54 protein-coding genes and 1 pseudogene (2 of these 55 only partly in view) are annotated in these 57,671 nt (G+C 32.4%); 26 read left to right on the top strand and 29 right to left on the bottom strand.

Features of this window, described 5'->3' with window-relative positions; all coding sequences use genetic code 11:
- From ES045_RS05160 to ES045_RS05100, 12 genes are all read left to right on the top strand, one after another.
- Positions 1-553: the 3' end of a TonB-dependent receptor family protein gene (locus ES045_RS05160; protein WP_147113391.1), read on the top strand. It extends 1,847 nt beyond the left edge of the window; 553 of the gene's 2,400 nt are visible here — the last part of the coding sequence; the start codon falls outside the window, past its left edge; the stop codon is at positions 551-553.
- A 66-nt stretch (positions 554-619) separates the two neighbouring features.
- A complete protein-coding gene (gene guaB, locus ES045_RS05155; RefSeq protein ID WP_147113388.1) occupies positions 620-2,095 on the top strand; it encodes an IMP dehydrogenase in 1,476 nt (491 codons plus the stop codon).
- A 1,524-nt stretch (positions 2,096-3,619) separates the two neighbouring features.
- Positions 3,620-3,922, top strand: coding sequence for an urease subunit gamma (gene ureA / locus ES045_RS05145; RefSeq protein WP_147113385.1), 303 nt, complete (start codon positions 3,620-3,622; stop codon positions 3,920-3,922).
- Positions 3,923-3,939: 17 nt separating this feature from the next.
- Positions 3,940-4,314 carry an urease subunit beta gene (locus tag ES045_RS05140; RefSeq protein ID WP_147113382.1) on the top strand — a complete coding sequence of 125 codons (375 nt, stop codon included), beginning with the start codon at positions 3,940-3,942 and terminating at the stop codon, positions 4,312-4,314.
- A complete protein-coding gene (gene ureC / locus ES045_RS05135; protein WP_147113379.1) occupies positions 4,311-6,032 on the top strand; it encodes an urease subunit alpha in 1,722 nt (573 codons plus the stop codon). The genes ES045_RS05140 and ureC overlap by 4 nt, the downstream gene beginning before the upstream one ends.
- Before the next feature lie 66 nt (positions 6,033-6,098).
- A complete protein-coding gene (gene ureE / locus ES045_RS05130; protein WP_147113376.1) occupies positions 6,099-6,608 on the top strand; it encodes an urease accessory protein UreE in 510 nt (169 codons plus the stop codon).
- A 5-nt stretch (positions 6,609-6,613) separates the two neighbouring features.
- On the top strand, positions 6,614-7,312 hold the full coding sequence (locus ES045_RS05125) for an urease accessory protein UreF (RefSeq protein ID WP_147113373.1): 699 nt from the start codon (positions 6,614-6,616) through the stop codon (positions 7,310-7,312).
- 35 nt (positions 7,313-7,347) lie between these two features.
- A complete protein-coding gene (gene ureG / locus ES045_RS05120; protein ID WP_147113370.1) occupies positions 7,348-7,989 on the top strand; it encodes an urease accessory protein UreG in 642 nt (213 codons plus the stop codon).
- Positions 7,990-7,992: 3 nt separating this feature from the next.
- Positions 7,993-8,808, top strand: coding sequence for an urease accessory protein UreD (locus tag ES045_RS05115; protein WP_147113368.1), 816 nt, complete (start codon positions 7,993-7,995; stop codon positions 8,806-8,808).
- A 2-nt stretch (positions 8,809-8,810) separates the two neighbouring features.
- Positions 8,811-9,515 (top strand): hypothetical protein, encoded by a 705-nt coding sequence (locus tag ES045_RS05110; protein WP_147113365.1) that lies wholly within the window; start codon positions 8,811-8,813, stop codon positions 9,513-9,515.
- 18 nt (positions 9,516-9,533) lie between these two features.
- Complete coding sequence (locus ES045_RS05105; protein WP_147113362.1) at positions 9,534-10,493, top strand: urea transporter; 960 nt, start codon at positions 9,534-9,536, stop codon at positions 10,491-10,493.
- A gap of 802 nt (positions 10,494-11,295) precedes the next feature.
- Positions 11,296-11,553: an L-histidine N(alpha)-methyltransferase gene (locus ES045_RS05100; RefSeq protein ID WP_147113359.1), complete on the top strand. Its 258-nt coding sequence runs from the start codon at positions 11,296-11,298 to the stop codon at positions 11,551-11,553.
- 778 nt (positions 11,554-12,331) lie between these two features.
- Here ES045_RS05100 and uvrB read toward each other — a convergent pair.
- The 6 genes from uvrB to ES045_RS05070 form a co-directional block, all read right to left on the bottom strand.
- Positions 12,332-14,329, bottom strand: a complete 1,998-nt coding sequence (gene uvrB / locus ES045_RS05095; protein WP_147113356.1) for an excinuclease ABC subunit UvrB — start codon at positions 14,327-14,329, stop codon at positions 12,332-12,334.
- 135 nt (positions 14,330-14,464) lie between these two features.
- Positions 14,465-15,070, bottom strand: a complete 606-nt coding sequence (locus tag ES045_RS05090) for a TMEM175 family protein (RefSeq protein WP_147113353.1) — start codon at positions 15,068-15,070, stop codon at positions 14,465-14,467.
- A 1-nt stretch (position 15,071) separates the two neighbouring features.
- Entirely contained in the window at positions 15,072-15,572 is a 501-nt protein-coding gene (locus tag ES045_RS05085; protein ID WP_147113352.1) for a GreA/GreB family elongation factor, read from the bottom strand.
- A gap of 3 nt (positions 15,573-15,575) precedes the next feature.
- Complete coding sequence (locus ES045_RS05080; protein ID WP_147113349.1) at positions 15,576-16,571, bottom strand: NADP-dependent oxidoreductase; 996 nt, start codon at positions 16,569-16,571, stop codon at positions 15,576-15,578.
- 6 nt (positions 16,572-16,577) lie between these two features.
- The gene (locus ES045_RS05075; protein ID WP_147113346.1) at positions 16,578-17,093 is read right to left on the bottom strand and encodes a YqhA family protein; all 516 of its coding nucleotides are present in this window, start codon (positions 17,091-17,093) and stop codon (positions 16,578-16,580) included.
- Between the two features lie 85 nt (positions 17,094-17,178).
- Positions 17,179-18,681 carry an aldehyde dehydrogenase family protein gene (locus tag ES045_RS05070; protein WP_147113344.1) on the bottom strand — a complete coding sequence of 501 codons (1,503 nt, stop codon included), beginning with the start codon at positions 18,679-18,681 and terminating at the stop codon, positions 17,179-17,181.
- Between the two features lie 448 nt (positions 18,682-19,129).
- On the opposite strand from ES045_RS05070, the gene ES045_RS05065 reads away from it, so the two are divergent.
- The gene (locus ES045_RS05065) at positions 19,130-19,804 is read left to right on the top strand and encodes an ankyrin repeat domain-containing protein (protein ID WP_223267185.1); all 675 of its coding nucleotides are present in this window, start codon (positions 19,130-19,132) and stop codon (positions 19,802-19,804) included.
- Here the strand turns inward: ES045_RS05065 and ES045_RS05060 are convergent.
- From ES045_RS05060 to ES045_RS05040, 5 genes are all read right to left on the bottom strand, one after another.
- Positions 19,793-20,281, bottom strand: coding sequence for a hypothetical protein (locus ES045_RS05060; RefSeq protein ID WP_147113341.1), 489 nt, complete (start codon positions 20,279-20,281; stop codon positions 19,793-19,795). The genes ES045_RS05065 and ES045_RS05060 overlap by 12 nt on opposite strands.
- Positions 20,278-20,790: a hypothetical protein gene (locus ES045_RS05055; RefSeq protein WP_147113338.1), complete on the bottom strand. Its 513-nt coding sequence runs from the start codon at positions 20,788-20,790 to the stop codon at positions 20,278-20,280. The genes ES045_RS05060 and ES045_RS05055 overlap by 4 nt, the downstream gene beginning before the upstream one ends.
- Positions 20,791-21,124: 334 nt before the next feature.
- Positions 21,125-22,111 (bottom strand): NADP-dependent oxidoreductase, encoded by a 987-nt coding sequence (locus ES045_RS05050; RefSeq protein WP_147113335.1) that lies wholly within the window; start codon positions 22,109-22,111, stop codon positions 21,125-21,127.
- A gap of 92 nt (positions 22,112-22,203) precedes the next feature.
- Complete coding sequence (locus tag ES045_RS05045; RefSeq protein ID WP_147113333.1) at positions 22,204-23,706, bottom strand: aldehyde dehydrogenase family protein; 1,503 nt, start codon at positions 23,704-23,706, stop codon at positions 22,204-22,206.
- Positions 23,707-23,922: 216 nt separating this feature from the next.
- Positions 23,923-24,756 carry a helix-turn-helix domain-containing protein gene (locus ES045_RS05040; RefSeq protein ID WP_147113329.1) on the bottom strand — a complete coding sequence of 278 codons (834 nt, stop codon included), beginning with the start codon at positions 24,754-24,756 and terminating at the stop codon, positions 23,923-23,925.
- A gap of 253 nt (positions 24,757-25,009) precedes the next feature.
- On the opposite strand from ES045_RS05040, the gene ES045_RS05035 reads away from it, so the two are divergent.
- A complete protein-coding gene (locus ES045_RS05035) occupies positions 25,010-26,185 on the top strand; it encodes a dicarboxylate/amino acid:cation symporter (protein ID WP_147113326.1) in 1,176 nt (391 codons plus the stop codon).
- Positions 26,186-26,291: 106 nt separating this feature from the next.
- Here the strand turns inward: ES045_RS05035 and ES045_RS05030 are convergent, their stop codons facing one another.
- On the bottom strand, positions 26,292-26,804 hold the full coding sequence (locus tag ES045_RS05030; RefSeq protein WP_147113323.1) for a VOC family protein: 513 nt from the start codon (positions 26,802-26,804) through the stop codon (positions 26,292-26,294).
- Between the two features lie 157 nt (positions 26,805-26,961).
- On the opposite strand from ES045_RS05030, the gene ES045_RS05025 reads away from it, so the two are divergent.
- On the top strand, positions 26,962-27,252 hold the full coding sequence (locus ES045_RS05025) for a winged helix-turn-helix transcriptional regulator (RefSeq protein WP_147113460.1): 291 nt from the start codon (positions 26,962-26,964) through the stop codon (positions 27,250-27,252).
- A 108-nt stretch (positions 27,253-27,360) separates the two neighbouring features.
- Here the strand turns inward: ES045_RS05025 and ES045_RS05020 are convergent, their stop codons facing one another.
- Positions 27,361-27,888 carry an RNA polymerase sigma factor gene (locus ES045_RS05020; protein WP_147113320.1) on the bottom strand — a complete coding sequence of 176 codons (528 nt, stop codon included), beginning with the start codon at positions 27,886-27,888 and terminating at the stop codon, positions 27,361-27,363.
- Positions 27,889-28,111: 223 nt separating this feature from the next.
- On the opposite strand from ES045_RS05020, the gene ES045_RS05015 reads away from it, so the two are divergent.
- The gene (locus ES045_RS05015) at positions 28,112-30,610 is read left to right on the top strand and encodes a M14 family metallopeptidase (protein WP_147113317.1); all 2,499 of its coding nucleotides are present in this window, start codon (positions 28,112-28,114) and stop codon (positions 30,608-30,610) included.
- A 177-nt stretch (positions 30,611-30,787) separates the two neighbouring features.
- On the top strand, positions 30,788-30,946 hold the full coding sequence (locus ES045_RS05010) for a YqaE/Pmp3 family membrane protein (protein ID WP_004570756.1): 159 nt from the start codon (positions 30,788-30,790) through the stop codon (positions 30,944-30,946).
- A 67-nt stretch (positions 30,947-31,013) separates the two neighbouring features.
- On the opposite strand, the gene ES045_RS05005 is transcribed toward ES045_RS05010, so the two are convergent.
- From ES045_RS05005 to ES045_RS04985, 5 genes are all read right to left on the bottom strand, one after another.
- Complete coding sequence (locus ES045_RS05005; RefSeq protein ID WP_147113314.1) at positions 31,014-31,352, bottom strand: tRNA-binding protein; 339 nt, start codon at positions 31,350-31,352, stop codon at positions 31,014-31,016.
- Positions 31,353-31,357: 5 nt separating this feature from the next.
- Positions 31,358-31,822 (bottom strand): DUF962 domain-containing protein, encoded by a 465-nt coding sequence (locus ES045_RS05000; RefSeq protein ID WP_147113311.1) that lies wholly within the window; start codon positions 31,820-31,822, stop codon positions 31,358-31,360.
- Between the two features lie 92 nt (positions 31,823-31,914).
- Entirely contained in the window at positions 31,915-32,595 is a 681-nt protein-coding gene (locus ES045_RS04995; RefSeq protein ID WP_147113310.1) for a tetratricopeptide repeat protein, read from the bottom strand.
- Positions 32,596-32,790: 195 nt separating this feature from the next.
- Entirely contained in the window at positions 32,791-34,635 is a 1,845-nt protein-coding gene (locus tag ES045_RS04990; RefSeq protein WP_147113307.1) for a cystathionine beta-synthase, read from the bottom strand.
- Positions 34,636-35,322: 687 nt separating this feature from the next.
- Positions 35,323-35,730, bottom strand: coding sequence for an NUDIX hydrolase (locus ES045_RS04985; RefSeq protein WP_147113305.1), 408 nt, complete (start codon positions 35,728-35,730; stop codon positions 35,323-35,325).
- A 952-nt stretch (positions 35,731-36,682) separates the two neighbouring features.
- Between ES045_RS04985 and leuC the strand changes: the two genes are divergently transcribed.
- The 6 genes and pseudogenes from leuC to leuB all read left to right on the top strand — a co-directional run bounded on the left by leuC (position 36,683) and on the right by leuB (position 42,213).
- Positions 36,683-38,083, top strand: a complete 1,401-nt coding sequence (gene leuC, locus ES045_RS04980; protein ID WP_147113302.1) for a 3-isopropylmalate dehydratase large subunit — start codon at positions 36,683-36,685, stop codon at positions 38,081-38,083.
- Positions 38,084-38,198: 115 nt separating this feature from the next.
- A pseudogene (locus ES045_RS04975) lies at positions 38,199-38,504 on the top strand (four helix bundle protein).
- 71 nt (positions 38,505-38,575) lie between these two features.
- Entirely contained in the window at positions 38,576-39,175 is a 600-nt protein-coding gene (gene leuD, locus ES045_RS04970) for a 3-isopropylmalate dehydratase small subunit (protein ID WP_147113299.1), read from the top strand.
- A gap of 21 nt (positions 39,176-39,196) precedes the next feature.
- A complete protein-coding gene (locus ES045_RS04965) occupies positions 39,197-39,520 on the top strand; it encodes a hypothetical protein (RefSeq protein ID WP_147113297.1) in 324 nt (107 codons plus the stop codon).
- A gap of 21 nt (positions 39,521-39,541) precedes the next feature.
- Positions 39,542-41,062, top strand: a complete 1,521-nt coding sequence (locus ES045_RS04960) for an alpha-isopropylmalate synthase regulatory domain-containing protein (RefSeq protein WP_147113294.1) — start codon at positions 39,542-39,544, stop codon at positions 41,060-41,062.
- Between the two features lie 95 nt (positions 41,063-41,157).
- Positions 41,158-42,213, top strand: coding sequence for a 3-isopropylmalate dehydrogenase (gene leuB / locus ES045_RS04955; protein ID WP_147113292.1), 1,056 nt, complete (start codon positions 41,158-41,160; stop codon positions 42,211-42,213).
- Positions 42,214-42,494: 281 nt separating this feature from the next.
- Here the strand turns inward: leuB and ES045_RS04950 are convergent, their stop codons facing one another.
- The 4 genes from ES045_RS04950 to ES045_RS04935 all read right to left on the bottom strand — a co-directional run bounded on the left by ES045_RS04950 (position 42,495) and on the right by ES045_RS04935 (position 47,564).
- Positions 42,495-43,427 (bottom strand): peptidylprolyl isomerase, encoded by a 933-nt coding sequence (locus tag ES045_RS04950; protein ID WP_147113290.1) that lies wholly within the window; start codon positions 43,425-43,427, stop codon positions 42,495-42,497.
- A gap of 107 nt (positions 43,428-43,534) precedes the next feature.
- Positions 43,535-45,097 (bottom strand): hypothetical protein, encoded by a 1,563-nt coding sequence (locus tag ES045_RS04945; protein WP_147113287.1) that lies wholly within the window; start codon positions 45,095-45,097, stop codon positions 43,535-43,537.
- A 3-nt stretch (positions 45,098-45,100) separates the two neighbouring features.
- Complete coding sequence (locus tag ES045_RS04940; protein ID WP_147113283.1) at positions 45,101-46,693, bottom strand: peptide chain release factor 3; 1,593 nt, start codon at positions 46,691-46,693, stop codon at positions 45,101-45,103.
- 163 nt (positions 46,694-46,856) lie between these two features.
- Positions 46,857-47,564 carry a peptidylprolyl isomerase gene (locus tag ES045_RS04935; protein ID WP_147113281.1) on the bottom strand — a complete coding sequence of 236 codons (708 nt, stop codon included), beginning with the start codon at positions 47,562-47,564 and terminating at the stop codon, positions 46,857-46,859.
- 120 nt (positions 47,565-47,684) lie between these two features.
- Here ES045_RS04935 and idi point away from each other — a divergent pair, with 120 nt between their 5' ends.
- Together idi and ES045_RS04925 are read left to right on the top strand one after the other, a co-directional pair.
- Complete coding sequence (idi, locus tag ES045_RS04930; protein WP_147113278.1) at positions 47,685-48,203, top strand: isopentenyl-diphosphate Delta-isomerase; 519 nt, start codon at positions 47,685-47,687, stop codon at positions 48,201-48,203.
- A complete protein-coding gene (locus ES045_RS04925; protein ID WP_147113275.1) occupies positions 48,196-48,609 on the top strand; it encodes a 6-pyruvoyl trahydropterin synthase family protein in 414 nt (137 codons plus the stop codon). The genes idi and ES045_RS04925 overlap by 8 nt, the downstream gene beginning before the upstream one ends.
- Before the next feature lie 183 nt (positions 48,610-48,792).
- On the opposite strand, the gene ES045_RS04920 is transcribed toward ES045_RS04925, so the two are convergent.
- From ES045_RS04920 to ES045_RS04900, 5 genes are all read right to left on the bottom strand, one after another.
- On the bottom strand, positions 48,793-50,997 hold the full coding sequence (locus tag ES045_RS04920) for a M1 family metallopeptidase (RefSeq protein ID WP_147113272.1): 2,205 nt from the start codon (positions 50,995-50,997) through the stop codon (positions 48,793-48,795).
- Positions 50,998-51,226: 229 nt separating this feature from the next.
- Entirely contained in the window at positions 51,227-53,359 is a 2,133-nt protein-coding gene (locus ES045_RS04915; RefSeq protein WP_147113269.1) for a M1 family metallopeptidase, read from the bottom strand.
- A 32-nt stretch (positions 53,360-53,391) separates the two neighbouring features.
- The gene (locus tag ES045_RS04910; RefSeq protein ID WP_147113266.1) at positions 53,392-53,889 is read right to left on the bottom strand and encodes a DUF6702 family protein; all 498 of its coding nucleotides are present in this window, start codon (positions 53,887-53,889) and stop codon (positions 53,392-53,394) included.
- A 29-nt stretch (positions 53,890-53,918) separates the two neighbouring features.
- A complete protein-coding gene (locus tag ES045_RS04905) occupies positions 53,919-54,722 on the bottom strand; it encodes a hypothetical protein (RefSeq protein ID WP_147113264.1) in 804 nt (267 codons plus the stop codon).
- Positions 54,723-54,799: 77 nt separating this feature from the next.
- Complete coding sequence (locus ES045_RS04900; protein ID WP_147113261.1) at positions 54,800-55,585, bottom strand: hypothetical protein; 786 nt, start codon at positions 55,583-55,585, stop codon at positions 54,800-54,802.
- Positions 55,586-55,684: 99 nt separating this feature from the next.
- On the opposite strand from ES045_RS04900, the gene pepE reads away from it, so the two are divergent.
- Positions 55,685-56,386, top strand: a complete 702-nt coding sequence (gene pepE / locus ES045_RS04895) for a dipeptidase PepE (protein ID WP_147113258.1) — start codon at positions 55,685-55,687, stop codon at positions 56,384-56,386.
- Positions 56,387-56,498: 112 nt separating this feature from the next.
- Here the strand turns inward: pepE and ribB are convergent, their stop codons facing one another.
- Positions 56,499-57,644 carry a 3,4-dihydroxy-2-butanone-4-phosphate synthase gene (ribB, locus tag ES045_RS04890; protein ID WP_147113255.1) on the bottom strand — a complete coding sequence of 382 codons (1,146 nt, stop codon included), beginning with the start codon at positions 57,642-57,644 and terminating at the stop codon, positions 56,499-56,501.
- 4 nt (positions 57,645-57,648) lie between these two features.
- Positions 57,649-57,671 carry the 3' end of an LptF/LptG family permease gene (locus tag ES045_RS04885; protein ID WP_147113252.1) on the bottom strand. The gene runs 1,426 nt beyond the window's last position, so 23 of the gene's 1,449 nt are visible here — the last part of the coding sequence; its start codon lies beyond the right edge, outside the window; its stop codon occupies positions 57,649-57,651.

Genomic DNA, 57,671 nt, shown 5'->3' with positions numbered 1-57,671 from the left:
TAACGATAGAATTAATATTTATACAAGAGCAGATGGTAAAGCTGAAAGAGATAATATTGGGGATGCAAGAATTGTAGGAGTTGAAAGTTTAATCGATTTTAATTTGAAGAAAGTTTTTGAGATGAATTCAGAGTATGTTTTTAATTACTTTATAAATTCATCATTTATTACTTCAGAATATACAAAATCAGAAAAAAATGGAGTTGTTGGCAATGAAGTTGAATTTATACCTAATATTAATATAAAAACAGGTATCCGTTTTGGATACAATAATTTTCTATCGAGCCTACAATATTCATATTTATCTAGTCAGTTTTCTGATGCTACAAATGCCCCAGAAGGAAGCATTAGTGGGGTCACAGGAGAAATACCTGCTTATAGTATTTTAGACTTTTCTACATCTTATACTTATAAGTTTGCAAAGTTAGAAGCGGGTGTAAATAATGTGTTAGATAGTTCTTATTTTACAAGAAGAGCAACAGGATATCCAGGACCAGGAATTATACCTTCTGCGCCAAGAAACTATTATGTTGGTTTAGAATTAAAATTCTAACGTTTAATTAATGTTTAAAATCAAAAAAAAACGTAAATTTGCACGCAATTAGACCTTAATTGCAACATGACAGCACACAACAACAAAATTTTAGGAGAAGGATTAACGTATGATGACGTACTATTAGTTCCTGCCTATTCAGAAATACTTCCTAGAGAAGTAAATATTCAAACAAAATTTACTAGAAATATTACAATTAACGTACCTATTGCTTCTGCAGCCATGGATACTGTTACAGAATCTGCAATGGCTATTGCTATTGCAAGAGAAGGTGGTATTGGTGTTTTACATAAAAATATGACTATTGAGCAACAAGCTCATGAAGTTAGAAGAGTAAAACGTGCAGAATCTGGTATGATTCTAGACCCTTTTACTTTGCCTTTAACAGCAACTGTTTTAGATGCAAAGGCAAGCATGCAAGAGCATAGTATTGGTGGAATTCCTATTGTTGATGACAACGGAATTTTAAAAGGAATTGTTACCAACAGAGACTTGCGTTTTGAGCATGACGGAAAAAAACCAATTGTAGATGTAATGACAAGTGAAAACTTGGTAACTGCAGCAGTGGGAACTTCTTTAAATGACGCTGAAAAAATTCTTCAAAATTATAAAATTGAAAAACTTTTAATTGTTGATGATGGCTACAAATTAAAAGGATTAATTACGTTTAGAGATATTACAAAAGTAACACAGAAACCAATTGCAAACAAAGATACTTTTGGTAGGTTAAGGGTTGCAGCTGCTTTAGGTGTTACTAGTGATGCTGTAGAAAGAGCACAAGCTTTGGTAAATGCAGGTGTAGATGCTGTAATTATAGATACTGCACATGGGCATACAAAAGGTGTGGTTACTGTTTTAAAGCAGGTAAAAGCAAAGTTCCCAGATTTAGATGTTGTTGTAGGAAATATAGCAACAGGTGCTGCTGCTAAATATTTAGTAGAAGCTGGTGCAGATGCTGTAAAAGTTGGTATTGGTCCTGGTTCTATTTGTACAACAAGAATTGTAGCAGGTGTTGGGTTTCCTCAATTTTCTGCAGTTTTAGAAGTTGCTGCCGCAATTAAAGGAAGTGGAGTTCCTGTAATTGCAGATGGCGGAATTCGTTATACAGGTGATATACCAAAAGCAATTGCTGCGGGTGCAGATTCTGTAATGTTAGGTTCTTTATTAGCAGGTTCAAAAGAATCTCCTGGTGAAACTATTATTTACGAAGGAAGGAAATTTAAGTCTTATAGAGGAATGGGATCTGTTGAAGCAATGAAACAAGGTTCTAAAGATCGCTATTTTCAAGATGTTGAAGCAGATATTAAGAAATTAGTTCCAGAAGGAATTGTGGGGAGAGTACCTTATAAAGGAGATTTAGATGAAAGTATTCACCAGTTTATTGGTGGTTTACGTGCAGGAATGGGGTATTGTGGTGCAAAAGACATAGAAACATTAAAAGAAACAGGGCAATTTGTAAGAATTACCGCAAGCGGAATTAATGAAAGCCATCCGCATGATGTTGCTATTACTAAAGAATCTCCGAATTATAGTAGAAGATAAAATTAGATTTTATATATTTTAAAAGCTCAAGAATAAAATTCTTGAGCTTTTTTTTTATTTTATTTTTTTTTCTAATCCGTGGAGATTAGCAAAGAGTTTCTGTTCTTAAATTATTACGAACTGACCATGCTTAATTTTGAAAATAAGGCTTGAGTTTTTGTGGTAAAAAATGATTCTCTTCGTTTTCCTTTTTTATGGGGCTCAACAATAGTTAAAACCATACACTTTAGTCTATTTCGCTTTAACTTCTATAAATTTTAGCGATGGTTTGCGTTAAAATAACAGACCAATGTCATTTTGTTTCAATATTATATTGCTTGGAGTACAAGATGTGGATATAAATTTTTAGAGGGAGATATTCAAAAAACAATGTAGAAAATTGTTAACTGAAATTTATTATCATATTAAAATGAGTTTTTAAGTTGATTATGTTAATCTAAATAGTCTTGTTCTAAAAATATAAGAGGTATTGTAAAGCGATTGAAATTGAACAACAAGAGTTTACTGCGCTCTTCAAGAAGTATAGGTGTCTACATTTTTGGGCAATCAGTTTTGGATGTTTGAGTAGAGGTAATATTATAGATGAGATGTTAGATTAGTATTGGGAATATCATTGTAAATAGAATAATGATAGTAATCACTTACTCTAGAGTAAACTTGTTAGATTTTATCCAACTCGCTTTAGTTCATTTAAGCAATTATTTTTAAAAGTAATTTTTCTTGTTATATACTAGTAAAAAAAAAGAATAAAGAAACGTAACGCTTTATTTAAATTGTACCTTTGCATAGAATTCATTTTTGATAGTTTAAATGATTTCGATTCCGTTAGAGAGTTTATGAAAAAGCTTATTAAAATACTTTTTTTATTATTTTGTACGTTCGTTTTTGGAGCTGAGGAAATAACATATGCTGGTTCGTCAGAAACTGAAAGAAAAACTGCATACGTAGGCAAGAAAAGTCAAAAAACAGAAGAAGTTAACTATCAAGAGATATCAATATGCGATTTTGACGTATTGATAGCTCAACAAGAACTCCCCAAATTTTTAAGTCTACCTATACAAGGATTTTGTTCTTCAAACAAAACAGGTCTTAGAAGTCAAATTAATTTACAATCAGAACACCAACTATATATGTTGTTTCAACATTTCATAGTTTACTTTTAATACAGTAGCAGCACTTTACATTCAATTCGTAACGTGTTCACACACTTTCTAAACTAATAGCCAAGTTTTTAAACCTACTTGCTATTCTAGTAATGGCATGCCTTTGTCTTAAATATCCAGCACGAAAATCTTCACCTTAGTGAACTTTCGTCTCGAGACAACTTGTGTAATAGTTTATAAAGAACATTCTTCAATATACAGTAATTAAATCACTTACATCGTGCTGTCTATAATTTAAGATAATAGAAAAGAGGTATTTCTTAGAGTACCGTTAAAACCCTTAATTTTAGTTTTTATCGGCTCTAAAAGAGACTTCTTTCTCTTTTCTCCATATTCAATATTAACCTTTAATACAATACTTATGCATTTAACAGCTAGAGAGACAGAGAAGCTTCTCATATTTATGGCAGGTGAACTCGCCGAAAAACGAAAGGCTCGAGGCCTAAAATTAAACTATCCAGAATCTATAGCACTAATTGGTAACCGGTTGCAAGAAGCTGCGCGAGATGGTAAAACAGTTGCGTCTTTAATGCAAGAAGGGGCTACCTATTTAACTAGAGAAGATGTTATGGAAGGAATTCCAGAAATGATTCACGATGTGCAAATAGAAGCCACTTTTCCAGACGGAACCAAATTGGTTACCGTACACAATCCTATACGCTAACCTTTAATAATAATACAATGATACCAGGAGAATACCTATTAAAAAAAGAAGCCATCGAGTGCAACTCGGGGCGAAAAGTGCTAAAATTAAAAGTTATTAATAAAGGAGACAGACCAGTACAAATAGGGTCTCATTATCACTTTTTTGAGGTGAATAGAGAAATGGAGTTCGACCGCGAAAAGGCATATGGACACCGTTTAAATATCCCTTCAGGAACTGCTGTTCGCTTTGAACCCGGAGAATCTACAAAAATTGAACTCGTAAGATTGGGAGGTAAACGCAACTCATTCGGATTAAACAATCTGTCTGTAGGTGATACGATGAATCCTCAAAATTTAAAAAGAGCCATGTTAAATGTAGAACACGAATCCTTTAAAAATAAAAAATCATGAGTTTAAAAATAGATAGAATTAAGTATGCCAATATGTACGGTCCTACAGTTGGCGATAAAATAAGATTAGGAGACACTGAACTATTTATTGAAATTGAAAAGGATTTCACGTATTATGGTGAAGAAAATAAATTTGGTGGTGGTAAAACCGTTCGTGATGGAATGGCACAATCTAGTACAGCAACCCGCGATAGTGGTGTTTTAGATTTAGTAATCTTAAACGCTACTGTTTTAGATCATTGGGGTATTGTAAAAGGGGATATCGGTATCAAAGACGGGAAAATTGTTGGTGTTGGAAAAGCCGGGAACCCTGATACGATGGAGAACGTTGATCTAAATATGATTATCGGTGCGTCTACCGAGGTACATAGTGGAGAAAACCTTATCGCAACGCCAGGAGGAATAGATTCACATATTCACTTTATATCACCACAACAAATAGAGCACGCTCTTTATAGTGGTATTACGACTATGATTGGTGGTGGAACAGGACCTTTCGACGGTACCAATGCCACAACCGTAACGCCAGGAGCTTGGAATATTGAACGTATGCTGCAAGCAACAGATAATCTTCCTATGAATATAGGATTCTTCGGAAAAGGAAATTGCTCTCATTTAGCGCCTTTAAAAGAACAAATTGAAGCTGGAGCATTAGGTTTAAAAATACACGAAGATTGGGGAGCAACCGCATCTGTTATAGATGCGGCATTAACAGTTGCCGATGAATATGATATTCAAGTAGCCCTGCACTCTGACACCTTAAATGAGGCTGGTTTTTTAGAAGATACTATCGATGCTATAAACGGAAGAACCATCCACACATTCCATACTGAAGGTGCAGGAGGTGGTCATGCGCCAGATATTATTAAAGCAGCAATGTATCCAAACGTATTGCCAGCTTCTACAAACCCTACGCGTCCATTTACTAAAAACACCATCGATGAGCATTTAGATATGCTAATGGTGTGTCACCATTTAAGTAAAAGCATCCCGGAAGATGTTGCTTTTGCCGATTCTAGAATTAGACCAGAAACCATCGCAGCCGAAGATATTCTTCAAGATATGGGCGTTTTTAGTATTATGAGTTCCGATTCGCAAGCTATGGGACGTGTTGGAGAAACCATCTCAAGAACATGGCAAACAGCGCATAAGAATAAGATTCAACAAGGGTTTTTAGAAGAAGATAAAGAAATGGAAGCTGATAACTTCCGTGCAAAACGTTATGTAGCTAAATACACGATTAATCCTGCGATTGCTCACGGTGTTTCTCATCATGTAGGTTCTATCGAACCAGGTAAAATGGCAGATCTTGTACTTTGGAAACCGGCTTTATTTGGTGCAAAACCAGAGATGATTGTTAAAGGAGGTATGTGTATTGCAAGTAAAATGGGAGATCCAAACGGGTCTATTCCAACACCACAACCCGTTATGATGCGTCCAATGTTTGGAGGTCTAGGTTCAGCGGTACATAAAACATGTGCAACTTTCGTTTCTAAAGCGGCAATGACTAATAATGTAAAAGAAAAATACGGATTGAAAAAGCAATTATTTGCGGTATCAAACTGTAGAAATATTTCTAAGAAAGATTTAATTCATAACGACAAAACACCAGTTATAGATGTTAATCCAGAAACTTATGAAGTAAAAGTAGATGGTGTAAAAGTAACCTGTGAGGCTATTGACACAGTGCCATTAGCACAACGTTACTTTTTATTTTAGTATTAATTTAAAACGATTCGGCACCTATATTACTGTCGAGTCGTTTTTTTTAAATGAAATGATAATATGCTTTGTAAAGAAGTTATAGGAAATATAAAAACCTATTCTGTAGGAAATAAAACAATAGATACACTGTCTTTGGAATGGTTTGAAATGACCAAGCGCATTATGCGTAAAAAGACAGAAGGAGGTCGTGAAGTGGCTATTAAGTTCTTAAAAGAAGGTCAGCGCTTGCATCAAGGAGACATTGTGTTAGAAGATGATAATACTTTGGTTATAGTCGATGTATTGCCCTGTGATAGTATACAAGTTACCCCAAGAAACATCGTAGAAATGGGGACTGTTTGCTACGAAATTGGTAATAAACATTTGCCTATTTTCATTCAAGACGAGAAAGTTCTAGTGCCTTACGAAAAGCCGCTAGAACGTCTATTAGAAGTTACAGGATATATCGTAGAAAAAAAACATTGCCAGTTACTTAATATGCTAAAAGCAAACATCGGGCATGCACACGGAAATGGAAATGATAGTCCGTCGCTATTCTCAAGAATTTTAGACCTCACAACAAAACAGTAAATAGTATGGCAAATAATAAACAAAAAATACTATTAGAGTTACTGCATATTTCAGACCCCACCTTGCCGATAGGAGGGTATTCTCATTCCAACGGATTGGAAACCTACATACAGCAAAACGTGGTTAGAGATGTGGAAAGTACGCGCGAATTTGTGCAAAATATGCTTCTTTATAACTTTAAATATAACGACGGTGTCTTTGTTCGTGACGTTTTTAGATATGGGTTAGAAAACAATTTAGAGGCTCTTTTAGAATTAGATAACGAAGCGCACGCTTTAAAAGCCCCAATGGAAGTACGCGACGGTAGTTTAAAATTAGGAACACGATTACTTAAAATCTATGTTAGATTACACGATTATGAAGTGATGCACGTGTTTTTCAATAAGGTGAAAAATAAAGAAACCCCAGGTCATTTTGCCGTTGTATTTGGAATGATTACGGCTCTTTTAGGGGCAGAAATCAAACCTGTGTTAAGCGCTTTTTATTATAACGCTGCTGTAAATATGGTGACTAACAGTGTTAAATTGGTGCCGCTTGGGCAAATGGACGGACAGGATATTTTATATAAAATGCACGATTTAATAGCGCAGGTTGTGGACGAAACATTAATACTAGATGAAGATATGCGCGGACTTTGTAATCCCGCATTCGATATTAGATGTATGCAACACGAAACCTTGTATTCAAGACTATATATGTCTTAAAAAATAATTAATAATCAAAAAATATCACATATAAAATGGAAGAGAGAAATTATATTAAAATAGGAGTTGCGGGGCCAGTAGGTTCAGGAAAAACAGCTTTAATTGAAAAGCTTTCACATAAAATAGCAAAAGAGTACAGTATTGGTGTTATCACCAACGATATCTACACGAAAGAAGATGCCGAGTACTTAACAAAAAACTCATTATTACCAGCCGATCGCATTATTGGCGTAGAAACAGGGGGCTGTCCGCATACTGCCATTCGTGAAGATGCTAGTATGAATTTGGAGGCTATCGACGAAATGGTTGACCGTCATCCAGAAATTGAAATAGTATTTATCGAAAGCGGTGGAGATAATCTTTCGGCAACGTTTAGTCCAGATTTAGCCGATGTAACCATTTTTGTGATTTCGGTGGCTGAAGGCGAAAAAATACCGCGCAAAGGGGGACCCGGAATTACGCGTTCAGACCTTTTAGTTATTAATAAGATCGATCTAGCACCTTACGTTAATGCCGATCTTGAGGTGATGCGTGCAGATTCCAGTAAAATGCGCCAAGGAACGCCTTTTGTGTTTACCGATTTAATGAGAGGAGACGGTTTAGAAGATGTTATCAATTGGATTAAAAAATATGCTTTAATAGAAGAGAAAGCATCTGAACCAGCACTAGAATACTAAAATATGGGACAATATAGTGTTGAAACTAGTCTGTATAGAGAGGTTACTATTTTAAAAGATACTTTTTTTACCCCGCCATTTAATGTGGTTGAGGTGCGAGAAGATAAAAGTAACCCGTTACTTGAAGTTATGATTATGAGTTCTTCACCAGGTTTTTTTAATCATGATCATTATAAAATAGATGTAAACGTTAAAAAAGAAACCTTGCTTAATATACAAACACAATCGTATCAACGGGTATACGACACGCCTGATGGCGCTAGGCAGGAAATGAATGTAAATATTGAGGAAAACGCATACTTTAGTCATTTACCACATCCTTCCGTGCCGCATAAAGGCGCTATTTTTAATAGTAAAAACACCATAAACCTCGCGGCAAATAGTGTTCTTGTTTGGGGTGAAATTTTGGCTTGTGGTCGTAAGTTGAATGGTGAATCGTTTGCCTTTATTAAATACAACAGTCTTACTGAAATTTATCGCGAAGGTAAATTGTTTTATAAAGACAATTTATATCTGAAACCTTCAGCGATAGATTTTAAATCGATTGGGCAATATGAGGAATTTACTTATCAAGCAAACTTTGTATGTATCGATCCTTTTCATTCTGTAAAAGAACATATAGAATTAATGACTACAGTGCTTGCAGAGGAAGATGATATGATTTTTGGAGTTTCAAAACTTTCGGAAGATGCTTGTGCTATAAGAGTCTTGGGTAATTCTGGAGAGCAGCTTTTTATAGCCTTAAAGAAAATACGAATACAATTAGATAATCAAGCGAATGCACTTCGCAAAAAAGAAATAGAGATTAAGTTAATATAGATATGGAATCAGAGTTAAATGTATTGTTAATAGCGGCAGTCTCAATTAGTGTGCTTCATACTCTAACTGGGCCAGATCATTACATCCCGTTTATAGCAATAGGAAAAGCTAAAAGTTGGACCCTTAAACGCACCGTTTTTTGGACTATTGTTTGTGGTATTGGTCACGTAATGAGTTCTGTAGTATTAGCCTTAGGTGGTGTTGCTATTGGGTTTTCTTTAAATAAATTATCGTGGTTTGAGGGTTTAAGAGGCGGTTTGGCGGCTTGGGCTTTATTTGTTTTTGGTGTGGTGTTTATGTTAGTAGGCTTATATCAAGCCTATCGTAATAAAAAGCATAAACATTTTGATGTGTATGATAGTGGCGATGTTTATGTTTACCAACACCAGCATAAGCAAGGTCCTGTTATGCCTTCAGAAAGAAAAAAGGTAACACCTTGGGTAATGTTTATTATCTTTTTATTAGGGCCTTGCGAACCAATGATTCCGTTGTTAACCTATCCGGCGATCATGAATTCTACTTATGGTATTTACCTTATTACCAGTGTGTTTTTGTTTTTTACCCTATTAATGATGGTGATAATGGTTGTTCTGGGTCACTATGGCTTTAAATTAATAAAAACAGATTTCTTCGAGAAATATATGACAGCTATAGCGGGAGGAACTATTGTAACATGTGGTGCAGGAATGATTTTCTTGGGCTGGTAATAATATTAAAATAAACAGATGATTAAAAAAATTAAACAATTTAGTGTAATTAACCTTAAAGGTATTGCTCAAATAATGCTGCAAGAGAATGCTATTACAGGGTTGCTTTTTCTTTTAGGTGTATTATACAACTCTTGGTTAATGGCAATCGGTTTAGTGATAGCAACAATAACCGGCAGCGTTTCAGGTTATTTACTTAGTAAAAAAAACCATAAAGCCCTTAATCAAGGGCTTTATGGTTTTAATGCGGCTTTAATAGGAATAATTATCGTCTATAAATACGGTTTATCCTGGGAGTCTGTTTTTTGTATTATTGTGGCTTCAGTGATTGCGACATTAATAATGCATTTCGCTATTATTAAAAACCTTCAGGTCTTTACATTTCCTTTTGTTGTGATGGGGTGGGTGGTTGTTTCGCTTGTGAATACAACAAATTTTATGCCTTTAGTACAGCATCCCACTGCCGAAGAGAATTTTTTACAAGAACCTACGGCTGAGATGTTTGAAGACGCGCTAGAGCAAGTCGGTATCGAGTACGACGATGATAGAATAGATGATGATCTTATTTTTTCCACGCACGGTTTCGGACAAGTAATGTTTCAAGGAAGTTTAATTGCGGGATTGTTATTTCTATTCGGAGTTTACGTTAACAAACCTATTGCCGCATTGTATGGCATTTTTGCTTCTATTTTGGCTATTTCAGTATCCCATTTACTTAATAGTCCCGAATCGTCAATAGATACAGGAATGTTTAGTTTTAATGCGGTGCTCTGTGCTCTCGCCTTTGCTGGAACCCGGCATAGAGATGGGTTTTGGGTAGTTTTAAGTACTGTAGTTACGGTGATTATAGATGACTATCTAATAAAAATAGGAGTGCCACCTTATACGTTTCCGTTTGTAGCTACAATGTGGATTTTATTGCTAACACGAAAAGGATTGATAATTGTTGAGAACGCTTTTCCATTAAAAAAAAGTTAAATAGAAAAGGATATTTACTACAAAAGGACTTTTGTTATGATAACTAATTAGGCTATCATCATTTATTCTTGGAAAATTATGCCACTGTAAATAGATTGTTTACCATTTGTGAATGTTAGAATTAATGGCCACAATAAACAAAAAGAGTGGTTGGGTGGTGATTGACATTTTGTTAATACTAATAAGATTACAACTCCTTTGTATTTGGAGTATTAAAAATACTACTTGGTCTTTTACATACAGCAGGTGCAGCGTTCTTGAATTTATAAGCTCAGGCACTCATATTTATTTTTTATGAGCAAGTTTATGCTAATTTTAGAGACAAAGGATTAGCTACAGAATTTGAGTAGGAAGTTGCAAATACACAATCAAATTGGTGGAAAATTTGGAATGGACTAATTTTGTCTATTTACCTTATCTTAATGATAAACAAGATGCAGGAGCTGTTGGAGGGTTCAATGGTAAATCTATAATAAATCTTATGAATTTAAAAGGAAGTAGCGATGAGCAGACCAACTTATAGAAATTTATTTCACCAGAAATGAGTAGGTATTTTTTGGTGATAAAACGAGCGAAATAATATGAAAACAAAATTTAAAACGGACGTTTTTAAGTATTTAGATAACTCAACTAAAACGATTACTTTCAAAATATTTTTATGGTGAGATAGAGGGTGAATTATTCTTTAAATTATGAATCTAACAGCATATTACCTAAGGCTCTGAAATATGAAATTTTTGATATTTAAGCGAAAAAATTATTAGCATATTAAAGTTGAACAAATCAGTTAAAATAGGTTTAGGTGCTAGAGAAGAAAAAAGTGGAAACTTTTTTAAAAGTACTATTTGCAGAATACTATAAGTTAATATACGTGCCTATAGATACATCTAAACCTACCTTAAATACTTTAGAAACTGCATTAAAAAAGGAATTTTATAACTTAGATATAGAAATTAAGTATGAAGAGTATTTTGGAGTATTGGAAGACATATTCACAAAAAAACCTCAAAAAGTAATAATGTTTTTAGGCTCTAACTTAGGAAGGAAGTCTTACAGCTGATATTTTTTTTAAAAATAAACTTAGTAATTCTTTGTGAGTAAGTGAAACAATTTTTTTAGGTTTAGATAGCATTAAATCTAAAGACATTGTATGTCTAGTATATAACGATAGTTAAGGTATTACAAAAGTATTTAATTTAAATTTATTGCATCGAATTAATAGATAATTTCATGCAGATTTAGATGTTTCGAATTTTGAACATCACCCAGAATACAAAGTGAAAACAAGTGTTGTAAAAAATACTGTTGAGTAAAAGAAATCAAACAGAAATATCACTAAAGTATAATGACAATACTTTACAATCGCTTTTAGAAAACACAAAATAGGTTCAGATTTCTAAAATCAAGGATTGTAATAATTATTAATAGCTCTATACTAGAGCGCGTTAAATTATGAAGCAATTAGTTATTTTAGTATTAGAAGCTAAAAGTACCTTGCTAAAATATTTAACACATTTATTTATAGTTTTTTTTTAAAAAAAAAAACATTGTTTTTTCTTGTACAGATTTATCTTTAATCAGCACAAGTAATAGTAATAAAGTTATCGATTTGACTTTGTTACAACGTAGTAATAATTTTTAAATAAAGTAATTTACCTCATATTATTTATACCGTTTTAACGCTTTTAACTCTCAACACATTATAATAATTTTAATAAGCAGGGTTCATAAATTTCATAATAAATGACCTGTTGTGTTTCTAAAAAAAATCAGGAGCCCAACAAAATAAATTAAGTCAAATTATAAAGAACATCAAAAAGAGATCGTAAGAGTAAAGTTTATCCCTTCATAAAGATAAACTGACTGTAAAGATTATTCAATTCAATACGCACCTTTGCAATATTTTCTAAATCATCTTTATCGGTGAAACTTAATAAGGCTTTTTCTCGTTCCCCAATCAATTTACATAACATGGGTAGGTTTTTACAGAATAAAGCATCGTGAACTTTTGGTTTTGATAATTCTTCCGAATCAAAAACTTTTTTTCGTTTTGATGATTTAGGTGTAATACCATGTAGCTTATTGTAGGTTATTTGTTGTTCGCGTCGTTTTTCAGATTCATCAATTGCTTGATGCATTGCATTCGTTACTTTATCGGCATATAAAATAGCCTTACCGTTGGTATTTCTTGCCACACGACCTATAATTTGAATTAATGCTTGTACAGAACGTAGAAAACCAGCTCGATCTGCATCGAGTATTGCTACCAAAGAAGCTTCTGGTATGTCCAAACCTTCTCGCAATAAATTAATACCGATTAACACATCAAACTCACCAGTTCTTAAAGCATCAATAATTTCAGTTCGTTTAGAAGTCTTGATGTCAGAATGAAGATATCGCACTCGAATGCCTTTTTTACTCATAAAATCTTTGAGTTCCTCTGCACTTTTCTTAGTTAAAGTCATTACTAAAATGCGTTCGTCTTTTGCAACTCGTTTATAGATTTCTGCTAACAAATCATCCATCCTATTTTTTGACGGTCGTACCTCTATCTCTGGATCCAATAAGCCCGTAGGGCGAATAATTTGATTAATGGTTTCTCCTTGCGAACGTTTGAGTTCATAGCTGCCAGGTGTGGCGGAAACAAAAATAGTCTGTGGTTTTAACTTTTCAAATTCTTCAAAGCTTAATGGACGATTATTCTTTGATGAGGGTAATCGAAATCCATATTCTATTAAATTATTTTTTCGACTTTGATCGCTGGCATGCATTGCAGATATTTGTGGTATCATAACGTGCGATTCATCTATAAACAATAAACTATCTTTCGGTAAATAATCTAGCAAGGTAGTTGGTGGTAATTTAGGGTCACGATCACTAAGGTAACTAGAGTAATTCTCTATGCCAGAACTGTATCCTTTTTGTTGCATCATTTCTACATCATCCATCGTGCGTTCATAAAGGCGGGCCGCTTCAACAAAGCGATTTTCATCGTTGAGCACTGCTACACGTAAATCTAATTCTTCAAGAATTTTTTCACTCGCAAGCATCAACTTATCTGGTGGTGTTGAATACAAGGTTTTAGGTGAGATTAAATAATTGTCTAATTCCTTAATAACTTGGCCACTAATAGGATCTATATCATAGAGTGCCTTTATGGTATTTGCAACAATTTCTATGCGTATAGCAAATTTTTCGGCGTCAGCAGGAAACACATCAATTGTGTGGTCATCTACCTGATACATTGCCCGTTTTAGTTTCTTTTTATTTTTTCCTTTTTTTTGTTCAGTATACCGAAGCTGATTTAAACGTTCTAATAGTAATTCCTTTTCAATTTCTGTATCTCGTGCTAATGGAATTTGAAGTGCTCTATATGCTTCAGGGCTACCTAGACCATAAACAGATGAAACAGATGCCACCACAATAACATCCTTGCGCTCAATTAATGATTTGGTTGTAGATAAACGCAGTCGTTCTAATTGCTCGTTAACCGCAGAGTTTTTACCTATAAACCGACTATTCCCAGGAATATACACTTCTGGCTGGTAGTAATCGTAATAGGAAACAAAGTATTCCACCGCATTTTCAGGGAAAAAAGCTTTCATTTCGCTGTATAACTGAGCAGCCAAAGTTTTATTATGTGCCAAGATTAAGGTTGGTCGTTTTAAACGATGTATAACATTTGCCATGGTAAATGTTTTACCAGAACCTGTAACTCCTTTTAAGGTTTGATGAGTTGCGCCATTATTTATACCAGCAATAAGTTTAGCAATGGCTTCAGGCTGATCACCTGAAGGTGTATAATTTGAATGTAAAATGAATGAATCTTGTCCCATAATTAACTATTTTTATTAATGGATTTTATTGAAATACAATAATCTGTTTTGTATTTTTCTGCTATTTGAGTATGAACTGCTCGAAACTTTATAATGAGAATAGGTTCTTTAGATTATTTGAGTTAGAAAGAATGATTATATTTTTTTGGGCGGAATAATATAGGTTAATGTGACTACAAATATTAACGCTAGTGCTAATTTGTAGTTAATAAAAATTAATAAAAAAGCAACAACTTCTACCAATGGTCCTTTTAACCAGTTTATTACTGCATCATTTATCAATTCTTTCTTTGTCTTTTTTGTTTTATATAAACCACTGTTGAATATTGCATAATGATAAAGCAATCTAAACGTTACAGCTTTAATAAAATAAGCACCAACCAATAACATTGTAGCAGTTTCTTGATTATGAACCTGCCCAAGTAATGCAGTTGGATAGACGATAAGTGAAAGTGAAAATAAAAACAATAGATTTAGCCAAATAAAAGTAGGGTCTACGGCTTTCATTTTACTAAACAGAATATGATGATTGAATAAATGTACTGCTATAACTAAAAAACTAATTCCATAGGGAATTAATTGTGGAACTAAATATTCTAGCAATTTAAAAATTGAATATTTTTTAGTTAAAAAATCTTCTGGTATTTCGAAAGCCATCACCAAAATTGTTATTAAAATAGCAATTACGCCGTCGCTAAAATTTTCTAACCTAGCCTTGTCTATACTTTTTTTGTCTGTCATATTAATATTGAATACTATTTATTTTCATATCTCTACTACCTTTAGGAGTTTTAAGTGTAATTACATCACCAATTTTTTTACTTCGTAATACCTTTGCTAATGGGGATAAAAAAGATATTTTATTTTTAGAAACATTAGCTTCATCTACACCTACTATCTGATATTGACATTCACAATTTTCTTCAAACTTAAAAAGCGTTATCGTTGCACCAAAGTGAATTTCACTTTGCGGTTGTGATTTTAAATTGATTATTTTTGCAGAATTAATACGGTCTTCAAGTAGGCTTAACTTGCTCGAAAGAAAGTTTATTTGTACTCGATTAATCTCATTAGATTGGGAGATTAATGTTTTTTGTTCTTCAATTAATATTTTTTGTTCTTCCTTTAATTCTTTTAAACCGTTCGCTGTGATATAATTATCAACTCCAAAAGGTAAATGGGCTCTTGGTGGTACAAAAGGAATTTCTTCTTGATCATCTTCTTTAACAAATCCTCTACTCATAATTTATTTAATTTTAAGAACAACCTTTCCTTTAGTATGTCCCTTTTTTACATAAAGTAAAGCGTTTAAAGTTTCATTTAGAGGAAATACCTTGTCAATGTTTATTTTTATTTTACCTGTTGCTACAAGTTCTTTAATTTCATGAAGTTGCTTTGCATTATCTCGCATAAAAAGAAGACTGTAAAATGCCGATTTCAACTTTATTTGTTTTGTTATTTTTCGTCTTTTAAATGCTAAAAATAACTGAATAATTTTATTTAGTTTCATACGGTTCGCAGTTTCAGCATCAACAGGCCCAACAAGTGTTATTACGCTCCCTTTGTTTTTTATTACTTTAAAGGCATCTTCTGTAAATTCGTTTCCAAGTGTATCTAAAACCATATCAATATCTTTTACAATTGCTCTATAGTCTACAGTTTTGTAATCAATTACTCTATCTGCTCCAAGTTCTTTAACCCATTTCACATTCTCTGTACTTGTAGTTGTGTACAAATAAGCTCCAATTGATTTTGCATATTGAATGGCAAAAGAACCAACTCCACCAGAGCCAGCATGTATTAAAATAGATTCACTAGATTTTAGCTTTCCTCTCTTTAAGGCTTGAATCGCTGTAAGCCCCACAAGTGGTAAACTGGCAGCTTCTTCAAAACTTATATTCTTGGGTTTTAGACCAATAAGATTTTTATTTATTGCAACAAATTCAGTAAAGGTTCCTTGTTTTTTTACTTTAGAAAATATTTCGTCTCCAATATTAAAATCTGTTACATGCTCTCCTTTTTCTATTATAACACCACTAATATCATACCCTAAAGTAGCTGGTAGTTTAAAGGTACTTACACTTTTTAAATCCCCTTCAATAACTTTAATATCTAAAGGGTTTACGCCAGCAGCATACGTTTCAATTAAGACTTCGTTTTTGTTAATAATTGGTTTTTCAATTTCAGAAACCTTTATACTTTTTGAAACTTCACCATAGCCTGTAAATTGTACTGCTTTCATAATCTGTTATTTTTTAGTGATATTGCTTTCTTCTTTATTAAGTTTCAATACTTTTAATCCAACAGCCATTAAAACAATAGAAATAGGAAGGATTAGTAAATTCCACTGGAGATTATCTATGTTTACAAAAACAACTTCTAGAAATTTCACGAATAATATAATGACAATTACTTCAGCTAGCACATTTTTTAAATGGCCAATATTTGGAGTTTGAATCCAGTTTAGAACGCCACTATTTTTGGTGCTTGAAGTGTTTGAAATAAATAATGTATAGATACCATGTGCAAAAATAAATAGTACTAAAGCGATTAAAAAGGTGTCTAAAGATTTAATAAGGTAAGTAATACCAATATCTGCGGAATGTAAATGTTCTTTACCTTGAGGGATGTAATCTAAAAAGAATACACGAAAGGCATTTAATGTTTTTAACCCACCCACAATAAATAAAAGAAAGGAACCTACTAGTGAAAAGATAATGGCAATCCAACTGATATAACGCAGTGCGTAAAAAGGTTTTTTCATAATAAATATAATTATTTTATTTTAAAACAACAAAACCCCGGTAAGACCGGGGTTTTATTTATAAACTTATATAATAAAGTTCTAATTAAAAGAATCCCATAGGTTCTTTGTCGTAAGATATTAGCATGTTTTTTACAACACGGTAATGATCTAAAGCCATTTTGTGGTTTTCACGACCGAATCCTGATTCTTTCACACCACCAAAAGGAGCGTGAGCAGGATACGTGTGGTATTGGTTAACCCAAACTCTACCTGCTTGAATAGCACGAGGAACTTGAAATAATTCGTGCGCGTCACGAGACCAAACACCTGCACCTAAACCATAAGGAGTGTCATTTGCGATTGCGATAGCTTCTTCAGTAGAACTGAAAGTTGTTAAAGCTACAACTGGGCCAAAAATTTCTTCTTGGAACACACGCATGTTGTTCTTACCTTTTAATACGGTTGGTTGGATGTAGTATCCTTCAGAAAGTTCTCCTTCATAATTTCCAGCTTCTCCACCAGCTACTACTTCTGCACCTTCTTCTACACCTATCTTAATATAGCTAAGAATTTTATCGTATTGTGGTTTAGATACTTGAGAACCAATCATTGTTTCAGGATCTAATGGATTTCCTGTTTTGATTGCTTTTAAGCGCACTTTCATTTTTTCGATGAAATCGTCAGCGATATCTTCGTGTACTAAAATACGAGAAGGAGCTGTACAGATTTCACCTTGGTTCAATGCGAACATTAAAGCACCTTCAATAGCTTTGCTATAGAATGCATCATCATGATCTGCTACTGATGGGAAAAATACGTTTGGAGATTTACCACCTAATTCCATTGTTACGGGAATAATGTTTTCTGCTGCGTTGTGTAAAACTTTACGACCAGTTTCCGTAGAACCAGTAAAAGAAAGTTTTGCAATACGTTTAGATGTTGCTAAAGCTTGTCCAGCTTCGCCACCAAAACCAGTTACAATGTTTAATACACCTGCTGGTAAAATATCACCAATAAGTTCCATTAAAGCAATAACACTTGTAGGCGTTTGTTCTGCTGGTTTTACAACCGCAGTACAACCTGCTGCTAAAGCTGGCGCTATTTTCCAAGCTAGCATTAACATTGGGAAGTTCCAAGGGATAATTTCACCAACAACACCAATAGGTTCGTTTAAAACAATACTAACCGTGTTTTTGTCGTGTTCTGAAATACTTCCTTCGTCTGCACGAATTACACCTGCGAAATAACGGAAGTGATCGATACAGTAAGGAATATCAGCTGCACGAGATTCACGAATAGGTTTACCATTATCGATGGTCTCTAAAGTTGCTAAGTATTCGAAGTTGTCTTCCATTACTTGTGCAATTTTTAATAACGCATTACTACGTTCTGTAGCTGAAGATGTACTCCAAGAAGGAAACGCATCGTGCGCTGCATCAAGAGCAAGATCGATATCTTCTTGTGTTGAACGCGCTGCTTGCGTAAAAACTTTACCGTCTACTGGAGATACGTTATCGAAATACTGCCCTTTTACAGGAGCTACGAATTTACCGCCAATAAAATTCCCATATCTTTCTTTGAATACAGGTTTAGTTACATTTGCCATAATTATTTATATTTATTTTAATTTTTATTCTTAATTGATACTTGCCAAAACAAGTGTTGTTTAATTACACTGCAAATGTACTACGGTTTGTTAGAATCTTGTTTATTAATACGGTTCAATAACTTATGAAAAAAGTTCAATGTAGTATTTTTTTTAATGTAAACACATGTAACAAGTCTCAATGCATTGTTATATAGGTTATTGTGAATATTTATTTTAATTAGTAATATCTATTGGACTACTAGTGACTGTTTTTAAAGGTGGCACTAAAGTTAAAACAGCGTGTTTACATTCCTTGTCAACCTATATTTATTGAATGTGATATGTTCAGTGTCTATTTGTATGAATAACTGTATCTTAGTAATCTCAAAAACTCCTTAAGTTTAATCGTGTTTGCGAATTTCAGATTTATGGAATGATGCGAGAAGAAAAGTAAAATTACAACGTTATGAAGTACTTGCTATTATTCTTAACTTTTTTTTATACAAATACCTATCAAACGACTATGAATGCATCTAAACCTGACAATCCAGGAATTATTGAAGCGGTACAGAACAATCAATTAAAAGTTGTAAAAGAATATTTAAAAAATGGTGGCGAGGTAAATGCAGCTAATAAAAATGAACAATCGATACTATTAATTGCGACTCTTGCAAATAATAAAACCATGGCAGAATTATTAGTTGCTCACGGTGCCAATGTTAATCAACAAGATAACCAGAAAGATAGTCCTTTTCTGTTTGCTGGAGCAGCTGGTCATTTAGAGTTGGTAAAACTATACTTAAAAAACGGAGCCCGATTTGATGTGTTTAATAGATATTATGGAAGTGCCCTAATTCCAGCTTGTGAGCGTGGACATACAGCTGTTGTAAAATTACTAGCCAATACCCCAAATTATCCAATAGATCATGTGAATCGTTTGGGTTGGACAGCGCTTATGGAAGCGGTTGTTCTAGGAGATGGTAGTGAAAAATTTAAAAAGATTGTTCAGATATTGATTGATGCCGGTTGCGATATTACTATTCCCGATAATGATAAGATTACAGCTTTGCAGCATGCCAAAGTAAGAGGGTTTTCTAAAGTAGTAAGCGTATTAGAAAAAGCTTCGGAATTAGGAAAGTAAATTTTTTGAAGAACTTTGCAAGCTTTTATTATTGTTAATTTTTTTATTTAAGAACTTTTTTCGGATTTTTAAAAGGCTATTTTTTATTTTGATATTTTTTAAAAGGAAATCAGAAACCCCCATGATAGTTAGTAAAGAAATAAAAGCCAAGGCTCCAAGTGCACCTCCAAATCCTTCAAAGAAATGACTTTTGTTGATGTAAATACTACTGAAAATAATTCCCGCTAGAGCTAACCGTAAATAATTACCATACGCTTCCAAAGAGACCATTCCTATAAAAGAAGTTCCTAAAAATACCATCGGAATATTTTTGGTGAGATAAGGATTGAGTATTTCTGGGAAGCAATAAAAAACCAAACCGACTACTAGTGAAAGTAAGGCCGAAGATCTTACAGCGCTTTGCTTAAACTTCCTACTGACATAAAACGTTAGTATAGCGCCTATAACTCCTGAAATTATTATGACAAAAGTGTTCATAGTAGTCCGTTTATTAAATTAATTAAGACGACGCCACCAAATGCTATCGATCCAAGTTTTCCACCAATTCCAACAAATAAATTTTTAGACAATATGAAAAAGATGCCCGATAAAATGCCTGCGGCAATGATTAATCTAATAGAAGGTGTAATTTCAATACTAGACATACCCACAAATACCCCACAATAAATAGCGTCTGGCACCTTTCTTAAATAATCAGATTGTTTGTTGTTTATACTCGGTAAAAATGATGCCAATGTACCTATGATTCCTGCAGACAAAACACTTCCCAAATCGGTGTAAATATTCAATAGGTAACAAACAATAGCTCCTATGGGTACCCAGATGGCTACTGAAGTTTTTTCGTATGAATACTCTTCATGGTGCAGATTCAAATATTTATATCCAAATAATAAAGTCAATGTAATAAATAATAGCAATAGTAAGGCTGTAAAGTTATCTGCTTTGTACTGCTCTTTTACAATCATTATTAAAAATATAACTTGCATCAAGAGAACAGTAAATATCATAAAAGACCGAAGAGCTTTGTGTTTCTTCATGAAAAATTTTAGTTGTAGTGACTTGAGGTTATGGGAAGTATCAGTTGCATAGTTTTACAGCTGTAAATTTACGAAACAAGGTATTCTTTTTAAACCTAATTCTTGTCTTCTTCACATGTAGGAAGCAGCCATAATTGCTTTGTCTTTGATGTTGAATTGCTATGAATTAATTAAAGGAATCCTACAGGTTCTTTGTTGTAAGATATTAGTATGTTTTTTACAATACGTTAATACTCTACAGCGAAAATTGCATACTTTATTAGACTTGTACTAAGCGCAAATTTTATTTTATTTTAATAACTACTTTTCCTTTAGTATGTCCTTTGCTTACATATTCAAGAGCTTCCATAGTTTCTTCTAACGGAATTATCTTATCAATTACAGTACAAATTTTACCCACTTCCACAAGTTGTGTAATTTCATCGAGTTGTTTAGCGTTTTGTTTAAGAAGAACAAGACTGTAGAAAGCAGCTTTTAATTCAATTTGTGCTGTTATTTTTCGTCTTTTATGAGATAACGCATCTAGATCTGCATTCATCTGTTTTGCAGTTTCTTTATCAGGAAGACCAACAAGCGTGATGACTTTGCCTCCTTTCTTAATTACTTTAAATGCATCTTCGGTATACGGAGCTCCTAGAGGATCTAAAACCATATCCGCGTCTTTTACAATAGTTTTATAATCTTCAGTTTTATAATCAATAACGCAATCTGCACCAAGTGCTTTTACCCATGCTACATTTTTTGTACTTGTGGTGGTGTAAACATAGGCACCTTTTGCTTTTGCTAATTGGATTGCAATAGAACCAACACCACCCGAACCCGCGTGAATTAGTACTTTATCACCAGGTTTTAATTCACCTCTTTTCAAGGCTTGGTATGCAGTAAGACTTACTAATGGTAAACTTGCTGCTTCTTCAAAATTTAAATTGTTTGGTTTGAGACTGATATTATTCTGACTAATTGCTACAAATTCAGCAAAAGCACCTTGTAGATAATCATAAGTATATACTTCGTCGCCAACTTTCAAATCGGTTACATTTTCGCCCACAGCTACAATTTTTCCGCTTACGTCATAGCCCATCGTAGCTGGTAATATGTAATTAGGAACCATTTTTAACTTTCCTTGCAGCACCTTTATGTCTAGAGGATTTATGCTACTTGCGTATGCTTCAACCAGAACCTGATCTTTAGTTATTGTCGGTCTTTCAATTTCAGAAAATGTAATGCTCTTTGAAATCTCTTCGTATGCTGTGTGTTGTATTGCTTTCATAAATTTTATGTTTACGTTTGATCTAAGATAAAAACAATAAAACCCCGGTAAGGCCGGGGTTTTATTTATAAACTTGTAATATAAAGTTCTAATTAAAAGAATCCCATAGGTTTCTTGTCGTAAGATATTAGCATGTTTTTTACAACACGGTAATGATCTAAAGCCATTTTGTGGTTTTCACGACCAAATCCTGATTCTTTCACACCACCAAACGGAGCATGAGCAGGATAGGTATTGTATTGGTTTACCCAAACTCTACCGGCTTTAATAGCACGAGGCACTTGAAATAATTCGTGTGCATCACGAGACCAAACACCTGCACCTAAACCATAAGGAGTGTCATTTGCGATTGCGATAGCTTCTTCAGTAGAACTAAATGTTGTTAAAGCTGCAATTGGACCAAAAATTTCTTCTTGGAATACACGCATATTGTTCTTTCCTTTTAAAACAGTAGGTTGTATGTAGTATCCGTTAGAAATTTCACCGTCGTAATTTCCAGCGTCTCCACCAGCTAATACTTCTGCACCTTCTTCTTTCCCGATGTTAATATAACCTAATATTTTGTCGTATTGTGCTTTAGACACTTGAGAACCAATCATCGTTTCAGGATCTAATGGATTTCCTTTTTGAACTAACTTTAAACGTTCTTGCATTCTTTCGATAAAAAGATCAGCGATATCTTCGTGCACTAAAATACGTGATGGAGTTGTACAAATTTCCCCTTGATTTAATGCGAACATTAAAGCACCTTCAACAGCTTTACTAAAGAACTCATCGTCTTTATCTGCTACAGAAGGGAAAAAAATGTTTGGAGATTTACCACCTAATTCCATTGTTACTGGAATAATGTTTTCTGCTGCATTGTGTAAAACTTTACGACCTGTTTCTGTAGAACCAGTAAAAGAAAGTTTTGCAATACGTTTAGATGTTGCCAAAGCTTGTCCAGCTTCGCCACCAAAACCAGTTACAATGTTTAATACACCTGCTGGTAAAATATCACCAATAAGTTCCATTAAAGCAATAACACTTGTAGGCGTTTGTTCTGCTGGTTTTACAACCGCTGTACAACCTGCTGCTAAAGCTGGCGCTATTTTCCAAGCTAACATTAACATTGGGAAGTTCCAAGGGATGATTTCACCAACAACACCAACTGGTTCGTTTAAAACGATGCTTAATGTGTCTTTGTCATGCTCAGAAATACTTCCTTCGTCTGCACGAATAACACCTGCGAAATAACGGAAGTGATCCACACAGTAAGGAATATCTGCTGCACGAGCTTCACGAATAGGTTTTCCATTATCAATCGTCTCTAAAGTTGCTAAGTATTCTAGGTTATCCTCCATTACTTGTGCAATCTTTAACAACGCATTACTACGTTCTGTTGCAGAAGATGTGCTCCAAGAAGGAAACGCATCATGTGCTGCATCAAGAGCAAGATCGATATCTTCTTGCGTTGAACGCGCTGCTTGTGTAAATACTTTACCGTCTACTGGAGATACGTTATCGAAGTACTCACCTTTTACGGGAGCTACGAATTTACCGCCAATAAAATTCCCATATCTTTCTTTGAATACAGGTTTAGTTACATTTGCCATAATTATATATTTTAAATTAGATTCTTAAATTATGCTTGCCAAAACAAGCGTTTTTAATTATGATACAAATGTACGTTGGGTTGTTACCTTGCTATTTATTGATACGGTTCAATAACTTATGAAAAAAGGTCAATGTTGTTTTATTTTTTTAAGGAAAGAGTTGTTATGGGTTTAATTTACTTTAAATCAATTAATTAATTGTGTTTCTTTTTTATTTTAAATATCTGTTGGACTAATTCCGAACTTCTTTTTAAAGGCTACACTAAAGTTAGACAGGTTGTTATAGCCAATATCTAAATAAATATCAGAGGCTTTTAAGTCTCCTGCTTGTAACAATTCTTTTGCTTTTTGCAAGCGTTTGTCTTGAAGCCATTTTCCGGGTGGTTCTTTATATTCGTTTGTAAAATGACGTTTAAATGTTGATAAACTCATGTTGCATAAGAAAGCAATTTCTTCTAGTTTTAAATTAGAATGTACATTACTGTCTACAATGCTCTTAAAAGGAGAAACCTCTTTAGATATTAAAGAATGTAAATAATACTCGAAACTAGACCCGTATTTATTGAGTAAATACAACATAATCTCTTCAAATTTTAAAACCAATAAAGCATCACTAAAACTATGATCTGTAAAAGTATTCGAAGAGAGAGAGGTAATGAAAGCAGCAATATAAGCGTCGTTTTCAATCACAAAATAAGGCACATCCTCTTTATAGGGTTTTACATCATTGGTATATTTACTTAAAAAATCGGTGAGTTTCTTTTCAGAAAAAAAGAAAAGCTTGCAATAATAAATAGCTTCAGTTTCTAATAATTCTGTCCACAACCAATTTCCCTTTTTTAATAATAAAGATTGCTTGTTATTTACAGCTTTAGAAGTATTCGCAAAATGTACTTGCTTTTTTCCCACTTGAAGAAAGCTAAACATATTCATACTTAAATTAACTTTACTTTTTACAACATCGTTCGTCATTTTAAAATCATAAACAAATATGTCTTGTGGTTTGTTTTTCTTCTCAAAATAAATCTCAGGAATATTTTCTATAGGCATAATTGTAAGTTTTAGTCTGTTTTTAAAGTTGGTGCGACATCAAAATTACTAAAAAAAGAGACGACCATTTCATAAACACACTCTTAAAGTATAAAGATTTGTTTGATACGTGTTTAAAAAGGGTAGATATAAAGTATGTTAAGAAAGAAAAAAAATACTCATTACAACCTACTTTATTACATTGGCTGTATATTGCGCACTTAAAATAATTTTAAAGAAGACACTTAAAGTCTTTTACTAATTAGCATATAATATGAAACGTTTATTTTCAAATTTATTATTTAAAGTTTTTCTTGCCATCGTTTTAGGTATTGTTTTTGGTTTGTATTTACCAGAATCTGTAAACAGAATTTTTACAACTTTTAATTCGTTTTTCGGACAGTTTTTAAACTTTGCTATTCCGTTAATTATCATGGGACTTATAATGCCAGCAATTTCTGATTTAGGAAAAGGCGCTGGTAAATTATTATTACTAACAGCAGCTATTGCGTATGGTTCTACCTTATTTTCTGGGTTTATGACGTATTTTACGGCCTCAAACATATTTCCTCAACTTTTAGAATCTCATGTAAATGATGCTGCACTAATTGCAGATTCTGGTCGTGAATTATTGCCCTATTTTAGCATCACCATTCCGCCAGCATTAGATGTTATGACGGCTTTGGTCTTGGCATTTGTTATTGGCTTAGGTTTGTCATATCAAGAAAAATCAACTTTAAAATTCGTGGTTAGAGATTTTCAGAAGATAATAATGCAACTTATAGAAAATGTAATTGTTCCTTTATTGCCTTTATTTATTTTAGGAATATTTGCAAGTATGTCTTTTAGCGGAAAGGTATTCTCTATATTATCTGTATTTATAAGTATTATTGGCGTTATTTTCGCCTTACACATCTTATTATTGTTACTTCAATATACAATTGCAGGTGCACTTATAAAGAAGAATCCTTTAAAATTATTGGCAACAATGATGCCTGCATATTTTACTGCATTGGGTACACAATCTTCTGCTGCTACCATACCCGTAACTTTAGAGCAATGTTTAAAAAATGGAGTTTCAGAGAAAATTGCAGGATTTGTTATTCCGTTATGTGCAACCATTCATTTGTCTGGTAGTATTATGAAAATTACGGCTTGTGCAATGGCTTTAATGATTTTAGAAGGAATGCCTTTTAGTTTTACCCTTTTTGCTGGTTTTATTTTTATGCTAGGAATTGCAATGATTGCAGCACCAGGTGTTCCTGGAGGAGCAATTATGGCAGCTGTAGGAATTTTACAATCGATGTTAGGTTTTAACGAAGAAATGTTAGGTTTAATGATTGCTTTGTATATTGCAATGGACAGTTTTGGAACTGCTTGTAACGTTACCGGAGATGGCGCTATTTCTATAGTGGTAAATAAAATTACCAAGCAAAAGTTGGTTGTCTAAAGACCTAATAATATCAGTTAAAATATATAAAAAGGCCGTTAAATATTAAGATTTAACGGCCTTTTTATATTCAAAATTATATGGTATTATTTACTTAATATAATCCTTATTTCGAATAAGCACCAGAAGAATATGTTAACTCATAACTATGCGTGTAGATCTCAAAAACAATACCAAAAGGATCTTCAACATAACACATTTTAAAGGGTTTGTCTTTAGGATAGTATGCTCTAATCGGCATGCGTTGCTTTCCTCCGTAGGATACAATTTTAGCGATAAGATCTTCGATATTTGGGTCTTGTATGCAAAAATGAAAAAGTCCGGTATTAAAAGGGTTAAACTCCGGAGCTTCTTTTATTCCGTTCGGAAAAGAAAATAATTCAATTCCAATGCCATCTGAAGTTGCTAAATGTGCAATTTCAAATTGAGTCCAATCGTTACCAAAAACATCAATACACATTTGGCCAATGGCAGTTTCTCTTTCTTTTTTAACTGTAGAAGGTTCCATAATTACATACCAACCCATTACTTCTGAATAGAATTTTACGGCTTCATTTATGTTAGGAACTGTAAGCCCGATATGTGAGAATGATTTTGGATAATTTTTATTAGGTGTCATGTCTTTTAATTTAGAGTGCAAAATTAGATTATATTTGCCTAATAGGCAATAACTTACTAAAAAGTGCTATACTTGCTAAAAAGAGTAAAATAATGATTATCAATAGTATAAAAACATAATTTTGATTAAAAATAATAATTGTCCTTTACAATATACAATGCATTTAATAGGAACAAAATGGAAACCTTTAATTTTATTTCATTTATTAGAAGGTGGTTTGCGTTCTGGAATATTACAAAAACACATTGAAGGTATTTCGAATAAAATGTTTACACAAACTGTTAGAGAGTTAGAAAAAGACGGACTTATTTCTAGAAAAGTATTTCCTGTAGTACCTCCTAAAGTAGAATATAAATTAACGAATAGAGGCAGTTCACTCGAAAGTATTTTAAGAAGTCTAGATAAATGGGGTTTAAAGGATGGCGAAAAAAAGCAGAAAAATAGCTAGTATAATTTTTGAAACTACCTACTTACGAGATTATTAGAATTATTTTTAATCCTAATAAATTACCAAATAGGTATTATCACGGTGTAAAAATTAGTTGCAACAGTATTATTAAAAAAGAAGTTTCAATATTTTTAAACTGTTTCTGTTTCTTGTTTTTACCGTTCCTAAAGGAATATTTAATGCTTCTGAAGTTTCTTTATGTGTATATCCTTTAAAATAAATTAGGTTGATTATTTTTTTATGAGATATTTCTAAAGTAGATACCAATTTTTTAAGACCAATGGTATTTGTAAGTACATTGAAATTTTCATCACATTCAATGTTTTTTAACAGCTCTTCTGAGATAATATTTTTTTTGGAATTTTTATAGTCTTTAGACCTCAATTTATCGATCGCTGTGTTTCTAGCCATACATAATAACCAAGTAAAAATTCTTCCTTTTTTTGAAGAATATTTTCCAGAATTATTCCAAGCTTTTAAAAAAACATCTTGTGTTAATTCATTTGCAATTTCCGTGTCTCTTATCAAATTATAAATTACGCCATGAATACTTTTATAGTACATGTTGTATAATTTTTCGAAAGCTGCAATATTTTTATTCTGAAAATCTAGTACTAATTTGTCTAATTTTGTCATTAAGTATTTTATGTCCTTGCAAAGTACATCCGAAGAAATCTCATTATTAACTCATATAGAAATCATTTGAACGTTTTAAACATAAATTATTTTAACATTTTAACTTTCAATAATTACAAAACTTCTCATTTTTATTTGATTAAAGTAGTTAATGTGTTGTTAAAGAATAAAATTACGATTTCTGAATTCCTATATTTGTAGGATAACCAAACTCTTATCAAATATGAAAAAACTACTACTATTTTTATTACTTACTTCCTTTTCGGTCTCGGCTCAAGAGGTAGATTTATCTTATTATTTACCCCAAGACGTTACTTATAATCAAAACATTCCTACGCCAAAATCTATTATTGGTCATGAAGTAGGTGAGTGGCATATTACACATGATAAGTTGGTAACCTATATGAAGGCTTTGGCAGCTTCTTCAGATAGAATTTCTGTTGAAGATAGAGGGAAAACCTATGAAGACAGACCTTTGTTACTTTTAACAATTACTTCTCCAGATAATCATCAGAATTTAGAGAATATTAGAAAAAATCATATTGAAGCAACCAATAATAATTCGGTAGACGTTTCTAAGAATCCTATTGTAGTGTACCAAGGTTTCTCTATTCATGGAAATGAGCCAAGTGGTTCTAATGCTGCGTTGGCTGTTGCTTATTATTTAGCTGCTGCACAAGGAGCTGCAGTAGATGATTTATTAAATAATACTGTTGTTTTATTCGATCCTTCTTTAAATCCGGATGGTTTGCAACGCTTTGCATATTGGGCAAATACCAACAGAAGTAAAAACATAAACCCAGATCCTAACGATAGGGAATATTCAGAAATTTGGCCTCGTGGAAGAACCAATCATTATCAGTTTGATATGAACAGAGATTGGTTGCCTGTACAATTACCAGAAAGCAAAGCAAGAATAGCAAGTTTTCATAAATGGTTGCCAAATATTTTAACAGATCATCATGAAATGGGAAGCAATTCTAGTTTCTTTTTTCAACCGGGAATTCCGAGTAGAACAAATCCGTTGACACCACAAATGAATCAGGATTTAACGAAAGAAATAGGAACCTATCATGCAAAAGCACTAGATAAAATAGGTTCTCTATATTATTCCGAAGAAAGTTTTGACGATTTTTATTATGGAAAAGGTTCAACATTTCCAGACATTAATGGAGGTATTGGTATTTTGTTTGAACAAGGAAGCTCTAGAGGTCATGCACAAGAAACTATCAATGGTGTTTTAACATTTCCGTTTACGATTAGAAATCAGTTTACTGCTGCTTTATCTACTTTAGAAGCGGGTAGAAAAATGAGAACTAAAATTTTACAATATCAACAAGATTTTTATAAAGAATCTAGAAATACTGGTATTAATAAAGCAATTGTTTTTGGTGATGAAAAAGATGCTGCAAAGAGTTATCATTTAGCAGAAGTTCTAAAACGTCATCAAATTAAAATTCATAATGTAAAAGACAATTTTACGCAAAATGGAAAAACGTTTAAAAAAGGATACAGTTATGTAGTTCCTATGAATCAGAAGAATCATCGTTTGGTAAAAGCCATGTTCGATGTAAGAACAACTTTTAAAGACAGTTTGTTTTATGATGTTTCTGCATGGACTTTTAACCATGCTTTTGGTGTAGATTTTGCAGAGAACATTGCTCTTTCTAAAGCCGGGAATGAGATTCTAGATTTAAAAATGAAAGAAGGTGTTGTTTCTTTTAAAAGTGATTATGGGTATTTAATGGCTTGGAACGAATACTATACTCCTAAAGCTTTAAACGCTATTTTACAAAAAGATTTGCGAGCAAAAGTTTCTATGAAGAACTTTAAAAATGGGAATAATTCTTATGACTACGGAACCATTTTTATACCCGTTCAGAACCAAGAATTAAATGCCTTAGAATTGTTTCAATTTTTACAAAAAATAGCGCAAGAAAGTCATGTTTCTATAAACGGAGTTACTACTGGTTTAAATGATGGTATTGATTTAGGAAGTAATAATTTTAGCAATATTAAAAAGCAAAAAGTAGCGATGTTAGTTGGAGACGGAATTGCTGGAAACGATTCTGGAGAAATTTGGCATTTGTTAGACCAACGTTTTGATATGGCTTTAACGCGTTTAGATATGCGTTATTTTACCAGAGTAGATATAAGTAAATACACCACAATTGTGGTGCCTAGTAGTTATAATTTAGGAAAACCAGCAGAAGAAAAATTAAGTACTTGGGTTAAAAATGGCGGAATTCTAATTGGATATAAAAATACAGCAAGATGGTTGTCTAGTAGTAAGTTTATAGATGTAACGTTTGATAAAGTAAAAACAGATACCATTAAAGCTGTTTCTTTTGAGAATAAATCTTTAAGATCGGGTGCGCAGGTTATTGGTGGTGCAATTTTTGAAGCAAATGTAGACCGATCTCATCCCATAAATTTTGGATATAAAAATGAGAAATTAGCCTTATTTAGAAACTCTACTTTATTTATAAAAGCAGATAAACGTAGTTATAACAATCCTATTCAGTATACTTCTAACCCGTTATTAAGTGGTTATATTTCTAAGGAAAATGCAAATGTGATTAAAAATACCGTTCCTTTTAAAGTACAAAGAATGGGCAGCGGTCGCGTTATTATTTTTACAGACAATACCAATTTTAGAGCTTTTTGGTACGGAACAAATAAGTTATTGATGAATGCTATTTTCTTCGGGGATAAGATGTAGTTTTTTTATTCTCAGTTTTCAGTTTTAACAAACAGAGAAAATAGAGTGGAACATATTTTAAGTAGTAAAGTAGCTGTATTTTATATAAATACGGTTGTTTTACTACTTTTTTCATTAAAAAGAGTAACAAAATAGTGTATCGTTCGTCTATAGAGTATAACCAACTAAAATTATATAATGAGTTTTTTTAGAGTATTATTTGCTATTATTTTTCCGCCACTTTCTGTGATAGATAAAGGTTGTGGCTCTTTCTTTATTATTTTTTTATTAACGCTTTGTGGCTGGATTCCTGGGATAATTGGAGCCTTAGTTATTTTAAATAATCCTAAATATTAAAAATTTAATTATTTAAATCGAAATTTGTGTGAAATATTACTTCAGCCATTCTTCTTTCGAAATGACGTTAAGAAACCTGTTCACCATTTTTAACAGCCTTAGAAGCTTTTAATAATACAACGTTTCCTTCGGTATTATATATTCCTAAAACTAAAACCTCACTCATAAAATTGGCAATTTGTCTTGGTTTAAAGTTTACAATAGCAGAAACTTGTTTATCTAATAAATCTTTTTTAGAGTATAAGTCTGTAATTTGAGCACTTGTTTTTTTGATACCTAGGTGTCCAAAATCAATTTTTAATTGGTAGGCAGGTTTTCTTGCTTTCGGAAAATCGTTTACTTCAATAATAGTTCCTATTCTAATATCTACTTTCAGAAAATCTTCAAAGGTTATTGCTTCTTTCATACTTGTTATTTCTTTTTACCTAATTTCTGAATCACCCAAAGTGGTCCAATCAATAAAAACTGTAAATCTTTAGCAAAAGAAGGTTTTTTTCCTTCAACCTTATGTCCCCAGAATTGTCCAATCCAACCTACAACAAAGATAATTATAGATGCGTAGAGAAGATTAACAGTATTGCCTAACCAGAAGTTGCCAATAATACAAAGCAGTATTACAAACAACATTTCTATAAAATACCAGAAACCTAAACGCAAATAAAAAAAAGAGATTAGAACGCCAGTAACAGCCGCCCAATTTTCGATTAATGGATTGTTTAGACCAAATGATTTTTCTAGAAATAGGTTTGGTATGCTCATTAAAAGCCCTATTACACTAAAAAAGATTATAGGAACACAAATGTAATGTACTTGTTGGTTGGTTTCATTTTGATGGCTTTTAGCATAATCATCAAACCATTGTTTTGCAGATTTCATTCTTTTAAAGATTAGATTTTAAAGGTATGAGTATTTTAAGTAAATAGAAAATTAAAATTATAATAGCGCTGTATTTAGCATTTGTAACGGCATTATTCTTTGTTAATTCTCTTCAACATTCTTAAAGAGCTGCTGTTTTCAGAATTTATAGACAAAGATTTATTGTAATTTTCAATGGCATTTGCAGTATCTTTTGCTTTTAAAAATGCATCGCCTAAACTATCAAAAGTATTAGAGCTTTTTGGATATAGATGAGTGTTTATTTTTAAGATTTCAATAGCTTTTTCAAATTCGTTATTTTTCATATAATTATACCCAGTTCTATTCATAGTATACTGTTTAATTACCGGACTTAAGGAGTCTTGTTTTTTAATTTCTAAGAATGCTTTTAAAGCTTTGTCATAATTCTTAGCTTCAAAATATTCCGTGGGTGTTTTGTCACCAGCTTTCATTTTATGAAAAAGATATTCTACACCTTTATGTTCTGTTTTTTCTGCCAATTTAATATGAGTTTTAGGCAGACTTATAAAGATCATTTTCTCATTTAACTCTTTCATGTAAAAAGAACTATCGTTTATTTTTAAAGGTTGAATACCTTCTTTACCGCGCCATTTTATCAATAACTCTTTGTCTTTGAAATAGACTTCTATAACTTCGTTAGCATTGAATAAATATCGTCCAGTTGTTTTGGTTATAAATTCATCTGAATTTTTTGTTGATGTACAACTTATGCATAAAACAAATAGAAGTAAAGGAATAAGAAAATTTTTCATAATAGGTTGGTAGCTTAGTTCTTTAAGAATAGACGACCAATTTATAGGTTTTGTTACAAGTAGTTCGAATAAATTGAAGATTAGTTGAAATTAATTACAAAACATTTAGAAGAATGATGTTATTTCTTTAGAAACGATTAAGATTTCATTTCTAAAGAAATAACAACTTTTATTTTACTTAGACAGTTTTAGGTATTATATATTTTTAACAAAATCTAAAAAAACTTTTTTATGAAGTTCAATATCTAGATTAGGAGAAAGTGACGCACGTACAATATAATCTTTGTCACCTTCTTTAGTAGTACCTTGTGTAGAGGTTGCAGGTATGGTCCAATAACACCCATTTAATTGTCCGTAACTTACACAGAATTTACTTTCATTAGGAATTTCTGTAATCATTAAATTGATTAACTTCAAATTCAATGCTCTTTTGTATGACTCTCTTTCTGTATCTGTAGTTCCTTTTGTAGGAAGGTCTAATGAAAAAACGGATGGTGTAAAACCTTCTTCTGCCAATTCTTCTGAGACAAAATTAATTTTTGCTGATGGAAGCGCAGCAGTAATAAAGTTTACAAAATCACGAGTATTTACGTAAGCATCTGCAATTCTTTGATTCATAGAAGGCAATTGTTCTGCTAATATTTCCATTTGAAGTGTCGTCGCTTCATTATCGCAAAGTTTTAGGTGCAAATTAATTTTCTCCATTAAAGTTGCTGTTTTTATATTTCCTACACAATAACCAGCAGTACATTTTCCGCCACTAGGAAATTTTGATCCACTCGCATAAGAAATGGTTCTAATGGATGATAAGATGGCATTTTCTCCTAAGAAATGTACATTCGGACAAAAAGTTTGGTCTAAAATAAAAACAGGGTCAATAGCAATAGCGCCATTTGCAGTTGTACGTTTTTTACTTAAAACCTCTTTTAGTTTTAAAAGATCTGGCACCTCAACCCTTGGGTTTGTAGGGATTTCAGCAATAATATAAGGTACACCATCTTCTTTCGCAATTTTAGCCAAAACGGTATCAATACTTTGTACCATGTCATTATCGCCATCTACAGGTAAATCTACTATTTCAACAGTATCTAAACAAGCAGCAACACGTCTTGCCTGGTCATTTGTGCCACCGTAACAATTTGGAGGAACAATAATTTTAATAGCCTTTCCTTGGTGTTTTTCTAAAGCATCATCAATCAACCCCATCATAATGGCATATTGAATAGACAACCCACAAGAACCTACTAAAGGTTTTATCGTTGTACCCGTAATTTCTTTAATCGATTTTAAAACAGCTGTTTTATTAGATTCTAAATTACTATTTTCAACTTTTACGGAAGAATGAGTAATTAATGATTTTAAGGCAACAAGAGAATTAATCGGAGACATTGCAATGGTTTCTCTTCTTCTTACATGCTGAATGTCTGAAATATATGTTTCATTTTCTGCACCATTCACTATCAAAATACTACCTAATTGGGCATGTGTGTTTATAAAGAAGTCAATGTTTTTGGTAAGCTTAAAGTTACAAACTGTCTCCTGCGCTTCCATAAAAATGGTACTTCCGTCAAATTCGGAAATAGCTTCTACATTTTCTACTTTCTGTAACTCAAAATTATAACCATAAACATTTCGAAGAATGTCAGCATCAAAAAAGGCTGGTAATTCACCTTTATAATTTATTTGAGTATTCTTATGTTCTAATAAGTTTTTTCTAAGAATTGCTAATACAGGAATGGTTTGCGAAGAAAAAGTTATTACATTGTCTGATTTTACTTTATTTAGGCTTCCTATTGCCCATTCTAAAATACAAGACAAAGGGTGCCCTAATCGAATATAATCGTAAGCAGTTGGTAATTCATTTAGTGCCGCAGCATTAGAATTATTGTTTTGAAATAAGGTTTTAAACTGATCTAAAAATTGAGTTTTAGCCAGCTTTTCATCATAAATATCTAATCGATGTGTTGTTAGATTTAACCAACCCGTTGGCATATTTTCTAGGACATCTTTTATATAATTAATCATTTTTTGATCTTGCATAATCTTCATTTTTTAATAGATAGCAAAGATACATTAATTAGAATTTTTTGAAGTATTATAGCATGTTTTATCAATCGAAAATAACCAGTACATGACAGTTCTAGGCTATAATCTGTCACGAGGTAAAAGTAAAAGCAATCTCTATTTATAAAACAATAATTTTATTCTGCTGTGGAGAAAACCAACTATTCAATAAAAAGTATGCATGTCATTCCGAAATGAGCTTTTTTAGCGATTGAGGAATCTCAAGAGTATTTCTGCTATATCGTTCGAAAGAATAGGTTTTCTTATCATCAACATTCAAAAGAGATCTTATTTATTTTTAAATTTAGAGAGTGCATGTCTTTTCGAAATGAGCTTTTTTAGCGATTGAGGAATCTCAAGAGTATTTCTGCTATATCGTTCGAAAGAATAGGTTTTCTTATCATCAAAATTTAAAAGAGATATTATTTATTTTTAAATTTAGAGAGTACATGTCTTTCCGAAATGAGTTTTTTAGCGATTGAGGAATCTCAAGAGTATTTCTGCTATATCGTTCGAAAGAATAGGTTTTCTTATCATCAACATTCAAAAGAGATCTTATTTATCTTTAAATTTAGAGTGTGCATGTCATTCTAAAAGGAGCTTTTTAGCGATTTAGGAATCTCAAAGACTTCTCCTACACATCTCTAAATAACAACCTTTTATTTATTTCAACTCTCCTTTTTCGTGAAGAAATGAGAATATTTTTTTATCAACTTCAGAAATAATATCGAGGTTACTGTAGTTTAACCAACGTATTTCTTCAATTTCACTACTGGCTTTCAGGTTGCCTGTATATGTTGCTTTGTAGCACGTCATAAGAACCTGTATCCCTTCTTTTGCACCATCTGATTGTGCAGAAAATGTTCCTATGTATTCTGTAGTATTTGGTGTAATTGCAACACTTAGTTCTTCTGCTATTTCTCTAGTGAGGGTTTGTACATCACTTTCTCCGCTTTCACGTTTTCCTCCAGGAATGTAATATTTCATTTTTCCTTTAGACTTTGTGCTTAGTATTTTTCCTTCTTTGATTTCTATAAAAGCTATTTTGTCGATTTCTTTTGGAGTTTTCATTTTTGTTTCAGAAGTTATATAAAGGTATTAATGAAAGAGAATTAAATAAAGTTTTTATTTTAGTAAATCTTTTAAATATTGATTCTTATAGAACTAAAGATAGCCATTATTGCGAGGAACGAAGCAATCTGTTGATTTATAATTATTGTTACCCGAAATGAATAATGAATTTTTTAAAGCGATTAAGAACCTAGAGTTCAATTAATAAAAATCTTTTCATTTTCGTCTCATAAAGGGATGTTCACTCTTTATGTCATATATCTTCCTTTGATCAACTCAATAACATTAAAATAAAATAATGTTAAATAAATATTCCTAATTTCATCTCTTCCATACAAGGAAAATATACTTAAACTATTCAATTTTTATTTAGAAATTCCTTCATAATAAAAAGGAAGAATTCAATTTATAAAACTACTAAATTATCAAATGCATGCTGATTATTTTTCTAAATATTTGTCTGAAGTTATAAACAGCAATACTATTTTAAAAGTAAATAAAATTAGGAAGTGCATTCAAAATATTGCTTTTGCTTGTAACTACACAAGGAAGTTACTAAACTTAGAATACTAAAACTAACTCTAATGATTTTAAGTAAAAACTCAAAGAATATAGAACAACAAGTATCTAAATGTTATTTTCGACTAGACTGGGGGATCATCCGATATGGAAATATTTTTACTGAATTAAATAAAATACTTTTTCATCATATTATAATATAACAAAAGTGCTCGATACAACTTCGCCCAAAAACGAAATATCTTGAACTGGCAGCAACTTCTAAAATGAATAGACATCGTATTCTAAAACAATGTATTTTGCTAGTAATCAAATAAATAAAAGTTTCTTTAACGGTTAGAAATAATACTAGAAACATTTTAACAACAACAAAACACTTTAAAACCCTATTTTTGGTAACTGATTATAATTTGAATAATTAAAGAACAAACAAATGGCAAATACATTATTTGACAAAGTATGGGATTCACACGTTGTTCGTCAAGTTAAAGACGGACCAGATGTGTTTTTTATAGACCGTCATTTTATCCACGAAGTTACAAGTCCGGTAGCTTTCTTAGGTTTAGAAAGCAGAGGGAACAGTGTTGTATATCCTGCGCGTACATTCGCAACAGCAGATCACAATACACCAACCATAAATCAACATTTACCGGTGGCAGACCCTTTGTCTGCAAATCAGTTAGATGCTTTAGAAAACAATGCTAAAAAACACGGCATTACGCATTGGGGTTTAGGAGATAAAAATAACGGAATTGTACATGTAGTAGGTCCAGAAAACGGAATTACATTACCAGGTGCAACGATTGTTTGTGGAGATTCTCACACATCAACTCATGGTGCTTTTGGTGCCATTGCCTTTGGTATTGGTACTTCGGAAGTAGAAATGGTCTTGTCTACACAATGTATTATGCAATCGAAACCTAAATCGATGCGTATCAATGTAAACGGAAAATTAGGTTTGGGTGTAACGCCTAAAGATGTTGCTTTGTACATTATTGCAAAACAAACAACTTCTGGTGCAACAGGTTATTTTGTTGAGTATGCAGGAGATGTTTTTAGTGACATGTCTATGGAAGGTAGAATGACGGTGTGTAATTTATCTATTGAGATGGGCGCACGTGGCGGTATGATTGCACCAGATGCAAAAACGTACGAATATATTAAAGGACGTGCTCAAACTCCGAAAGGAGCGGCTTGGGACAAAGCGATGAAGTATTGGGATACTTTATATACAGCAAAAGATGCAGAATTTGACGTAGAGTTTACGTACGATGCTTCCGATATTGAACCAATGATTACCTACGGAACAAACCCAGGAATGGGAATGGGCGTAACAAAATCGATTCCAACAGCAGAAAGCTTAAAAGGTGGCGTAGAAACCTACAGAAAATCTTTAGGATACATGTCTTTTAATGAAGGCGATTCTATGATTGGTAAAGAAATTGACTTTGTATTTTTAGGTTCTTGTACAAATGGTAGAATAGAAGACTTTAGAGGTTTTTGTTCTATCGTTGAAGGAAGACAAAAAGCACCCAATGTTACTGCTTGGTTAGTACCGGGTTCGCATAAGGTAGTAGATCAAATAAAAGCAGAAGGTTTAGATAAAATTATTACAGACGCAGGTTTTGTTTTAAGAGAACCTGGTTGTTCAGCATGTTTGGCAATGAATGATGATAAAGTTCCTTCAGGAAAATTATCTGTTTCTACATCAAATAGAAACTTCGAAGGAAGACAAGGACCAGGCTCTAGAACATTATTGGCATCACCTTTAGTTGCTGCAGCTTCTGCGGTTGAAGGGGTGGTTACAGATCCACGAACATTGCTAGTAGACTAGCAACGTTTGCTATTGGCGAGTTGGCTTTTTAGCTAATTGCAAAAGGCTAACAAACGAAAGGCTTTCAAAATAAATATGAGAAACTTTAGAAAATATCAAGTTTGGGAGTTAGGACATGAGATTACATGTCTATAGAATTTCAAAACAATTTCTTAAAGAAGAATTATTTGGATTAACGAGTCAGATGAGAAGATGTTCTTCTTCCGTCCTGGTAAATATTGCAGAAGGATGTGGAAGAGAATCAGAAAAAGAGTTTAAATAATTTTTAGTAATCGCAAATGGATCGGCAACAGAATTAGAATATTTTTTGATTTTGATAAAAGATTTAAAATTAGTAGAACTAGAATCAATAGAAAAGTTAATTGAAAAAGTAAATCAATTAAAAAGAAGTTTAAACAGATTAATAAGTAAATTAAAATAACCGCTTTAGTAGTTAGTCAAGAGTGATCAGCGAATGGCAAACAGCGAAAAGCAAAAAGCTAAATAAACAACATGGCTTACGATAAATTTAATGTATTAACCAGTACAGCATATCCATTACCAATAGAGAATGTAGATACAGATCAAATAATTCCTGCTCGTTTCTTAAAAGCAACAGAGCGTGTAGATTTTGATGTCAACTTTTTTCGTGATTGGAGATACAACCAAGACGGAACACCAAAAGCAGATTTTCCTTTAAACAAAGAAATCTATGCAGGTTCTAAAATATTAGTTGGTGGTAGAAATTTTGGTTCTGGCTCTTCTAGAGAGCACGCAGCTTGGTCTGTGTATGATTTCGGGTTGCGTTGTGTAATTTCATCAGCATTTGCAGATATTTTTAAGAATAACTGTTTAAACGTAGGCGTTTTACCTGTGCAGGTTTCCGCTGAATTTGCAGATACTTTATTTGCAGCAATTATGGCAGATCCTAAATCAGAAATTAAAGTTGATTTACCAAACCAAACAGTAACGTTAGTTGCAACAGGTGAATCTGAATTTTTTGTAATTAATACGTACAAAAAAGACAATATGTTGAATGGTTTTGATGATATTGATTACTTAAAAAACATCGAAAACGAGATTACAGAATTTGCTAAAACAAGACCATTTTAAAAACTATTTTTAAATTGATGTATGGATATTTTAGATTCTTTTGGCGACTTCATTCAATTTGCAATTACTTTAATTGTAACAATTGTTGGAATTAAAATAGCTTCATCATCAATTAATGGAAATAATTCTAATTCTTTGCCAATTCTAATTGGCATTCCAATAGTTACTGTATGGATTTTTTTTGATTATGATATTTATCTAGGTCTTATTTTAGGTTCTATAGTATCATTAATTATAACTTCTAAAAGTTCTGAAAATGAACATAAAATAGAAGAAAATATAATGGCTATTGTTATTCTTGTATTGACAATTGGCAAGTTTTTTTATTTTGGATTCATAAAGTAGATTATTAATTATTAGATGAAAATGGTAAGAAGAAAGATTGAAATAATGGATACGACACTTCGGGATGGAGAACAAACATCTGGAGTGTCGTTTTCAGTTTCAGAAAAATTAACGATCGCAAAGTTATTATTAGAAGAGTTAGAAGTAGATCGACTAGAGATAGCTTCTGCCAGAGTTTCTGAAGGAGAGTTAGAAGCAGTTAAAAAAATAACTTCCTGGGCTTCAGACAACAATTGTTTAGATAAAATAGAAGTGTTAACGTTTGTTGATGGAGGAAAATCTATCGACTGGATGCTAACTTCTGGTGCAAAAGTACAGAATTTACTAACCAAAGGTTCTTTAAATCACTTAACACATCAGCTAAAAAAAACACCAGCACAACATTTTGCAGACATCAAGGCAACCATTGAGTTGGCTGCTAAACACAATATTAAAACAAATGTCTATTTAGAAGATTGGTCTAACGGAATGCGGAATTCTAAAGATTACGTTTTTGAATACTTAGACTTCTTAACAACACAAAACGTAGAACGCGTATTGTTACCAGATACTTTAGGGGTTTTAACTCCGGATGAAACTTTTAATTTTATTAGTGAAGTTCATCAGAAATTCCCTTCAATTCATATCGATTTTCATGGTCATAATGATTATGATTTAGGTGTTGCCAATGTAATGGAAGCTGTTAAAGCAGGTGCAAACGGATTGCATTTAACCATTAACGGAATGGGAGAACGTGCAGGAAATGCACCAATGGCAAGTGTAATTGCGGTAATTAATGATTTTTTAACCAATGTAAAAATCACTGTAAATGAAAAAGCGCTAAATAAAGTCAGTAAGTTGGTAGAAACATTTTCAGGTTTTCGCATTCCTGTAAATAAACCCGTTGTTGGGGCCAATGTTTTTACCCAAACTGCCGGAATTCACGCAGACGGAGATCATAAAAACAACCTCTATTTTAACGATTTAATGCCAGAGCGTTTCGGTAGAAAACGGAAATATGCACTCGGTAAAACTTCTGGAAAAGCAAATATTCAGAAAAACTTACAAGATTTAGGACTGAGTTTAAATGATGAAGATTTAAAGAAAGTTACCCAAAGAATTATAGAACTAGGAGATAAAAAGGAAGTGGTTTCTCAAGAAGACTTACCTTATATTATTTCTGATGTTTTAGACAGTAACAACATTGAAAAACGTGTTGTTGTAGAAAATTATGTGTTAACACATTCTAAAGGATTACAACCGTCTACCACTATAAAACTAAAGGTGGAAGGGGTTATTTATGAGGAACATGCACAAGGAGACGGACAATTTGATGCTTTTATAAATGCATTAAGAAAGCTTTATAAAAAGTACAGTAAAAAAGAGTTACCGGCATTAATTGATTATGGAGTAAGAATTCCGCCAGGAAGTAATTCTGATGCCTTGTGTGAAACAATCATTACCTGGAAACTAGAAGAAAAAGAATTTATAACACGTGGTTTAGATTCAGATCAAACAGTATCTGCAATTAAAGCCACAGAAAAAATGTTGAATATAATATAGTACACCCTATCATTTCGAAGGACGCATAACTTAAATAATCTTTTAAATTAATAAAGAGATTGCTTCGTGCATCGCAATGACAAAAAAACAAACATATGAAATTAAATATCGCAGTATTAGCAGGAGATGGAATTGGACCAGAAGTAATAGACCAAGCCTTAAAAGTATCGGACGCAATAGCTAAAAAATTCAACCATGAAATTACTTGGAAACCAGCTTTAACAGGTGCGGCTGCAATTGATGCCGTTGGAGAACCTTATCCAGATGAAACCCATGCTATTTGTATGGCTTCAGATGCTGTATTATTTGGTGCAATTGGGCATCCAAAATATGATAATGATCCTTCTGCAAAAGTAAGACCAGAACAAGGATTGTTAAAAATGCGTAAGAAGTTAGGCTTATTTGCAAATGTAAGACCAACATTTACCTTTCCTTCTTTGTTAGATAAATCACCTTTAAAAAGAGAACGTATTGAAGGGACAGATTTGGTTTTTTTACGAGAATTAACAGGTGGAATTTACTTTGGTGAAAAGGGGAGAAGAGACGGAGGAGAAACTGCTTTCGATAATTGTGTGTATACAAGAGCAGAGGTACAACGCTTGGCTAAAAAAGGTTTTGAATTGGCAATGACCCGTTCTAAGAAATTATGTTGTGTAGATAAAGCAAATGTTTTAGAAACATCTAGATTATGGAGAGAAACAGTACAAGCTATGGAGAAAGATTATCCGGAGGTTGCAGTTTCTTATGAGTTTGTAGATGCAGTTGCCATGCGTTTGGTACAATGGCCAAATTCTTATGATGTATTAATTACTGAAAACCTATTTGGAGACATTTTAACCGATGAAGCTTCTGTTATATCTGGCTCTATGGGCTTAATGCCAAGTGCTTCTTTAGGTTCTACAATTGGTTTATTTGAGCCAATTCACGGTTCGTACCCACAAGCAACAGGTTTAAATATTGCAAACCCAATGGCAACTGTTTTATCTGCAGCAATGATGTTCGAAAACTTTGGTTTACAAGAAGAAGGACAAGCAATTAGAGATGCTGTAAACAATGCTTTAAATAAAGGAATTGTTACAGAAGATTTAGCCGATGGAGGAAAATCTTACGGTACAAAAGAAGTAGGAGATTGGTTAGCGTCTAATATTTAGAAAATAGATTTTATATATATTAAAAGCTCTTCCTGTTGGAAGAGCTTTTTTTGTTTTGAACGTTCAGCTTTTTCAATTGATATAATTATAGTTAATACAAATTTCCAAATTAAACCTAAATTAAGACGGTTTCTAATCATTACAACCCTATATAATCACCATAAGCTAATTTCACTTTTTTAAGCAGCACATCAACAAAACAAATCTCTTTTTTCAAAACCAAAAAACCTCAAAGCTTTACAAGCTTTGAGGTTTTAAAATATTTTAAGAAGTAAAGAGTTTTATTTTACACCCATTAATTCAACATCAAAAATAAGTGTTGCATCTGGTGGAATAACTCCTCCTGCACCAGCAGCACCATATGCTAAATTAGAAGGGATTACAAAACGAGCTTTGTCACCCACTTGTAATAACTGAATTCCTTCATCCCAACCAGCAATAACTTGTCCAACACCAACATTAAAATCGATTGGTTCTTTTCTTTTGTAAGAAGAATCAAAAACAGTACCGTCTAATAATTGTCCTTTATAATGTACAGAAACTCCAGCACCTTTTGTTGCTTGTTTTCCTGTTCCTTTTTGTAAAATTTGGTAACGCAAACCACTAGCAGTTTCATCATAACCAATTGCAACAGAATCTAACAATTCTTTTTGTTTTGCTATTTCATCTGCTTCACGCTTCTCTCTAGACCCTTCAAAAGTTCTAAAAGCTTCTACTGCGTTAAAAGCTTCTGCAGCTGCACCAACTCTAACAATTTCTACAGAAGTTAACTCGTCTCCTTGTGCAATGGCATCTACTACATCTTGTCCTTCAATTACAGCACCAAATACAGTATGTTTACCGTCTAACCATGGTGTAGGAACGTGTGTAATATAAAACTGACTACCATTTGTTGCTGGTCCAGAATTAGCCATTGCTAATTTTCCAGGAGCATCATGTTTTAAATCTGAGTGAAATTCATCATCAAACTTATAACCAGGGTTTCCAGTACCTGTTCCTTGTGGGCAACCACCTTGCACCATAAAATCTGGAATTACTCTGTGGAATTTTAATCCGTTATAATAAGGTGTTCCTTGATCTTTTACAGCATTTTCTAAGTTACCTTCAGATAAAGCAACAAAGTTACCAACAGTTCCAGGAGTTTTTTCGTGTTCTAATTGTACTAAAATTTCACCTTTTGATGTAGTGAATTTGGCGTATATACCGTTATTCATAATATTTAATTTTGTCTCCTCGAGCGCAGTCGAGAGGTATTATTTATTAGTTCTCGACTGCGCTCGAACTGACATTGATTATTATAATTTCTTAAATAAGAAATTATTTATTTTTCTGAATTTAATATTGAAAGGCCGTAGCTTAAACCAATATTAATATTTGATGAATTAACATTCCCAAAAGGAGACCACATTTGTCCGCTAGAAAGGTTGAAAGAAAAATCTTCGTTTACGTGATAATTAATACCAGCAGTTGGTCTTATTAAAACGCCTTCACCAGAATCTACCCGTCCGCCACCAGCAACACCTGCTGCAAGTTCTGCAAACAAAGAGAATTTATCGTTTGCAAATTTATTAGATTTCACACCCAAACCAAAAATACCATGTGCATAACCTCCAGATTCTCCTTCATAAGCAAAGGAAGCTTCCCCAGCCAAATACAATCTGTGGTTTAAGTCGTAATTTACTTTCAACGCAATTAACTGCAAATCACTTGCTGGAATTCCGAATTTAGCAACATCAAAATACGTTTGATTTTGAACAGTAACCTGAATTCCTTGCGTTTTAATTGTCGTTGATTTTTTACCATTAAAAGCATGCGAAATTCCGCCACTTAAACCATAATACTTCAAACTAAAACCTGCAGTATAGGCTTCAAAAGTACCACCAATAGCTCTGTGGTAACCACCATGAGCACTCAAACCAAATTTTTCTGTAAGTTTTAAATCTGCACCAATACTTGGGTACATTGTTAAACCGCCTTCTGGGTAAATTCTACCGCCAGCAGCACCAATACCAAATTTTCCAAAGAAATTTACGTGTTTCGTTTCAATTACATTTTTACCAACTCCAAAAAATAAGTTCATAAAACCGGCAGTTAAACCACTATACATAGCATCTACATGTGCATAAATAAACGTATTGTCTGTTAAATAGCGTTGGTACTCGAACCCTAAAACAGATAAAGTATGGTCTATAGGTTTGTATTTAGGTGTAGTACTAGCATCTGTTCTAGAGTCTCCAATAGGAAAAAAGTAGTCAAAAGTTATTTGTTGTACACTTTTTACAGCTGGCTCCTTCCAGAATTCATCTTTAGAGACATCTTTAACAGCAAAGGTTTTTTGAGCATTTGCATATGAAGTTGTTCTTAATGTAGTAGGTATTTCAATAAAAAATGAAACATTATCGTTTTTTTGAATTCCTGTAAAGAAGTTTACATAGCCATATTGTACACCAAAAGAATAGCCTTTACTTTTATACTGCAAACCTGCATTCGGATAAATAATTCCACCACCATTAACTAAACTTCTGTAACCACCACCGCCACCAAAATGAACGTTTGCATCAAAATATAAATTTTTATAAATTTGTTTATTTACACCTAAATTTACACCTAACGTAAATAAACCACCTTGATCTCCTGTAATTGCTGTATGAAAACCAACACCTGTATACAACCAATCATTAATAGGTATGTTATAATTTAAACCTACAAATCCCATGGTTGGATCTAAACCATAGCTTACTTGATTAAAAGGTTGATGTACCAAAATATAATTTAATCGAATACTATTGTGCATTTCTTTGCCCTTAAAATCTGATAGATCATAAGACTGAGAAAAAGTCTGCAAACTTAAAAGGGTTATAAAAATTAAAAGTGATTTTCTCATAGCTTATTTCTTAAACTCACTTGTAAAATGTAATTTTACTGATGGATATTTACTTTGGGTCATTTGAATTGTAAATTCAGAATCTGCTAAAAACACCAATTGGCCTTGTTTGTCTTTTGCTAAATAACGTTGTTTTACACGTTTAAACTCTTTAAATTCGTCACTTTTAGGATTCTCAGGTTCTACCCAACAGGCTTTATGAACATTTAAATTTTCATACGTACATTTTGCACCATATTCATGTTCTAATCGATATTGAATTACCTCGTACTGTAAAGCACCAACAGTACCAACAACACGTCTTCCGTTCATTTCTATGGTAAATAATTGCGCAACTCCTTCGTCCATTAACTGGTCTAAACCTTTGTATAATTGTTTAGACTTCATTGGATCTGCGTTATTTACATAACGGAAATGTTCTGGTGAGAAACTAGGAATTCCTTTAAAATTAAGAATTTCTCCTTCTGTTAAGGTATCTCCAATCTTAAAGTTTCCGGTATCATGAATACCCACAATATCTCCAGGAAAAGATTCGTCTACAATTTCTTTCTTTTCTGCAAAAAAGGCATTCGGACTAGAAAATTTCACTTTTTTACCCGTTCTAACATGTAAGTAAGGAGAGTTTCTTTTAAAAGTTCCTGAAACTATTTTTATAAAAGCGAGTCTATCTCTGTGTTTAGGATCCATGTTTGCATGAATCTTAAATACAAAACCTGTTAATTTTTCTTCTTTAGAATCTACTAAACGCTCTTCTGCTTTTTTCGGTTGCGGCGAAGGTGCAATTTCTATAAATGCTTCTAATAATTCTTTTACACCGAAATTATTTAAAGCAGAACCAAAAAATACAGGTTGCAGCGAACCGCTTAAATATTCATCTCTATTAAAATTAGGATACACCTCACTTATCAATTCTATTTCTTCACGTAAAGTTTCCGCAGCTTTTTCTCCAATAATCTTGTCTAATTCTGGGTTCGATAAATCATCAAACTCAATTCCGTCTGAAATTGTTGTTTTATTATCACCAGAAAAAAGATTTAATTTCTTTTCCCAAATATTATAGATTCCTTTAAAATCATATCCCATTCCAATAGGAAAACTCATTGGAGTCACTCGCAAGCCTAATTTTTGCTCAACTTCGTCTAATAAATCAAACGCATCTTTACCTTCTCTATCTAATTTGTTGATAAAAACAAGCATGGGTATGCTTCTCATTCTACAAACTTCTACCAATTTTTCCGTTTGTGGTTCTACACCTTTTGCAACATCAATTACAACAATAACGCTGTCTACCGCGGTTAAAGTTCTAAAAGTGTCTTCTGCAAAATCTTTGTGACCAGGAGTATCTAGAATATTTATTTTTTTGTCTTTGTAAATAAATGCTAAAACAGAAGTTGCAACAGAAATTCCACGCTGACGTTCAATTTCCATAAAATCGGAAGTTGCGCCTTTCTTTATTTTATTGTTTTTTACCGCACCAGCTTCTTGAATTGCACCCCCAAAAAGCAATAACTTTTCTGTTAGTGTTGTTTTACCAGCATCTGGGTGCGAGATAATTCCGAAAGTTCTTCTACGTTTAATTTCCTTTAAAAAGTTCATCTACAAAAATTGAGGTGCAAAGATAGGTTTTATTCTATCATTTATGAATATATATAGGGATTTACGTTTGAAATCAATCAAAAAATTTAGACTTTATGTTTATAGTTTTTTCTGGATGATTTTACAACACTTATTAGGAACCTATATTTGTGAAAAATGATGGCTATTCTAGAATTTCAATGGTCATTTTAATATCTTCTACGGGCCATTCATCTACACCAACTTTTACTTTAGATATTTTATCCATCGTGTCAAAACCAGCAATTACTTCACCAAAAACAGTATGTTGATTGTCTAAATGATGTGCGCCACTTCTACTATGAACCATGTAAAACTCAAACGGACTCGATAATTTATTAGGATTCTTCTCCCATTGTCTAGCTGCTGCTAAAGCACCATATTTATGTTTTCTATGGCTTCTAAATTCTGGTTCTAATAAATAATTACCATACAATCTTCGTTGTTTTCTGGTGTAGGTCTCATCAGAATTACCTCCTTGAATAACAAAGTTTTTGGCAACTCTATAAATAACGGTAGTATTAAAATATTTTAGTTTGGTTAAGAAAATAAAATTAGCTCTATGAATAGGAACATCGGCATATAAAAGAAGTTTAATAGCACCAAATTCTGTCTTAATAATAACCTTGGTTTCTTTATTTTGTTTCCCGTATTCAGTAAAAAAAGCGATTACATTGTCTTTATTTAAACTGTCCCAAGGTTTTAAAACTGTCTTTTCTAAAGCCTTTTTAGTCTCCTTTTTTTTCTTTTTTATTGAAATTTCTTTCGTTTTTAAGGTTGATTTTTTTTCTTCTTTACATTGATAAAAGGAGCAAAGAAAGACCAATAAAACAAGTTTTACTAAAATTCTCATAAATAGGAAGCTGTTTTGAGATTTCAAAGATAAATCATCAAAATAAAAGAATAGAAAAATTTGATTGTTTTTAATGGATTTTTGTGATTTATTACTACTTCATTCCTTATTTTTGTAATAATGGAAGAATTTGTTATTTTAGTAGACGTAAATGATCAGCCAATTGGTTTGATGGAAAAAATAGAAGCACACGAAAAAGCATTATTACATAGAGCTTTTTCAGTTTTTATTTTTAATGAAAAAGGAGAATTAATGCTGCAACAAAGAGCTGCTTCTAAATACCATTCGCCTTTATTATGGACTAATACTTGTTGTTCTCACCAAAGAGAGGGAGAAAGCAATGTGGAAGCAGGGAGAAGAAGATTGCAAGAAGAGATGGGATTTGTAACAGATATAAAAGAAGTATTTTCTTTTATTTACAAAGCACCTTTTGACAATGGTTTGACAGAACATGAATTTGACCATGTTATGGTTGGAAGTTATAATGAAGCGCCTCAATTGAATAAAGAGGAAGCTGAAGCTTATAAATGGGTGGCTTTAGAAGATGTAAAGAAAGACATTGAAGAAAACCCAGCAATATATACAGAGTGGTTTAAAATTATTTTTGATAAATCTTACAAAAAACTAACATATGCCTAAAGTTACCGTTCATAGAAAAGCACATTTTAATGCTGCACATAGATTGTATAGAAAAGAGTGGAGCGATGAAAAAAACTTTGAAGTTTTTAACAAATGCAGCAATCCCAATTTTCACGGTCATAACTATGAACTGATTGTTTCTTTAACAGGTGAAATTGATGAAGAAACAGGGTACGTATATGATTTAGGAATTTTACGAAATCATATAAAAATAGAAATTGAAGATTGTTTCGATCACAAGAACCTCAATCTAGAAGTTCCAGAGTTTAAAGATTTGAATCCGACAGCAGAAAACATCTCTGTAGTTACCTACAACAAACTAAGAAAATTATTGCCAGAAAACTTAGATTTAGAAGTTACCTTGTATGAAACTCCTAGAAATTTTGTGAGTTACTCAGGTGAGTGAAACCTTGCTTATAGTGTGAGTGTTTAATATCTTATGAGCTTATAGAGAATACTGTTCTCGCTGCTTTATTAATATATAAATTCAGGAAACTTTTAGAAGATAATATTTAAAATTAATATATAAAGATAAAGGCTCGTTTACAAATTGTAAACGAGCCTTTTAATTTTTTAAAAAGAAACGGTTTTAGTCTTTCTTTTTGTTTTTAAATTCTTCAAACTTGCTACCTTCCTTCTTAGGCCAGCTGTTATTAGAAGTATCTACGTCTGCAGTTTCAAAATCTGGGTCTACTACAATACTTGTAATTTCTTGAGATGAAGCAAATACTCTTTTAGCAGTGGTATCATTACTCATCCAAATTTGAGCAGGATATGTTTCTCTTTTTGTTGTGCCATCAGCATACGTCAACTCCACAATAATTGGCATAACCAAACCTCCTGGTTTTTCAAATTCAACAGCATAAATAAATGAAGGCACTTCTTTTCCTTCAGCATATTTATTCATTGCATTTGCATTTGCATCTTCTTTTTTATCAGTAATGTAAACCAAGTCACCTAAGTTATCAAAATACTGCTTGTATTGTTCTTTTAACTTTGTAACTCTTTCGCTAGGTTTATCAGTTAAATATAAAGATTTTACTTCTTTAACACCAATATCTGTTACATCTGTAGTATAGAACCAACCTCTCCAGAACCAATCTAAGTCCATTCCAGAAGCATCTTCCATAGTTCTAAAGAAATCTTCTGGTGTTGGGTGTTTAAACATCCAACGTTTAGAGTATGTTCTAAAAGCGTGGTCAAATAATTCTGGTCCCATAATTGTTTTTCTTAACATGTATAAACCAGCTGCTGGTTTAGAATATGCGTTAGGTCCAAATTGTTTTACATAATCTCCTTGAGACATAATAGGAGAGATGTTAGATTGATCTCCGCCCATGTATCTAGTAATTTCTTTTGCTGGGTTTGATGCAAATAATTCTGCATCATAGACATCTTCAGCTAAAATTTCAACAAATGAGTTTAAACCCTCATCCATCCAAGTCCATTGTCTTTCATCAGAATTTACAATCATAGGGAAGAAGTTGTGTCCAACTTCGTGTACAATAACACCAATCATTCCTTTTTTAGTTCTATCGGAATAGGTTCCATCTTCATCTGGTCTACCAAAGTTGAAACAAATCATTGGGTATTCCATTCCTTGTCTTTCTGAATGTACAGAAACAGCCTTAGAATAAGGGTAATCAAATGTTAATTTAGAGTATTCGATAAGCGTTGTTGCAACGGCTCTTGTAGAATGCTCTTCCCATAAAGGGTTTCCTTCTTTAGGATATAATGACGTAGCCATAACCGTTTTACCGTTTATATTTACTGCCATTGCATCCCAAATATATTTTCTTGAAGTTGCAAATGCAAAATCACGGACTCTGTTTGCTTTAAATTTCCAAGTTTTTGTTCCTGTTGCACGTCCTTTTTCAGTTTTTTCAGCTTCTTCTTGCGTCACAATAATTACAGGGTTGTCAAAAGTTTTTCTAGCTTTTTCGAAACGCTTGCGTTGTGTTTTTGTTAAAACGTCTTTTTCATTCTGTAAAGAACCAGTAGCTTCTACAATATGATCTGAAGGTACTGTTAAGTTTACTTCATAATCTCCAAACTCTAAAGCAAATTCAGAACGACCCCAAAACTGCATGTTTTGCCATCCTTCTACATTATTATACACCGCTAATCTAGGAAAGAATTGTGCAATTGTATAGTTGTTGTTTCCGTCTTTGAAATTTTCTAATCCAGAACGACCACCATCTTTATTAATATCATTGATTAAATAGTTCCACTGAATTCTAAATTCGAAAGTTTTACCAGGAGCCAATGCTTCAGGTAAATTAATACGCATCATGGTTCTATTAATTGTGTGAGATAGAGGTTTACCATTACTTTCTACTTTTGTAATGTCATAACCAAAACCTTTTTTTTCGTTCATATAAGAACTTTTAAAATTATCTGGCGTAACAAATGCAGCAGCACTATTAGATTTTGCTAATGGAGTTTTAGAATCGTCCGCTCTCATATTTTGATCTAATTGCACCCATAAATATTCTAAATGGTCTTTAGAATTGTTGTGGTATGTAATTTCTTCATCACCATAAATTTTGTTAGCACTTTCGTCTAAACGAATGTCCATCACATAATCTACTTTTTGTTGTGTGTATTGGTGGCCAGGAGCACCCGAGGCTGCATGTTGGTCATTTGGAGTTGCCAAAACATCTTTCAATTGACGGAATTTGTTTTGATCTGTGTGCCCTTGTTGTGTTTTCTTCTTTTCTTTCGTTCCTTCTTGCGCTATGGTTGCAAAACTGATAAAGAAAAGTGAAAATACTAGTAAAGAAAGTTTTTTCATTTTTGTTTGATTTGAATTAAATATGCCGTCTAAAGTAAGCATATAAGAGCAACTCCGTTAAATATTGTTAAAATTTTAACAAATCTTTATAAAAAAAGCGATGTGAAAATGAATTCACACCGCTTTTTAAAATTATTAAAATTAAAAATTAGAATATGCCGGAAGGTTTATCTGTTATCAGGATATTTCTGAGTTCTCGATTGCGTTCGAACGGACATGCTTCATTTTCTTAATTTTTCATCTTTGTTTTAAACTTGCTAAATTTATCTTTTTTCTCTCTAGGAAAACTGTTGTTAGATACATCTACATCTGCAGTTTCTAGGTCTGGATCGATTACAATTTTAGTTATTTGCTTATCAGAGTGAATCGCTTTTGTAACTTGTTTGTCATTATATCTCCAAATTTGAGCAGGATATGTTTTTCTCTCTGTAGTACCATCATCATACGTATACTCTACAATAATTGGCATGACCAAACCACCTGGTTTGTTAAATGTAACTTCATAGAAATAGTTAGAATTCGCTTTTTTAGGTTTCGTTATTTTTAAACCAGCGCTTTTGTCTTCAATAAAATTGATGGTTTCTTTATTGTCATCTGTGGCATAAAACTTTTTTACACTTTCAATACCAATATCTGTAACATCAGTTGTATAAAACCAACCTCTCCAAAACCAATCTAAATCTACACCAGAAGCATCTTCCATTGTTCTAAAGAAATCTGCAGGAGTAGGGTGTTTAAACATCCATCTTTGAGAATAGGTTCTAAAAGCATGGTCAAATAATTCTTTACCCATAATTGTTTCTCTCAAAATCCATAATGCAGTTGCAGGTTTGCCATACGCATTATTACCGAAGCTATGTACATTATCTCCTTTTGACATAATTGGAGAAATCTTAGATTGATCTCCAGCCATATAACGTACAATATTTTTAGGCAATCCTCTGCCTAAAGGATATCCCTCTTCATAATCCATCATCGCTAACATTTGTACATAAGAGTTTAAACCTTCATCCATCCAAGTCCATTGTCTTTCATCAGAATTTACAATCATAGGAAAAAAGTTATGACCCACTTCATGTACTGTAACACCAATCATTCTATATTTTACTCTATCAGAATAACCTCCGTCCGCAAGATCTGGTCTTCCTGGGTTGAAACAAATCTGCGGGTATTCCATTCCCATTTGTCCGTCTACAGAAATTGCTTTGTGATATGGATAATCAAAGGTATATCTAGAATATGTTTTTAATGTTTGTGCAACTGCTCTTGTAGAATGGTCGCCGTATAAAGGATTCGCTTCTTTAGAGTATAAAGATTCTGCCATTACCGTTTTTCCATTGATGTCTACTGCCATTGCGTCGAAAATAAATTTTCTAGAACTAGCAAAGGCATAATCTCTTACATTTTCGGCATAAAACTTCCACGTTTTAGTCTTTTTAGATTTGCTTTTTTCTATTTTTTCAGCTTCTTCCTGAGTTCTAATAATTACAGGGTTGTCAAAAGTTTTTCTTGCTTCTTCTATTCTTTTTAATTCTTTATTAGAAAAAACATCTTTAGGATTTTGTAAAATACCTGTTGCACCTAACATGTGATCTTCTGGCGTAGTAATGTTTACTGTAAAATCTCCAAATTCTAAAGCAAATTCACTTCGTCCCCAGAATTGATCATTTTGCCAACCTTCTACATTATCATACACACACATTCTTGGGTAGAACTGAGCAATTACATAGTTGTTGTTACCGTCTTTAGAAAAGTGCTCATAACCAGATCTACCACCATCTGTTCTGTGATTGTTTATGTTGTACCACCATTTTATATTAAATTCAAAGACGTCTCCAGAAGCCAAAGGTTGCGCTAAATTAATACGCATCATTGTTTGGTTTACGGTATAAGATAAGTTGCTGTTATCTGTATTAAGAACGCTTTCAATTTTAAAACCACCGTCAAAAGGAGCATCCACGTAAGATTTATTAAACCTTGCTTTAGATGTTTTATTCGGAATTTGACTCGACTGAATGTCTGGTGATTTAGAATCTGCAGCTCTCATATTTTGGTCTAATTGAACCCATAAATACGTTAGTGTATCATCAGAATTATTATGATATGTTATGGTTTCATTTCCATAAATTCTAGTGTTGTCATCATCTAAAATAATATCCATACTATAATCTACTTTTTGCTGCGTGTATTTTATACCTGGCGCGCCAGATGCAGTTCTTTGTAAATTAGGTGTTGGTAAAAGCTCTTTTAATTGCTTAAATTTATTCTGATTGGTATGTCCTTCTTTTGTTTTAGATTCTTGCCCAAAAGTGGCCGTTGTTAAAAATACAATAGAAAGGAGTAGTAGTCCTATTTTTTTCATAATTTTGATATTTGAATTGATTAGTATTAATTTTAATAAGTTAATAGTTCTTTATAATTATCCTTAGTAAGCAGCACACTTTTGTTCTTTTTACCCACTTTAGATTTTATTAAGTTTTGTTGTCCTGGAAAATGCTTCATTAATATTTTATTGGTAACTTCTATATTAGAAACTGTAGCAATGTTTTCTATTTCTAAGTAAAAATAGACCAAATCTCCGTCATATTCTTTTCCAATATACGCAAACTCTTTTGCTACATTATCAATTTTTAATTGAAGTTTACTTTTTAAGTATTTTTCAAAATAAATATCATTATTCTCTAGTTCTTTTTTGGTTGTAAGTTGCAAATCGATACTATAATCTTTATTTAAAGCTAGCTCAATATCATCCATAAAAACGTTGATAATGATTTGTACTGATTTAGTTTCTTCTTTAAATTTTATCTGCGTTAAACTCAAATAATATTTATGAGCAGAGAAGGAGAGCAACGGAATTACTAAGAGTAATAAAAACGATTTTTTAAATTTCATATCAGGTTAAAAACAATTACTGCGCCAAATTACTCATTTTTTATAATTTCTAAGTATGTTTTGCTTTCAGATTGAAGAATTTTGATAATATCTAGCATTTTTTTGTCTTTATGAAGTTTCTCTATACCTAAAGGATTGCAATATTCTAAGAAATGAAAATAGTTTTCTACCGGAATTTTTAAATTATCAAAAAAGAATTTTTCACCTAATTCTGACATGATTTTATAAGGAAATGCTTTTTTTCTAGCCAACTCTTTTCTTAAAGCCCATAAACGTTCAGAATCTTTAAAAGGAATTGTTGCGCTGCCTCCTGCACCAGCAAGTGAATTAGGAACCGTATTTACCACAGGTGGTTTACTTCTGTCTATCTCGTCTATAGGAAATCTTAATTTACCAAATTCTATTTCAGAAAAATCCATTAGATTTCTTAGCAGAGAATCTTTTTTGCTGTTAGGTACACTTTTAGAATCGATACCCAAACTACCAGATAAGTTGTGTCTTTTTAACTCGAAAGTATCTAAAACAACTGTATTGTAAATTAATTTAACATTTAAATACCTCGTATTTATATTATTTTTATTGATAACAACAAATTTTGTAATGTGTTGTATGGATGATATTCTTAAGGAGTCTCCATCTCTTACAAAAATTCTAAAATCACCATTATCAGAAGAAAATGTACCTTGCTTCGTTTTTATATTGATAATATTGGTGTTTTTAACCGTACTTAAAGAATCTGTAACTTTACCGTTCACAATAACTCTACCTTGTTGAGCGTAGCCAGAAGTTAAGAAAAAGCTAAAAAGGAGCATTAAAAGTATTTTTTTAATCATATAGGTAGGTTGATTACTAACAAATCTCAGAATTAGTTTTTAAAAGTGCTGTTTTTTGATAATAAATTGTTATTAAATCAATTCTTTTTTAAAGCTAATTTTATTTCAGCGTTTTCTTTCTGCGGAAAAGACTTGCTTTCTTTTAAAAGAACTCTAGTAAGGCTTAAATTATCTTTTTTATTAAATAGATAAATGATATTTCTCTTTAGACAGAAGTTTAAAAATGAATTAATATGCTCTTCTTTTATTTGTAAATCGGTCATAAAAAAAGCGTCTGAAAAATACTTTCTTATTTTTAAAAGTAGCTCATCTTCTAAAGTTATTTTTTTAAGAATCTTAGTTCTTCTGTTATTACCGTTAAGAAGGTTCATTAAATTACCCAAGTCTACAACAGCGCCAGAGCGAAACTTAAAGGCAGTATTATTTATTATTGGGTTTGTATTTGCATACGGAAGCTTTAATGTGGTGGCGTTAACAGTTGGTCCGGGATAGCTAAAAATATCTTTGTCTTCTTCAAAAATACTTCTAGGTTTTTGTAATTCAAACGCTTTTAATGCAGTTATATCTTCCGTTAAATTAATAGTTAACTTTAAAGAATTGATATTCTCTTTTGTTACTACAATTATTAAATTCTTAAGATTTATGTGAGACACAGAAAGACTGTCACCTATTTTTATGGGCATGTCAAATTCACCAGAATCATTAGAAACGGTTCCTAAATTTGTGCTTAAATTAATAATGTGTACATCATGAATAGATAAACTATCTAGCTTCACTTTACCGTTTATTAATTTTCTCTTTTCTTGAGCTAATAGTTCTGTACTGAAAGAAAAAAGTAGTATTAAGAGGATTAAATATCTCATATTACAAAGAAATATAAAGTGCTTCTTAAAAATGTAATAATGGACTTGTAAAATTTTGTTAAAGTGAATTTTGTAAAACAATTTCACTATTTTTGATGTATGAAAAAAATGATTATCGCGAGTACTTCAACTGTTTTTGGGAGTGGTTATTTAGACTATTTGTTGCCTACATTAGAATTGCATTTTAAGGGTGTAAAAACGCTTACTTTTATTCCGTATGCAAGACCAGGTGGCATTTCTTATGACGAATATACATCCATAGTAAAAAAAGCTTTTTCTATTATTAATATTGATGTAAAAGGAATTCACGAATTTAAAAATAGCAAAGAAGCTGTTTTAAATGCGGAAGCTATTTTTACAGGTGGTGGAAATACGTTTGAGTTGGTAAATCAATTATATAAAAACGATGTTTTAGCTATTTTAAAACAAGTTTTAGAAAAAGGAACACCCTATTTAGGTACAAGTGCCGGAAGTAATATTTGTGGAGTTGATATGAAAAATACCAATGACATGCCAATTGTGTATCCGCCAAGTTTTATAACTTTAGGATGTATTCCTTTCAATATAAATGCACATTATTTAGACCCAGTAGCAGGCTCTACACATATGGGAGAAACGAGAGAAACTAGAATAAAAGAGTTTCATGTATTTAATGAAACGGCTGTTTTAGGTTTGCGTGAAGGAAGTTGGCTTTCTGTAGAAAATGAAAAAATCACATTGCAAGGAAAACACACAGCAAGATTATTTCAACAAAATAAGAAACCATTAGAACTAGAAAGTGGGGTTGTAGTAACACTTTAGGTAACTAGTCTTAAGTTTTTTTATTTATAGTATTTTATGTAAAAAATAAATGTTATTTAGAAGCATGTAAAAGATACTTCTAAATGACATTTATTATATTTTTAATTAGAAATTAATAATTTACATAATCCACAATTTCCAAGCCATAACCAATCATGCCCACTCTTTTTGTTTGTTGAGAGTTTGTAATTAATTTTAGTTTACTAATGTTTAAGTCGTGTAAAATTTGAGCTCCAATACCAAAATCTCTATTATCTAACTTAATTTCTGGTGCTTTTATTTTTCCATTTAGTTGATTTTCTTTTAAAATCTTTAATCTAGATAGTAAGTTTTGAGATTGATTTTGCTGATTCACAAAAAGGATTGCTCCTTTTCCTTCATCATTAATCACCTGAAACATTTGGTCTAATTTCTTGTCTGCATTATTTGTTAAAGTTCCTAAGATGTCATTATTTACAGAAGTAGAATTTACGCGTGTTAAAACGCCTTCTTCTTTAGACCAAGCACCTTTGGTTAATGCAATATGAATTTGATTATTGGTGGTTTGTTCATACGCTCGCATTCTAAAGTCACCAAAACGAGTAGTAATATCGAAATCTTCTTTCTTTTCAATCAAAGAATCATGCTCCATTCTGTACGCAACTAAGTCTTCAATAGAAACTATTTTAATGTCGAACTTTTTAGCAACTTCTAAAAGTTGTGGTAAACGAGCCATAGTACCATCCTCATTCATTATTTCTACAATAACTCCGGCAGGTTCTAAACCAGCCAAACGAGCAAAATCAATAGCAGCTTCTGTATGCCCAGTTCTTCTTAAAACACCACCTTCTTTAGCTCTTAAAGGAAAAATATGTCCTGGTCTTGCTAAGTCGAAAGGTTTGGTATCTTTATCTACTAGAGCTTGCATGGTAAGCGCTCTATCGGCAGCAGAAATCCCTGTGGTAACACCTTTTCCACGTAAATCTACAGAAACTGTAAAGCCCGTTTCCATAGGATCTGTGTTGTTAAGAACCATCATGTTTAAATCTAGCTCTTTACAACGTTTTTCTGTTAACGGTGCACAAATTAATCCACGACCATGAGTTGCCATAAAATTAATTAATTCTGGAGTTGCTTTTTCAGCTGCTGCTAAGAAATCTCCTTCGTTTTCTCGGTTTTCATCGTCAACAACAATAATTACCTTTCCGTTTCTTACATCTTCAATTGCTTCTGCAATATTGTTAAGTTCTGTACTTTTTTCGTTTGATAAAGAGGTCATATTTTTATATGTCTTTTTTAGACTTAA

The sequence above is a fragment of the Polaribacter sp. IC073 genome (assembly GCF_007997075.1).
GTDB lineage: Bacteria > Bacteroidota > Bacteroidia > Flavobacteriales > Flavobacteriaceae > Polaribacter.
Note: the sequence above shows the minus strand (reverse complement) of the source record. Positions and strands in the feature narration are given on the sequence as shown.

What these genes read in the sequence shown, in the direction of transcription:
- guaB (WP_147113388.1), top strand. Translation starts at nt 620, where the DNA reads ATGACAGCACACAACAACAAAATTTTAGGAGAAGGATTAACGTATGAT.
- ureA (WP_147113385.1), top strand. Translation starts at nt 3,620, where the DNA reads ATGCATTTAACAGCTAGAGAGACAGAGAAGCTTCTCATATTTATGGCA.
- ES045_RS05140 (WP_147113382.1), top strand. Translation starts at nt 3,940, where the DNA reads ATGATACCAGGAGAATACCTATTAAAAAAAGAAGCCATCGAGTGCAAC.
- ureC (WP_147113379.1), top strand. Translation starts at nt 4,311, where the DNA reads ATGAGTTTAAAAATAGATAGAATTAAGTATGCCAATATGTACGGTCCT.
- ureE (WP_147113376.1), top strand. Translation starts at nt 6,099, where the DNA reads ATGCTTTGTAAAGAAGTTATAGGAAATATAAAAACCTATTCTGTAGGA.
- ES045_RS05125 (WP_147113373.1), top strand. Translation starts at nt 6,614, where the DNA reads ATGGCAAATAATAAACAAAAAATACTATTAGAGTTACTGCATATTTCA.
- ureG (WP_147113370.1), top strand. Translation starts at nt 7,348, where the DNA reads ATGGAAGAGAGAAATTATATTAAAATAGGAGTTGCGGGGCCAGTAGGT.
- ES045_RS05115 (WP_147113368.1), top strand. Translation starts at nt 7,993, where the DNA reads ATGGGACAATATAGTGTTGAAACTAGTCTGTATAGAGAGGTTACTATT.
- ES045_RS05110 (WP_147113365.1), top strand. Translation starts at nt 8,811, where the DNA reads ATGGAATCAGAGTTAAATGTATTGTTAATAGCGGCAGTCTCAATTAGT.
- ES045_RS05105 (WP_147113362.1), top strand. Translation starts at nt 9,534, where the DNA reads ATGATTAAAAAAATTAAACAATTTAGTGTAATTAACCTTAAAGGTATT.
- uvrB (WP_147113356.1), bottom strand. Translation starts at nt 14,329, where the DNA reads ATGGGACAAGATTCATTCATTTTACATTCAAATTATACACCTTCAGGT.
- ES045_RS05090 (WP_147113353.1), bottom strand. Translation starts at nt 15,070, where the DNA reads ATGACAGACAAAAAAAGTATAGACAAGGCTAGGTTAGAAAATTTTAGC.
- ES045_RS05085 (WP_147113352.1), bottom strand. Translation starts at nt 15,572, where the DNA reads ATGAGTAGAGGATTTGTTAAAGAAGATGATCAAGAAGAAATTCCTTTT.
- ES045_RS05080 (WP_147113349.1), bottom strand. Translation starts at nt 16,571, where the DNA reads ATGAAAGCAGTACAATTTACAGGCTATGGTGAAGTTTCAAAAAGTATA.
- ES045_RS05075 (WP_147113346.1), bottom strand. Translation starts at nt 17,093, where the DNA reads ATGAAAAAACCTTTTTACGCACTGCGTTATATCAGTTGGATTGCCATT.
- ES045_RS05070 (WP_147113344.1), bottom strand. Translation starts at nt 18,681, where the DNA reads ATGGCAAATGTAACTAAACCTGTATTCAAAGAAAGATATGGGAATTTT.
- ES045_RS05065 (WP_223267185.1), top strand. Translation starts at nt 19,130, where the DNA reads ATGAAGTACTTGCTATTATTCTTAACTTTTTTTTATACAAATACCTAT.
- ES045_RS05060 (WP_147113341.1), bottom strand. Translation starts at nt 20,281, where the DNA reads ATGAACACTTTTGTCATAATAATTTCAGGAGTTATAGGCGCTATACTA.
- ES045_RS05055 (WP_147113338.1), bottom strand. Translation starts at nt 20,790, where the DNA reads ATGCAAGTTATATTTTTAATAATGATTGTAAAAGAGCAGTACAAAGCA.
- ES045_RS05050 (WP_147113335.1), bottom strand. Translation starts at nt 22,111, where the DNA reads ATGAAAGCAATACAACACACAGCATACGAAGAGATTTCAAAGAGCATT.
- ES045_RS05045 (WP_147113333.1), bottom strand. Translation starts at nt 23,706, where the DNA reads ATGGCAAATGTAACTAAACCTGTATTCAAAGAAAGATATGGGAATTTT.
- ES045_RS05040 (WP_147113329.1), bottom strand. Translation starts at nt 24,756, where the DNA reads ATGCCTATAGAAAATATTCCTGAGATTTATTTTGAGAAGAAAAACAAA.
- ES045_RS05035 (WP_147113326.1), top strand. Translation starts at nt 25,010, where the DNA reads ATGAAACGTTTATTTTCAAATTTATTATTTAAAGTTTTTCTTGCCATC.
- ES045_RS05030 (WP_147113323.1), bottom strand. Translation starts at nt 26,804, where the DNA reads ATGACACCTAATAAAAATTATCCAAAATCATTCTCACATATCGGGCTT.
- ES045_RS05025 (WP_147113460.1), top strand. Translation starts at nt 26,962, where the DNA reads ATGCATTTAATAGGAACAAAATGGAAACCTTTAATTTTATTTCATTTA.
- ES045_RS05020 (WP_147113320.1), bottom strand. Translation starts at nt 27,888, where the DNA reads ATGACAAAATTAGACAAATTAGTACTAGATTTTCAGAATAAAAATATT.
- ES045_RS05015 (WP_147113317.1), top strand. Translation starts at nt 28,112, where the DNA reads ATGAAAAAACTACTACTATTTTTATTACTTACTTCCTTTTCGGTCTCG.
- ES045_RS05010 (WP_004570756.1), top strand. Translation starts at nt 30,788, where the DNA reads ATGAGTTTTTTTAGAGTATTATTTGCTATTATTTTTCCGCCACTTTCT.
- ES045_RS05005 (WP_147113314.1), bottom strand. Translation starts at nt 31,352, where the DNA reads ATGAAAGAAGCAATAACCTTTGAAGATTTTCTGAAAGTAGATATTAGA.
- ES045_RS05000 (WP_147113311.1), bottom strand. Translation starts at nt 31,822, where the DNA reads ATGAAATCTGCAAAACAATGGTTTGATGATTATGCTAAAAGCCATCAA.
- ES045_RS04995 (WP_147113310.1), bottom strand. Translation starts at nt 32,595, where the DNA reads ATGAAAAATTTTCTTATTCCTTTACTTCTATTTGTTTTATGCATAAGT.
- ES045_RS04990 (WP_147113307.1), bottom strand. Translation starts at nt 34,635, where the DNA reads ATGCAAGATCAAAAAATGATTAATTATATAAAAGATGTCCTAGAAAAT.
- ES045_RS04985 (WP_147113305.1), bottom strand. Translation starts at nt 35,730, where the DNA reads ATGAAAACTCCAAAAGAAATCGACAAAATAGCTTTTATAGAAATCAAA.
- leuC (WP_147113302.1), top strand. Translation starts at nt 36,683, where the DNA reads ATGGCAAATACATTATTTGACAAAGTATGGGATTCACACGTTGTTCGT.
- leuD (WP_147113299.1), top strand. Translation starts at nt 38,576, where the DNA reads ATGGCTTACGATAAATTTAATGTATTAACCAGTACAGCATATCCATTA.
- ES045_RS04965 (WP_147113297.1), top strand. Translation starts at nt 39,197, where the DNA reads ATGGATATTTTAGATTCTTTTGGCGACTTCATTCAATTTGCAATTACT.
- ES045_RS04960 (WP_147113294.1), top strand. Translation starts at nt 39,542, where the DNA reads ATGGTAAGAAGAAAGATTGAAATAATGGATACGACACTTCGGGATGGA.
- leuB (WP_147113292.1), top strand. Translation starts at nt 41,158, where the DNA reads ATGAAATTAAATATCGCAGTATTAGCAGGAGATGGAATTGGACCAGAA.
- ES045_RS04950 (WP_147113290.1), bottom strand. Translation starts at nt 43,427, where the DNA reads ATGAATAACGGTATATACGCCAAATTCACTACATCAAAAGGTGAAATT.
- ES045_RS04945 (WP_147113287.1), bottom strand. Translation starts at nt 45,097, where the DNA reads ATGAGAAAATCACTTTTAATTTTTATAACCCTTTTAAGTTTGCAGACT.
- ES045_RS04940 (WP_147113283.1), bottom strand. Translation starts at nt 46,693, where the DNA reads ATGAACTTTTTAAAGGAAATTAAACGTAGAAGAACTTTCGGAATTATC.
- ES045_RS04935 (WP_147113281.1), bottom strand. Translation starts at nt 47,564, where the DNA reads ATGAGAATTTTAGTAAAACTTGTTTTATTGGTCTTTCTTTGCTCCTTT.
- idi (WP_147113278.1), top strand. Translation starts at nt 47,685, where the DNA reads ATGGAAGAATTTGTTATTTTAGTAGACGTAAATGATCAGCCAATTGGT.
- ES045_RS04925 (WP_147113275.1), top strand. Translation starts at nt 48,196, where the DNA reads ATGCCTAAAGTTACCGTTCATAGAAAAGCACATTTTAATGCTGCACAT.
- ES045_RS04920 (WP_147113272.1), bottom strand. Translation starts at nt 50,997, where the DNA reads ATGAAAAAACTTTCTTTACTAGTATTTTCACTTTTCTTTATCAGTTTT.
- ES045_RS04915 (WP_147113269.1), bottom strand. Translation starts at nt 53,359, where the DNA reads ATGAAAAAAATAGGACTACTACTCCTTTCTATTGTATTTTTAACAACG.
- ES045_RS04910 (WP_147113266.1), bottom strand. Translation starts at nt 53,889, where the DNA reads ATGAAATTTAAAAAATCGTTTTTATTACTCTTAGTAATTCCGTTGCTC.
- ES045_RS04905 (WP_147113264.1), bottom strand. Translation starts at nt 54,722, where the DNA reads ATGATTAAAAAAATACTTTTAATGCTCCTTTTTAGCTTTTTCTTAACT.
- ES045_RS04900 (WP_147113261.1), bottom strand. Translation starts at nt 55,585, where the DNA reads ATGAGATATTTAATCCTCTTAATACTACTTTTTTCTTTCAGTACAGAA.
- pepE (WP_147113258.1), top strand. Translation starts at nt 55,685, where the DNA reads ATGAAAAAAATGATTATCGCGAGTACTTCAACTGTTTTTGGGAGTGGT.
- ribB (WP_147113255.1), bottom strand. Translation starts at nt 57,644, where the DNA reads ATGACCTCTTTATCAAACGAAAAAAGTACAGAACTTAACAATATTGCA.